This window comes from Methylomicrobium lacus LW14 (genome assembly GCF_000527095.1).
Lineage (GTDB): Bacteria > Pseudomonadota > Gammaproteobacteria > Methylococcales > Methylomonadaceae > Methylomicrobium > Methylomicrobium lacus.
The window spans coordinates 2,985,172-3,042,316 of sequence record NZ_AZUN01000001.1 but is presented as its reverse complement, the minus strand read 5'-3'; the positions used below and the strand labels follow the sequence as shown (position 1 = coordinate 3,042,316).

The window sequence follows — 57,145 nt, the reverse complement described above, 5'->3', positions numbered from 1 at the left end:
TCCAATGTGCACGCGCGTGAACCGTTTAGAAAACACTCCTATTTTTCGGACATCGCGAAGGGCGTGATTTCCGGATTGGGGGCAACAGGATACGAACTGGCCTTACTGGCCGCACATCAGATATTAGCCGAGAGACATTAATCATGGATATTAGAAAAATAAAAAAACTGATTGAGATTATCGAAGAATCGGGCATCGCCGAGATTGAGATTAAAGAGGGCGAGGAATTCGTCCGCATCAGCCGCTATTCCGCAGCGCCCGCTCCCGTCGCTTATGCGCCGCAGCCGGCGGCTGCGCCGATTGCGGCTCCGGTAGCGGCGGCGTCTGCCGGCGCGGCGAGTGAAGAGGTGATCAGCGGGCATATCGTCAAGTCGCCGATGGTCGGCACCTTCTACCGCTCCGCGTCGCCGGGCGCGAAGACTTTTACCGATGTCGGCCAGAAGGTGCAGGCGGGCGACACGCTCTGCATCATCGAGGCGATGAAGATTCTGAATCAGATCGAAGCGGACAAGAGCGGTACCGTCACCAAGATCCTGGTCGAGAACGCCGAGCCTGTCGAATACGGCCAGCCGCTGTTTGTGATCGAATAACGGAGCGCTTTATGTTCGACAAAATTGTGATCGCCAATCGTGGCGAAATCGCGCTGAGGATATTGCGCGCCTGCCGGGAACTCGGCGTGAAGGTCGTCGCGGTGCATTCGGAAGCGGACCGTAATCTGAAGCATGTGCGTCTGGCGGACGAGTCGGTTTGCATCGGCCCCGCGGCGTCGATCGACAGCTATCTGAACATTCCCGCGATCATCAGCGCGGCCGAGGTGACCGACGCCGAAGCGATTCATCCGGGCTACGGCTTCCTGGCCGAAAACGCCGATTTTTCGGAAAAGGTCAAGCAAAGCGGTTTTGTGTTCATCGGCCCGAACGCGGACACGATCCGCCTGATGGGCGACAAGATTTCCGCGAAGAAGGCGATGCTCGCGGCCGGCATTCCGTGCGTACCCGGCAACGGCGATCCGCTCTCGGATGATGCCGAGAAGAACCTGAAACTTGCGCGCGAGATCGGCTATCCGGTCATCATCAAGGCGGCCGGCGGCGGCGGCGGACGCGGCATGCGCACGGTCCATACCGAAGCGGCGCTGTTGAACGCGATCAATATGACCAAGGCCGAAGCCGCCAGCGCCTTCGGCAACGCGACGGTCTACATGGAAAAATTCCTCGAAGACCCGCGCCATATCGAATTTCAGGTGATGGCCGATTCCCACGGCAACGCGATTCACTTGGGCGAGCGCGATTGCTCGATGCAGCGCCGCCACCAGAAAGTCGTCGAAGAAGCGCCCGCGCCCGGCATCACCGAGGAACAGCGTAAACTGATTGGCGAGCGCTGCGCGAAGGCCTGCGTCGACATCGGTTATCTGGGCGCCGGCACCTTCGAATTCCTCTATGAAAAAGGCGAATTCTATTTCATCGAGATGAATACCCGGGTGCAGGTCGAGCATCCGGTCACCGAGATGGTGACCGGCTTCGACATCGTGAAGGAACAATTGCGCATCGCGGCAGGCGAACGCTTGTCGATCACGCAGGATCAGGTCAAGCTGACCGGCCACGCGATCGAATGCCGACTGAACGCGGAAGACCCGAGGACTTTTATGCCGTGCCCCGGCACGATCGATCAGTTCCACATGCCCGGCGGTCCCGGCATCCGCTGCGAGACGCACATCTATAACGGCTACAAGGTGCCGCCGTATTACGATTCGATGATCGGCAAGCTGATCGCGCATGGCGAAGACCGCCAGAGCGCGATCGCGCGGATGAACACCGCGCTCAGCGAAATCATCATCGAAGGCATCAAGACCAATATTCCGCTGCAGCAGGACATCATGAGCGACAGCGCGTTCGCGGCCGGCGGGCAGAATATCCATTATCTGGAAAAGAAGCTCGGGCTTTATTAAAAGCACCCTCTCCTGCTGGAGAGGGTTGTGGGGTGAGGAGGATTAAAAATAAGGAAAAAATATTTTATTTTGATCCCCTCATCCCAGCCTTCTCCCGGAGGGAGAAGGAGCGAAGCTGCTCTCTCCGGCCGGACGGGATATTCATCCCGTCCGTAACGTTTGGGTTGAACAGGCGCACTGGCTAAGACGCTTATGCGCGATCACTCCAAACGTTCGGGACGGGGTTACAAACCCCGTCCCGCAGGACCGGCAGGAAGCTTAATCCGCCCAGAATCTTTCTATTTACGTTTACCTTCTTTTCCCAATGGCCTGGCAACAAATTACCGTGATTACCGATGAAAAGACTGCTCCCGAAGTCGCCGACCTGTTCAGCGATCTCGGCGCGGTGTCGGTGACCTATATGGACGCCGAAGACGAATCGGTGTATGAACCCGCGATCGGCGAAACCAAAATCTGGAGCAATACCGAAGTGATTGCGCTGTACGAGCTGGATGCGGATATCGAAGATGTGAGCGCGCGCGTGCGTCGGGCATTCGATGCGGCCCTGCTGCGCGACTGGCGTCAGGAGCTGATCGAGGATCAGGCCTGGGAACGCGCCTGGATGGAATATTATCACCCGATGAAATTCGGCGATAAACTCTGGGTCTGCCCGACCGGCCAGGAACAAGAGGAGCCGGGCACGGTCTGCATGCTGCTCGATCCGGGCCTCGCCTTCGGCACCGGCACGCATCCGACCACCGCGCTGTGTCTCGAATGGCTGGCGGAGCACGATCTGGCCGGCAAGACCGTGATCGATTACGGCTGCGGCTCGGGCATTCTCGCGGTGGCGGCTGTGCTGCTCGGCGCGAAAGTCGCCCATGCGGTCGATATCGATCCGCAGGCGCTGACCGCGACCCTCAGCAACGCCGAAAAAAATGCGGTGCAGGACAAGATCAAGGTGTACCTGCCGGAGCAATTGCCGGCCATGCAGGCCGACATCGTGTTGGCGAACATTCTCGCAAAGCCGTTGTGCGAACTCAGTGCGCGCATTTCCGAGCTGGTCGTTCCGGGCGGCGCGCTGATTCTGTCCGGCATTCTGGCCGAACAGACCGAACAAGTCGCGGACGCTTACCGCGCGTTGATCGAATTGAATGCGCCGATGCAGCAGGAAGACTGGATACGTCTGGACGGCTTGAAACTAGGATAAGATGTTTACCCGCTGCCCCGAATGCCTAACCCCGCAAAGGATTACGCCTGAAGTGCTGCGCAGCGGCCGGGGCATGGTGCGCTGCAAACGCTGCTCCGCGATGTTCGATGCGCTGGCGACGCTGGCCGAGACCGAAAAGCTGGCCGTCGCCGATGTGCAGACTTCCGAGGAGACCTGGACCGAGCACAAGGACCGGCCGTTGGTCTGGCGCGTCGGTCTGGCGCTGGGCGTGGCGCTTCTCCTTCTGCAAGGGCTGTATTTTGAAGGCGGACACGCGCTGCAGAACCCTACTATCCGGCCGGCGTTCGAAAAGCTCTGCGGCGTATTGCATTGCCGCCTGCCGGATTATCAAAACCTGGCCGAGCTCTCCGTCTTGCGCAATTCGTTCAGCGAGCTGCCAAACCGGCATTATGCGTTCAAGCTGGTGTTGAACAATGAGGGCGCCTTTGCGATGCGTTATCCGGTGATCGGCCTGACCCTGTTGACTTATGACGGCCAGCCGTTCGCGCAGCGGCAGTTTCGGCCGGACGAATATCTGGCCGCGCAACAGCAAAATACGCGCCTGGCCGCGAACAGCGCGGCCGAAATCAATCTTGAAGTCGCCGCGACCCAGACCAAAGTCGGCGGTTTTCATTTCGATCTTAGTTATTAAATCATGGACATTCCTGAGCTTTTTTTAAAGAAAAACGAAGACAAGCGCCTGCGCCTCGGGCACTTGTGGATCTTCAGCAATGAAGTCGATATCAAGCGTTCGCCGCTGAACGGCTTTGCGCCCGGCGATCTGGCGCGGGTGCTCGCGCACGACGGCAAGCCGCTCGGCACCGCCTATGTGAATCCGAATGCGCTGATTTGCGCGCGCCTGTTGTCGCGCAAGCCGAATCTGAAATGCGGCGCCAATTTTTTTAAGGAAAGGATCGAGACCGCGCTGGCATTGCGCGAAACGGTATTCGACAAGCCGTATTACCGGCTGGTGTTCGGCGAAAGCGACGGTCTGCCGGGGCTGGTGATCGACCGTTTCGGCGATGTGCTGTCGGTGCAGATCACGACCGCCGGTATCGAGCAGCGCAAGGAGATGTTGCTGGCCGCGCTGGTCGACTTGCTGAATCCTGCCGCGATCGTCTTGAAGAACGACAACAGCCAGCGCCAACTCGAAGGCCTGGATAGGGAATCGGTCGTGGCTTACGGCGAATTGCCGGAGTCCTTGATCATCGAGGAAAACGGCGCAAAATTCAGGATCGATATTCTGCACGGCCAAAAAACCGGCTGGTTTTATGACCATCGGATGAGCCGGGCGGAGCTGGCCCGTATCGCGAAAGGCAAGCGTGTGCTGGATCTATTTTCTTACACCGGCGCCTGGGCGGTGCCTTCGGCGATCGCCGGCGCGCTCGAAGTCACCTGCGTCGATGGTTCCGAGTCGGCGCTGAACCTGGCGCGCGAAAATGCCGCCTTGAACGGCGTCGAGGACAGGATGCAGTTCGCGCACAGCGATGTCTTCGATTTTTTGAAAGAGGCGCGCCAGGAGCGCCGCCTCTATGATATGATCGTGCTCGACCCGCCGGCCCTGATCAAACGCAAAAAGGATTATCAGCAAGGCTACGAGGCTTACCGCCGGCTGAACCATCTGGCGCTGCAGGTGCTCACGAAAAACGGGGTGTTGATCTCCGCGTCCTGTTCGTTCCATCTGAGCCAAGGCGATCTGCATGAAATCCTGCGCTCGTCGGGCCGTCACATCGATCGGCATTTGACTTTTATTGCTCAGGGCGGCCAGGGACCGGATCATCCGATCGATCCCGCAATCCCGGAGACCCAGTATTTGAAAACCTTTTTCTGTTCGGTTTCGTCTCCTTTATAAAGTCATTGAGGCATCTTGATGACCAAGGTAGAATACCGAGAATCTTGCGTTCTTTGCGGCCAGCCTGTAGAAATTACCGGCTTTACGTTGGAAACGCCCGACGGAATTTTAAAGTTTTGCTGCGCCGGCTGCCTGAGCATTTATCAACTGCTTAACGATAAGAATCTCTTATCGTTAAGCACATCATCACTAAAAAAAGAGGATAAAGAGTAAATGAAAGCCTGTGAATCATGTTCCGGCCGCGCCGAAATCGGCAAATATCATAAACAGGTTCCGGTTTGGCGCCGGACGATCGGTTTGGTGTTTGTGTATCTGCCGATCATTACCTTGCCGTTCGTGTTTATCAGCGCTTATCTGACTTATTATCATCTGATTCTGATCGGCGGCCGCAATATCAAGCGGTTTTCGGATTTTTTGCCGGACCGCGCCAGCCACCGTTATGATTTGAAAACCCAGATCACGATGGACGGCTCGTTCAAGGCCAGCCTGTCGCAGTCGAAACTGTACTGGATCCTGAACTGCACCTGGTATTGCCCGGTCAGCGTCGCGGTGTTCGAATGGCATGCCTACATGGTCAAGATCGTCGAAAACTGGTGGTGCCCGTTCACGCACGAAAAGAAGGAAGGTTACAGCAACGCGAAGATCGACCAGTCTTTCTGGCATATTTATCCTGAAGACCGCGTCAAACTGAATCCTGAAGACCTCAACAATCCGATCTGGAACGAAGAGACCGATGCCGAAGCGGCGAATAAAACGACCGGTTCGGCCGGCTGATTGAATTCAAATCCGGCTTTCCTGCCGGACTTATAAGAGGAGCGGCGACTTCGCCGCTCCCGCAGAATCGCAAAGCCAGGAACCTCTCCTGACTCACAAGCGCAGGCACCTGCCTTAGCAAGACGCCGGAGTCCCGGCATGATTTTTCCGACCGCCGACGCGGGTTTTACTGTCTATTTTTTTCTGTGTGGAACTCGATGCGGATAGGTCCTTACCCTCTCGCGAATAATGTGCTTTTGGCGCCGATGGCCGGCATTACCGACCGTCCGTTTCGCGAAATTTGTAAACGTTTTGGCGCAGGTCTGACCGTTTCGGAGATGACCGCCTCGAATCCGGCCTTGCGTCTGCATGCGCGCACGCTGTTGAAGTCGGACGGCGAAGGCGAAAGCGGGCTGCGTTCGGTGCAGATCCTCGGCACCGATCCTGTGCAAATGGCGGAAGCGGCACGGTTCAATGTCGAGCGCGGCGCCCATATCATCGACATCAACATGGGCTGTCCCGCCAAAAAAGTCTGTTCGGTCGCGGCAGGTTCCGCGTTGCTGAGGGACGAAGCGCTGGTCGGCAACATTCTCGACGCGGTGGTCAATGCCGCCTGTGTGCCGGTCACGCTGAAGATCCGGACCGGCTGGGATCTCCACAACCGGAATGCGGTCAGGATCGCAGAGATCGCCGAAGCTGCCGGCATCGCCGCCCTGACCGTGCACGGCCGCACGCGCGCCTGCAAATTCAACGGCGAGGCCGAATATGACACGATCACCGCGGTCAAGCAAGCGGTCGGCATACCGGTGATCGCGAACGGCGATATCGACAGCCCCGAAAAAGCCCGCTTCGTACTCGCAGCGACCGGCGCCGATGCGGTGATGATCGGCCGCGCCGCTTGCGGCAACCCGTGGCTGTTCGAGCAGATCCGGTATTTTTTTCAAGGCGGCGACAAGCATTGGCAACCGGCGCCGGCGACTATACTGAGCACGATCGAGGCGCATCTCGAACAATTGTATGGTTTCTATGGCGAGTCGGCCGGTGTTAAAATTGCCCGCAAACATATCGGCTGGTATCTGGGGCGTTTCGACTCGATTAGCCAGGATGTCAGGCAGTCGCTTAATGCGGCCACCATTGCGACAGATCAATTGCGTTTGACTCGATCGGCATTGGACTTTTTAACGTAATCGCCGGGTTGAGCATCTCATGGACAAATCCGAAAAAACATTAGCAGACAGTTTTGACCGCAGCTTGCCTTGCAGTCAGATAGAACACAGAGACATAGACTTGGACTTTAACGCAACTCATTCGATACCCTTATCGGCGCATGTCAAGCAGGCCGTCGATCTGTATTTTGCCCAGATGAAGGATCACGACGTCGTCAATCTGTACGAGATCGTGATGTCCGAGGTCGAAAAACCTTTACTCGAGTCGGCTCTTCGCCATTCCGGTTATAATCAGACCAAAGCCGCGAAGGCGTTGGGGCTGAGCCGCAGCACCCTGCGCAAAAAACTCGAACAGCACGGACTGTCTTAAACGGGTCCAAGTCCCGTGCCCGATTTTACCCACACAACTATTTTCCTATGAATAAAACCATTAAACGCGCACTCGTCAGCGTTTCCGATAAAACCGGCATCGTTGATTTTTGCCGCCAGCTCAACGAGCTCGGCATCGTGATCCTTTCCACCGGCGGCACCGCCAAGACGCTGGCCGAACATAACATCCCTGTCACCGACGTCTCCGACCATACCGGCTTTCCGGAGATGATGGACGGCCGCGTCAAGACGCTGCATCCGAAGATTCACGGCGGCATCCTGGGCCGCCGCGACATCGACGATGACGTGATGGCCGCGCACGGCATCGATCCGATCGATCTGGTCGTGGTCAATTTGTATCCGTTCGAGCAGACGATCAGCAAACCCGATTGCGATCTCGAAACCGCGATCGAAAACATCGACATCGGCGGGCCGACGATGATCCGCGCCGCCGCGAAAAACTACAACGATGTCGCGGTCGTGGTCGAGCCGGCCGATTATGCTTCGGTGCTGGCCGAGCTGAAAGCCCAGCACAACAGCCTGAGTGCGGCGACGCGCTTCAAATTGTCGCTGACCAGCTTCGCGCACACCGCGCGCTACGATACCGCGATCGCGACCTATCTGGCCAAGATCAACGAACAGCCGTTTCCGGAAACCTTGAACCTGCAGTTCTACCTGAAAGAAACGATGCGCTACGGCGAAAACCCGCATCAGGGCGCGGCCTTCTATCAGGAAAAGAATCCCGCCGCCGGCACGATCGCGGCGGCGGCGCAGTTGCAGGGCAAGGCGCTGTCCTACAACAACATCGCCGATGCGGACGCGGCGCTCGAGTGCGTCAAATCCTTCGACCAGAAGCCGACCTGCGTGATTGTGAAGCACGCGAACCCCTGCGGCGTCGCCGAGTCCGATTCGTTGCTGGCCGCCTATGAAGGAGCCTATGCGACCGATCCGACTTCGGCCTTCGGCGGCATCATCGCCTTCAACCGCGAACTCGACGAAGAAACCGCGGCCGCGATCATTGGCCGCCAATTCGTCGAAGTGATCATAGCGCCGTCGGTCAGTGCCGGGGCGCGCAGCGTTTTGGCCGCGAAACAGAACGTGCGTGTGCTCGAAGTCGGCGCCTGGCAAAGCAGCGAGACGCCAGGCTTCGATTTCAAGCGCGTCGCGGGCGGCCTCTTGGTGCAGAACCGGGATAACGGCCAAATCGGCGTGAGCGACATCAAGGTCGTCAGCAAGCGCGCGCCGACCGCCGAGGAACTCAGCGATCTGTTGTTCGTCTGGAAAGTCGCGAAATTCGTCAAATCGAATGCGATCGTGTACGGCAAAAACCGGCATACGATCGGCGTCGGCGCGGGCCAGATGAGCCGGGTGTATTCGGCCAAGATCGCCGGCATCAAGGCCGCCGATGAAGGCCTGGTCGTACCGGGTTCGGTGTTGGCTTCGGATGCGTTCTTCCCGTTCCGGGACGGCATCGACGCGGCCGCCGAGGCCGGCATCACCGCAATCATCCAGCCCGGCGGCTCGGTCCGCGACGAAGAAGTGATCGCGGCGGCCGATGAACACAACATGGCGATGGTCTTTACCGGCATGCGCCATTTCAGGCACTGATCAATCAAACGCATTTTCTCTTTTCTTGCGTTGATAATTTTTCTATTTGAATATTATGAATCTTCTTATCGTCGGCAGCGGCGGCCGTGAACACGCCCTGGCCTGGAAGGCCAAACAATCCCCGAAAGTCGAAAAAGTCTTCGTCGCGCCCGGCAATGCCGGCAGCGCGCTGGAACCGGGCATCGAAAACGTCGCGATCGCGGTCGATGACATCGACGCCTTGCTCGACTTCGCCAAACAGCAGGCTATCGGCCTGACCATCATCGGCCCCGAAGTGCCTCTGGTGCTCGGCATCGTCGACCGCTTTCAAAAAGCGGGCCTCCCTTGCTTCGGGCCGACCGCCGAGGCCGCCCAGCTCGAAGGCTCGAAAAGCTTCTGCAAGGATTTCATGATCCGCCACCAGATTCCGACCGCCGCCTATCAGACCTTCACCGACAAGGATCAGGCGATCGCCTATATCAAGGCACAGGGCGCGCCGATCGTGGTCAAGGCCGACGGCCTGGCCGCCGGTAAGGGCGTGATCGTCGCGCAGTCAGAGCAGGAAGCGATCGCTGCGGTCGAAGACATGCTGTCCGGCAACGTGTTCGGCGAAGCCGGCAGCCGGGTCGTGGTCGAGGAATTTTTGCAAGGCGAGGAGGCCAGCTTCATCGTGATCGCCGACGGCAGCCATGCGCTTGCGATGGCGACTTCGCAGGATCACAAGGCCCGCGACGACGGCGACCAGGGCCCGAACACCGGCGGCATGGGCGCGTATTCGCCGGCGCCGGTGGTGACGCCCGAAATCCATCAGCGCGTGATGCATGAGGTGATCGAGCCGACCCTGAAAGGCATGGCCGAAGACGGACTGCCGTACACGGGCTTCCTGTACGCGGGCTTGATGATATCCGCCGACGGTTCGATCAAGGTACTCGAATACAACTGCCGCTTTGGCGACCCCGAAACCCAGCCGATCATGATGCGCCTGAAGAGCGACCTGGTCGAACTCTGCGAGTCGGCCTTGGCAGGCAAGCTCGATCAGGTTACGAGCGAGTGGGACCCGCGCCCCGCGCTCGGCGTGGTGATGGCGGCAGGCGGTTATCCGGACGCCTATCAAAAAGGCGCGGTGATCAAAGGGCTTCCAACCGGCGAAAGCAAAGACAGTAAAGTCTTCCACGCCGGCACGGCGCAATCAGGTAAAGACGTCGTGACCGCCGGCGGCCGCGTGCTCTGCGCCTGCGCGCTGGGCGACACGGTCGCCGAGGCCCAGAACAAGGCCTACCGCCTGGTCCGCGACATCGATTGGGACGCTGTTTATTACCGGACCGATATTGGTTTCAAGGCGATCGATCGGGCGCCGTGAGCTTATCATTGCCAGGCTTCGGCTTGTTCCTCCAACGATAAGTTTTGCGATGTAGCGCTTAACTTAACAGACATGGAGAGGATTTCATCGCCTCGAAAATGAAAGTCATCCGTGGGAGCGACGCCTACGTCGCGATTAGTGTCGGCAGCGGCGACAAAGCGCTAGTCTATCTCGGGCGCTATCTTTATAACCACAGGGATGTGGTGTATGCAGGTTTTGCAGGAGAAAAAACCGGTTAAAGGCGTCATCCAGGAAAAGGATATCCTCGCTGGCCGGGATGGTCAGGTGACGTTCCGATTCCAGGAGAGCAAGACCCACAAAAGAGGCAGACCCGAACGCTGCCCGGCGCCCAGTTCCTGTGGCTGATTCTCCAGCATGTGTTGCCCAAGGGCTTTCGGCGTGCGCGCAACTTCGGCTTTTTGCATCCCAACAGCAAATGGATGCTAACACTGCTTCAGTGCCTGCTCCTGCTCGAACTGCATCCGGTTCAGATTGTGGTTCGCTTCGCTCACACAATCTAACCTTATTCGTTAGGGCGGATGCATTATTGCAAGACCCCGTTCTTGCTCTCGCTACAACTTCCTCAAAACACCCGGCCTCTACAACGGCTACGCGGGGGGCGTCGTACACCGCTCCACTATTGTTACGCCTCCTGTACTCCTTCAGCGACTCGCCGACTTTGATCGCATCCGCTTTACAGCGACAGCAACAGAGGCTGCATTTAGGGCGACCGAATCTCGGCGATAGCCAGATTGTACCGATCCGTTGTAGGGCTCGTATCGTTGATAGTCACCGTAGTGCCAGCCGCAGGCGTCACGGCTGAACTCCGCTGCATCCAGTAAGTGTCGCCGAGAGGCGTAAGGTACTGGTGGATGAGAGTCTGTCCAGAGCCCAGCGTACGTGATATGGGGTTGTCGTAATCGTTTCCGACTCCGACTACCAAAGAGCCACCTCGCGTCGTAGTGAGGGACGCGGTGGGCGCACCGGATCTACTGCTTGCTGTTGCGGTTGCTCCGATTGCGTTGGCACCATTTGTGCCCGTTGCATCGACGCCACTGAAGCTCATCACGGAGATAGCAGCACTGACATTCTGAGACAGGGTCGCCGTGACGGTCTGGTTCGTGAGCGCAGCCGGCGCGAACGTGCGCCAGATTTCTGCTGTACCCCTCTGGGCGTTCGCACGCGCCACGAGAGTCCAGGTTAGTCCGCCGCCGGACACGGCTGTCACAGTAGTATTTGATCCAGAGAGATAATCGGTGGCTATAAAGGCCAGGAGCAGTTCATTACCAGCCGCAGTCGAGAACGTAGGACTGGAGATCGTCTTGCTCCCGGTAGCGTTATCCTTCGACACTACTGCATCGATTGCGATACCCGAACTCGAAGACGTAGCCGAGAAATTCACTCCTGTGACATTACTGCCATTAATCGTCACGGATTGACTCGCCGGAGCGAACGTTACACTCGGGTTGTTTGGCGTCACGGCATAGGAACCGTTTGCGAGATTGGCAAAGGTGAAATTCCCGGACGCGTCGGCAGTAACGGTCGCGGAGGCGGCACCCGACAAAGAAACGGTACTTCCCGCCGTAAGACTCGAGGGCGTCAGCGTCCCAGAGATCGAACTAGAACTTGATGACATCGCCGAGAAATTCACTCCTGTGACATTACTGCCATTAATCGTCACGGATTGGCTCGCCGGTGTGAACGTTACGCCCGATTTGCTTGGCGTCACAATATAAGAACCGTTTGCGAGGTTGGCAAAGGTGAAATTCCCGGACGCGTCAGTAGTAGCGGTCGCGGAGGTCGCGCCTGACAGGGAAACGATACTTCCCGCCGTAAGACTCGAGGGCGTCAGCGTCCCAGAGATCGAGTAGGTGGCACCCAAGGGAGCCCGCACCTCGACTAGGCTGAGGTTGAATCGATCAGTTGTGGGCGCGGTGTCATTGATGGTGGTTGTGGAGCCAGCAATCGGCACCGGAGCGTCCAGTTGCTGCACCCAATAGGTATCACCCGCTGGGGTGAGATATTGATGCACGACAGTTTGACCTGAGCCTGGCGTCCGGGAGATCGCGTTGTCAAAGTCATTGCCAACACCCAGCACGATGGAACTGTCACGGGTAGTGACCAACGAGGCGGTCGGAGCTCCACTGGAACTGTTCGCGCTTCCCGTCGCACCAATTGCACCCGAACCCGCACCCGTCGTATCCACTCCGCTGAAGCTCGCGACGTACATCGAGGAAATGACCGAATTGGACAGAGTGGCTGTCACCGTCACATTGCTCAGGGTCGTGGGAGCAAATGCTCTCCAGATCTCCGACGTGCCGCTCTGGACGTTCGTCCGCTGTACCAGTGACCAGGTCAATCCACCACCTGTCATACCCGTCACGGTAGTGTTGGTACCTGATATGTAATCGGTCGCTATGAATGCCAGGAGCAGTTCGTTCGCTCCGCTGGTCGATACTCCCGAGGTACTTATCGTGTTGCTGTTAGTTGTATTATTGCCAAATGCCTTCATATCGACGGTTGGCGCAGTACTCGAAAGAATGGAGAGAGACACGTTAGCCGAATGGGTAACAGCGCCGCTTGTTCCAGTAACTGTCAAGGTGTATTTGCCTAAAGGTGCATTGGTAGCCGCCGTGATTTGCAGTGTGGCCGTACCGGAACCGGTCACGCTCGAAGGCGTCAAAGAGGCCGTTACGCCGCTCGGAGCTCCGGAAATTCCGAGACTGACGACTGAGGCAAATCCATTAAGCGCGGCTACATTCACGGTATAGTTCGCGCTTTGGCCTGGCAAGACGGATAGGGCCGTTGGGCTCGCCGAGATCTGAAAGTCCGGCGCAGTCCCTGACAACAGCCCGTAGACCGCCACCTGATTGGACCAGGTAGCGACGTATACCCTCCCGTTATTGACCAGTGGCGGCACGAATTTGGCGAAATTGCCGAATCCGTCTCGCGTATCATTCAGAGTCGAGTTCCAGAGCTCCTGCGAGATGTTGCTAGCATTGAATGCATGCAGCACGCCTGGAACCGGTGGATTGTTTTCCGCATCTCCGCTAGCCGCGGTAGTCGCCCAGACGATGCCGCTGTTGGGCATCTCGCCATTGGCGGAGAGCGTGAGAATACCACCGGGGTAGATTTGATTGGTATAGAGTCCCTGTGAGATGGGTGTGCTTGCGAAAGTCGTTCCGTTGAAGGCAAATGCCTTGAGAGAATCACTCTCTCCCCAGTTGTACATCAGCGGGCCGCCGTTCGCGGTGGAGCGCTGCCAGTATACGGGTCCGCCTTTGATTTCCGACGGAAAGTTCAGCTTCTGGACGATCTGGCTGTCGCTCGCGTTGTACTTGCCGAGATTCGACGTGTTAAGTACGTATAGGTCGCCCGCCTTGCCTCCGCCAGCAATCAGGTTTGTTCCCGGGATCAACATCGGGCCCGATCCGGACAGATCGAGATCACCTGAATCGAGCGCGGACCAGTCGCTGGGTGTAAACCAGTCGATCAGCTTCAACCCCTGGGTCGGGTCAAGCTTGAGCACACTCTCGCTGAAGTTATTGATGCCGTCGTAACCGCCGCCAAAGCCATTACCAACAAACACATAAACAAGCCCTGAGCTGTCAACTACCGGCGGGCGGCCGGACTGCCACACGCCACCACCACTATTGCCTGCCGCAACTGTCGCGAGAACACCCGTTTGGGCGAGCGTGTTCTTGTCGTAGGCCATTACCCATCCAGAGAATCCACTGGCGAACTCCAACTGCATAGCTGCGAATCCAAACACTATCTGATTGTCCACTAGCACGAGAGACTGTCTTTGCAGAAGGTATCGCGCGTCGAACGTGACACGACCATAGTTGCCAGAGATCAGTACGCCGGATCCGGGCCGTGCGGCACCCGTCTTAATGTCAATCGCGTGCAGCCGGTACACCATATTGCCATTAGGGGTGCTAGGTGTGACGCCCTCGAGGTCGCAGGCAACGACATACAGCGTATTGGTGGATAAGTCGATCACCGGGGTACTCAGAACACCAAGGTTGCCGACGATTCCACGATCGCCCGAAAATACGAAGTTGCCAATCGGTACGGAGGTGGCACCGACGAGGCTCGCCAGATTGACCCTCCATAGCGGCGCGCCGCCTTTGTCTGCGTCAAATGCGTACAACGTGTCGTTCATTGTGGCGACGTATAAGACGTTATATGTCACCTGGTTGATCACTACGTTCGGCACATACAATGGCTGCGCAAATATAACGTCGTCCACCGGTAAAGTGAAAACGAGCCCGAATGTGCTGGGAGTGACGTTGGCAGTGTTCAGCGTCGTCTCGCTGAGCGTCGCGCCGGTGACTCCAGCGTCGTACCCACGCTGCAGTACTGGTGACTGCGCTAGTGCTATGGTGCTTAGTTGTACAGCGAGCGCAATGCCGACCAGCAAGGTACACAGCGACAAGAGAGCACAACGGAGAACATTCCAACTATTTATCTCGGGCTGTGTGCTCGACGAGAAAAGCGACGATCGCAAAGCGTTCATAATATTTATTTTGTTTCCCTGCATCGCAAACGTCATTAGGCCGTTATATACGGTTAATACTACAGATTTACTGAGTGTAAACTGCATATTCATGATACTTTCTCCAATGCGGGACGATTTGTTTTATTTTTTTTCACAACCATCTCAGATATCGAATTCCTGAGCTTACATAATAGAACCTTATCCTTTGATCTCACCTAGGCTAACCAGAAGAGTATTCTCTCGGTATGAAAAAACAGCAAAAAATTACATGGGGTTTTTACGCCTTGTCTCAGCGCTGATTTGGACAAGATAAATGTCAACAGAACCTAGGGATTTATCAAAAGTTGCAAAATCTTAATGTTATGCCATTCAAGTTTGGAGGCTAGTTCAAGTAGACGGCTGGGTCTGTACGAGACCGCACGTAGTGAGACACGGATATGATATGAAAATTGTTTAGCCTTCCGGGGGTTATTGATTCGGCATCTTTTCCTGCCTCATGGACTGGCCGGGACTTTGAAGGTTCTCGATTTCATTGCCCTCGAGATTTCCGCGAACACCTATCTGAATCTGATGGACCAGTACTAGCCTTGTTACCGGGCCGGTGGTATTCCAGAACTGTCCCGCCCATCAGCGCGGCGGAGTATCGGGAAGCGCACGATACCGCCTGCCGTTGCGGCCGGCAATTCGACAGGCATCGGGCTACTATGGGGCGGGATTGATGGCAGTATAGAGGGGGAGAGTGCGCAAGACCTCCGTGTCGTTTGCCTTAGCGGGAGGGAATGTCCTATGTCCAGTCGCTGGGCAAGGGCATAGAGAATCCAGGCAGGAAGGTCAACAGACAACGGCGCCATAGCAAAGGCCAGCATGACCAGGGCAATCGCGCTATTTTCTCTTTTTTCCGAAGATGAGCTCTGAGCGATAACGGTCACTCAAACAAGCGCGGAGCTTTCGTCGGCGCAAACTGTCTTTGCTGGGTCCGTTGTTATTGAATAGATTCAACGCCTCGCGCCTGATTAATGCGAGATTTTCCGCTGAATGGTCTTTTCTGGCTCGGTTGTCGTCTTCCCCGAACTGCACATCCAGAGGCTAAGGGTCTCGCAATCAAGCATTTTTAGATCTGCTTTTATTGATCGCTCTACTGACTGTAGAATAATGTACGCCAAATGCATCGGCAATTTGCTGCATGGTGTAATCACCGCTCGCATAAGCTTTTTTCACTCCTTCCTTGGCATTGGGAAAGGTTTCGACATAATAGCTTAATGGTTTGCCTAAAGGTCTTCGTTGCGTTTTTGGGATTTCTTTTAAATTCCCCGATTCGGCTTGAATTTGGCTTTGCAGTCTTTCCACGAAGGCTTTCTCGCCAAGAAAAATCTGATTTTTTAGTTTTTCCCAAACGGGAGGCAATCCGATGCCCGCACGGACAAAATTCTGATATCGAACAATCGCTTGTTCTCGTTCCGAACCCAATTGGCTTAACAGCCAATCAACGTGTAAGCATTTTAGCGGCGGAACTTGACCGATCGTTGCTCTATAACTGCTCCAAGGCCAATCCGCTACATCTTTGACCATCTGCGCTCTTACCGGATTCAACACCACATAGCGAGACAGCTCAAGCAAATAACTGTCCTTTTCCACTAGGATAGCTTTATAGCGACCTTGAAACACATGGCCGACGCGCCGATGTTTCCGATTGAAAGTTTGCGTGTAAACACCATTCAACTGACGCATGCCTTTGGATAAATTGCCCTCCACAGTCTCCACCACCACATGGTAATGATTGCTCATCAAACAATACGCATGGCAAATCCAGTTAAACCGGGAGCAAACGTCGTTGAACAATTCGAGCCAGTTTAATCGGTCTTCATCATCAAGGTATATCTCGCTTCTTGCATTACCCCGCGAAGTCACATGATATAACCCGCCTGCCAATTCTAATCTGAGTGGTCTCGCCATAAGTGTCAGTGTAAACAACTTTTTGCTATATTGCAAGACCTGACCCTAAAGTTGCTCTGCTTTGCCCTCGATCGCTTGTTCCCGACGCGATCTACCTCCCCCATCCGTGGGGTCGTATCTCCTGCATCCATGCAGTCGAATGCAAATGTTCCGGCAAAACGCCCCAAGCGTCGATTTGAAAAGGGTGGCGTTCGCGGACCCGTCTCACTACTTCACGCAGCACAAATCGATCTCGCGAATAAGCAGATCGTTATGATGTCGCCGTAGCAGGTTTACCGTAAAGAACCAAGTTCCTCCCGGGATGAATGCGCGCCTATAACTCGGCATAGCCATTTCCGCTTTTGGAAAGCCTCGATTCCGCAAATCTCCAGCGAGGCTACCTTGCTAGAAAGTTCACCTAATGCTCAATCCAAAGCCTGTTATTTCCCTTTGTGTTAATCCTGAAGATAGACGGACGCAGTTTCAAATGCTTCTTCAGGTGTGCCATAAAAACTACCATTGTTTAGTACACAAGGTTCGTATTTCTCATTACTGTAGGTGTAAAAAGCGAAACTCCATGATTCCTCATTACCAAAATAACGAAGCCGACATAAATGAATTGGACTGTTTCTTAGCCTTTCAACATACTCCTCTCTAGTTTCGGGAAAACCTAGTGGATGAAAGTCATCTGCCACATAAGGTTCTACATAGGCATCAATATAACAAAACTGGCTACGAAACCGTATATCGAGACGAGTATACTTACCCGAATAGTTTGCTTCAGCATAGACAAGGATGCGTCGCTTGATATGTTCTTGTATATTTTTTGGTATCTTTAACCCACCAGAATGAGGATCACTAACCCATCTTCGCATGATATTTTCTCTGTTTGCATAATGAACCTAACGGAAAGCTCCTCCGCTGGAGCGTTGAGTTGGCTTTTAATTTTACTCTGACCCCATTTGCGCACGCTAATCGGACCTACGCGGGCTTGGAGCCTAGCCTTCAATGTTAGCGAACCGATTAAGCCGCCACACGATGAACGCCTAAACTATCGCGTTTAGATTCCAGTTGCCACAAATCATAAGCCGATTGGGCAGCAAGCCATGACTCAGCGCTTTTACCAAACGCCAACTCCAACCGCAAAGCCATTTCGGGGCTCACTCCCGTTTTACCGTTTACCAATGCCGACACTGTTTTACGGGTAACGTTGAGCTTTTGGGCTGTTTGGGTAATCGTTAAATTGAGAGGTTGCAGCCAGAGTTCATAAAGGATTTCACCCGGATGCGGGGGATTATACATTTTCATTGACATGTCCCATTAGTGGTAGTCCAGGTAATCGACAACGGAAGCATTGCCGTCCTCAAAGCGAAAGATCACCCGCCAGTTCGCTTGTACCGTAAGAGACCAAAAGCCTTCAAAATTACCTTTTAAGGGATGGAGGCGCAGCGCGGGAGCCTCCAAGTCCCCCAATTGATTGGCATCGTTTAGCAACGCTAAAATTAGACGCAAGCGTTTGGCGTGAATTGCCTGGATACCGCTTTGATTACCCGTGGTAAAGAACTTTTCCAGACCTTTATGAGCGAAGCTTTTGATCATAATAATATACGCAATTGTAACCGCATTGGTTACGCTGCGCAATGTGCAAAAGTTACGCACAGCCCAACGCAGAGCTCAGCGGCGCGACGCTAGAAGCGTCCGCTGGAGCGCCGGGATATGTGAATAATGGGGTCATGCAATCAAGCATTTTTGGATCTGCTTTTATGGACCGCTCTACTGACTGTAGAATAATGTACGCCAAATGCATCGGCAATTTGCTGCATGGTGTAATCACCGCTCGCATAAGCTTTTTTCACTCCTTCCTTGGCATTGGGAAAGGTTTCGACATAATAGCTTAATGGTTTGCCTAAAGGTCTTCGTTGTGCTTTTGGGATTTCTTTTAAATTCCCCGATTCGGCTTGAATTTGGCTTTGTAGTCTTTCCACGAAGGCTTTCTCGCCAAGAAAAATCTGATTTTTTAGTTTTTCCCAAACGGGAGGCAATCCGATGCCCGCACGGACAAAATTCTTATATCGAACAATCGCTTGTTCTCGTTCCGAACCAAATTGGCTTAACAACCAATCAACATGTAAGCATCTTAACGGCGGAACTTTACCGATCATTGCTCGATAACTGCTCCACGGCCAATCCGCTACATCTTTGACGATTTGCGCTCTAACCGGATTCAACACCACATAGCGAGACAGCTCAAGTAAATAACTGTCCTTTTCCACTAGGATAGCTTTATAGCGACCTTGAAACACATGGCCGACGCGCCGATGTTTCCGATTGAAAGTTTGCGTGTAAACGCCGTTCAACTGACGCATGCCTTTGGATAAATTGCCCTCCACAGTCTCCACCACCACATGGTAATGATTGCTCATCAAACAATACGCATGGCAAATCCAGTTAAACCGGGAGCAAACGTCGTTGAACAATTCGAGCCAGTTTACTCGGTCTTCATCATCAAGGTATATCTCGCTTCTTGCATTGCCCCGCGAAGTCACATGATATAACCCACCTGCCAATTCTAATCTGAGTGGTCTCGCCATAAGTGTCAGTGTAATTAAATCTTGCTATATTGCAAGACTTAATGGAATGGTCCGCCCCACTTCCCAAGCGGCCGAAATGGGGCCAAGATGGTATTTTCTATACCCTCTCAACAGAAGCGAGGCAGACCATGGCAAACGATCATACAAACACCGACAATGTCGTCAAAGTATTGGGCATTGATTTGGCTAAACAAAGCTTCCATTTATACGGTGTCGATGTTGCCGGGCAGCGCGTCATCAACAAAACGCTCAGTCGCAAGCAACTGGCCGCTTTCGTGGCCAATCTGCCCCCTTGTCTGATTGGGCTGGAAGCGTGTGGCGGAGCCCACCATTGGGCGCGCCGTTTTAGCGCGTTCGGCCATACGGTGCGCATGATGGCGCCGCAGTTCGTCAAGCCCTACGTCAAATCGAACAAAAATGACGCGGTCGATGCAGAAGCCATTTGCGAGGCGGTACAACGCCCCAACATGCGTTTTGTGCCGACCAAGGGGATCGAACAACAAGACATTCAAAGCCTACATCGGGTGCGTAGCCAGCTGGTGTCCCGGCGCACCGCGCAAGCCAATCAGGTGCGCGGTCTATTATTGGAATACGGCCTGGTGATCCCGAAAGGCATTCATCATGTCAGGAAAGCCTTGCCGGCGCTTCTGGAAGATTCGGAGAATGCCTTATCCGCCTTATTCCGGGAATTGCTCAATGAACTTTATGATGAAATGGGGTATTTGGATCAACGCATTGCGACGCTTGAACGGAAATTAGCGGCCATCAGCGCTCAGCATGAAGACTGCCAACGGTTGATGACGATTCCGGGCGTGGGGCTACTAACCGCGACCGCGCTGCTCGCGGCCATCGGCGACATTAGCGTCTTTAAAAGCGGTCGGGAACTGGCAGCCTGGTTAGGGTTGGTGCCCCGGCAGCATTCCACCGGCGGCAAGCCGACGCTATTAGGCATCAGTAAGCGTGGCGATGCCTATTTGCGGACGTTGCTGATTCACGGCGGGCGCTCGGTTTCGCGGGTGGCACACAAGCACGAGGACAAGCATCATCTCTGGATCAGCGACATCAAGCGTCGACGCGGCGAAAATATTTCCAATGTCGCGGTGGCCAACAAGAATGCCCGCATTGCCTGGGCATTGCTGACCAAGAAAGAAAATTATCGGGCGGCAGCATGAGGGCCATATCACTCTTCAAAAGGGGAAGCTCTTCCTGTCGAGCCAAACAGTGAAACGGGTAAACATCAGCAACGAATTGCGGAGATAACATTCAAGTGATGGCATAAAAGGTAACACCTGCATTCCAAGAGCCTGCTGGGGTCTCGGGCTCATTTGAAGCCGTAGACCTGATGAGGTGGGAATGCGCGAATTCCATCAGGGCCGGAAGTCATTGAGCACTTCATCATAAGGCCGGATATATGGGCGCATTATTTCTTTATGTCACATGTGAATTTTTTCTTGCAATACGGGGCGGACCATATATGACCCCATAGTCTGCAAACTGAGTAAGAAGATAAAATGGAATAAATTTATCACTCAAAAACCAATTTGAATTTGCGATTTCTAAAAGTAACTGGTCGCATTGCCGTAAAGCCTTTGGGTCAAACTCAATAAGTAACATGGCTGCAATTGAACTAGCTCCATCCAATTCGTATTGCAACGCCATAGAAAATAAAGCATCAAAAAGTCTTGCTGAGCCTAAGCCAACTAACGATTGGCGCAACTCAAAGAATTGATCATAGTTTTTAATCTTGGACAGGTGTTCCCTTTTGATCAAGTTCTCGATATTCATTTTCTTCGCCAACTTGGATGCTTAACGTGAAGCTGAGAGACGCAGCGCGCAAAACGTGGAAGAGAAAACCACGCCGTTCACCGCGTCCCTCTCGAGCGCAGGGTTAGGCGTTACGACGTACATTTGCTTCCTCCATAGCCAACCTTTTAGCTAGTGAATAAATTTTGGTACGCAATATCTCAAACTTTTCATTGGCAGAAGCAACATCAGAATCTTTAATTTTGTGCCCGTTTGTCGGGTGAATTACTAAATCATTTATGCTGCCCATGCCGCCATATGCAGTGAGTAAATGCTCCACACCATATAGGTCTAGGTTTCTAATTAAGCGCGCGTCATTTTCCAACCAGCTACTCCAGTGTTTTTCACCGTATTGAGCTAATAATGATTGAGCTGCCTCCAGTAACGCCACCAATTTTTGAATGTTCGGATGCATAGAGCGCCTAGCGTTTTAGCTCAGGGTCGTCGGCCCTGCAGCGAATGGTTAGAGGCCAACACACCGGAAACCCAGCCGAGCTGCCCAAGAAAATTATTTAGCCGAGCCACGGCTTCACTAGGTGCGACCTCGCGATGCCACTGCCTAGCCTTCTGTTGCGTGTCTTCATACCTGAACTCTACATTGCCGTTGCCCATAGGCGATATGCGAAGAAGCGGGCCGGAATATGGATATGAAACTTCAGTTTGAACAATGCAAAGGTCGACGACGGAGGTCCAGCCATACAACGCGTTGCTCAAAGGCCCTTTGGCAATGTAGGCGACGAGGTCCCGAATTCCCGCCAACGCTTCGCTTTTCTCAGCGAATGGTTCGTAGTGAGACAGAATGTCATTCCATTTTCGAATCACGACACAACTTTCCTTGGCCTCTAACGTTAAGTAGACACCTATTTAGATGTATATTAATCTACGATTATCGGTGTATAACGCCACTCTGACAATCTGTTAAACTAAATGCTACAGTATTTAATTATTGATAGCAACCTTCCTATGCTAGCGAAAAATACACCGCCTAAACTCCTTGATCAAGTCCGCGACAAGATTCGCGTCAAGCACTACAGCATCCGTACCGAAAAGCTCTATGTGCAGTGGATCAAGCGGTTTATTTTGTTTCATGGCAAACGTCATCCGTTAGAAATGGGTGCGGTGGAGGTTGAAGCATTTTTGACGCATCTGGCTGTGGAAAGCCATGTATCGGCTTCAACGCAAAATCAGGCGTTGTCCGCTTTACTGTTTTTGTATAATTTGCTCGATCCGGGCTACGACATCCGCATGGTGCAGGAGTTGCTCGGGCACAGGATGTGCATACGACGATGATCTACACGCATGTGCTCAACAAAGGCGGAAAGGGAGTCGTAAGTCCCTTGGACCGGTTATAACCCTGTTTTCCCCAAAAGCTTCATCGGAGCACGGCCGTTCCGGGGCGTCCCGATTGTCGGGACGGCTGGACGTTTCTTGCGCCAAGGAGGATAATCGCTGCGCTTTCCTCTGCAATCAAGCATCAATCTTCCCGCCAAAGTTTCTCCGACGCCATGGCCAATCAACTGTACACGCTGGTCGATGTTTTCCGCAATCTCGATCCCGACTCCGGCGATTTTGTGCTGGCTACGATCATCGAAACGCAGGGTTCGACCTATCGGAAAGCCGGAGCACGGATGCTGATCACCCACGACGGCGAATGCCTGGGGCTGCTGAGCGGCGGCTGTTTCGAAGGGGATCTGGTAGAGCGTTCGCGTTCGGTCTTTGCCAGCGGTCAGGCTGCGACGGTGCGGTACGACATGCGTTCGCCCGACGATGTGGTCTGGGGGCTCGGTCTCGGCTGCAACGGGGCGGTCAAAATCCTGCTGCAATTGCTGAGGGCCGAGGAGAATTTCTTTCCTTTGGATGCGCTGGCCCAGGCGACCTGCAATGATCGGCGGGGCGTTTTAGTCACCGTGACCGAGTCCACTCACCCGCCATTGCCGGCGGGGCGGTCGCTATTTTTCAGCGCAGAAGATTTCGAAAACGCTCCCGCGCCCTGGCCTCATGATCTGATCGCCGCGGCGCGGCAGACTTTGCCGGACGACAAACCGCATCTCGAAACCCATCTTGTCGAGGGACATGCGCTCACTGTCTTTTATGACCCGATTCGCCCGTTGTCGCACCTGTTGATCGTGGGGGTCGGCGCCGATGCGGTTCCGCTGCTGCAATGCGCCAAGGCGTTGGGCTGGCGGGTCACGCTTGTCGATCACCGTCCGGCCTATCTCAAGCCGGAACGCTTCGCGTCGGCCGATCGCCTATTGTATTGCCCACCGCCGGCTTTGGCAGGCACTCTACCGCTCGATCGTTTCGATGCGCTCGTGCTGATGACGCACAGTTTGGACTATGACGCCCGTTACCTGAAGGTCATCGCGGACAGCCGCATCCCGTTTATCGGTGTGCTGGGGCCGGAAGCGCGGAAAAACCGGCTTCTGGACAGCCTCGGCGAGCAGGCGGCGAAGATTGAGGGCCGCGTCTTCGGGCCGGTCGGTCTCGATATCGGCGCGGAAACGCCGGAGGAAATCGCGCTTGCCATCATGGCCGGGATTCTGGCCGCGCAAAACTGCAGGCAGGGCGGCCAGTTGACGGCTCAAACACTATCCTCCGATGCCTGATGCCTATCCGAATGTTCATGCGCTGATCCTGGCCGCGGGCGGCTCCCGCCGCCTGGGCAGGCCGAAGCAATTGCTGCGTTGGCGGGGCCAAACCCTGCTCGAACGGGCGATCGGCAGCGCGCAAGAGGTATTGCCCGGACGGGTGATCGTCGTGCTCGGCGCGCATGCGGAGTCGATCCGCGCGGCGATCGATTTAAGCTCGGTCGAAACGCTGCAAAACCCCGACTGGCAGGACGGTCTTGCCTCGTCGCTCAGACTAGGGATCAAGGCCTTGCCGGCTTCGGCCGAAGCGGTGCTGATCCTGTTGTGCGATCAGCCTTTGATCGATTCGGCGCATCTTGCGGCGTTGCTCGACGCCTGGCGGAGTGAATCTGCCCGTATCGTCGCCAGTCAATATCATTTATCCTGTGGTGTACCGGCGCTGTTTCCGGCGGCGTATTTTGAGCGCCTGCAAACAGTGACCGGCGACAAAGGCGCCAAACCGTTGTTGATCGAGTTCGATGCGTGCGTGCTGAAGATTCCGTGCGCGCGGGCCGAACTCGATATCGATACGCGAAGTGATTTTGAACGTTTAACCGGGCAGGCATTTGCCGAGGAGTAAATCATGACAACCTTACTGATCAACGGGACTCAGCATCAGATCGATGCCGAAGACGACATGCCCTTGCTTTGGGCGATTCGCGACCTGGCAGGTTTATCCGGCACCAAATACGGCTGCGGCATGGGTCTGTGCGGAGCCTGTTCAATCATGCTCGACGGCAAGCTGACCTTCTCCTGCACCCTGCCGGTCAGCGCGGCGCAAGGCAAGGCGATTACCACGATAGAGGGTCTCGCGACCGATAAAGGCTTGCACCCGGTGCAACAGGCCTGGGTCGAGCAGGACGTTCCGCAGTGCGGCTATTGCCAGTCCGGCCAGATCATCGCGGCGGCGGCCTTGTTGAAGCAGAATCCGCATCCGAGCGATGAGGAAATCCGCGCGAAGATGAGCAACCTCTGCCGCTGCGGTACCTATCAGCAAATCTTTGCCGCGATCAAACGCGCCGCCGAAATCCAGGGAGCGCAGTCATGAACGAGATAATGAACATTTCGCTGTCACGCCGGCAATTTCTCGGCCTCAGCGCGGCGGCCGGCGCCAGCGTGTTGCTGCTCGGTGTGACGCTGCCGACCGGCTGCGCCAAGATCGGTCAGACTGAACAGGATCAGGACCTGAACGCTTTTATCGGCATCGACGACAAAGGCCAGGTGGTTTTCCAGAATCCATTCATCGAAATGGGACAGGGGACCTATACCTCGATTCCGGCGATCATGGCCGAGGAACTGGATGTCGAGATGTCCGCGATCAAGGTCGTGCAGGCGCCGCATGGCGCCGATTACAAGATCATGTTCGACAATACGATGCGTTTCACCGGCGGCAGCCTGAGCGTGCGCTCGTCCTATATGACCATGCGCAAGGCCGGCGCGACCGCCCGGGCGATGCTGGTCCAGGCCGCGGCCGAGCAATGGGGCGTCAAGCCCGGCGATTGCACGACCGAACCGGGCAAGGTCGTGCACGCGGCGAGCGGTAGGAAGCTCGGTTATGGCGAGCTTGCCGAAAAGGCCGCCAAACTGACCCCGCCAAAGGACGCGCCGTTGAAAGACAGTGCGGCATTCAGGCTGATCGGCCAGCCGGTCAAGCGCACCGACAGCCTCGCCAAATCGACCGGCGCGGCCGAATTCGGCATCGACATCAAAGTGGACGGCATGCTGCATGCGGCGGTGATGCAGTCGCCGGTGTTTGGCGGCAAGGTCGCCTCCTACGATAAAGAGGCGGTGCTGAAGCTGCCGGGCGTCGTCGCGGTCGAAGAGATACCGAACGGCGTCGCGGTGATCGCTGACCATTTCTGGCATGCGAAGAAAGCCTTGGAGAAGCTGCCGGTCACCTTCGATGAAGGCGCGAACGCCGGTTTCTCGACAAAAGATTACAAGGCCAGGTTGCAGGCGGCGCTGAACGAACCGGGCCATGTCGCCGAGGAAGCCGGCGATGCGGCCAAGGCGATGGCCTCCGCCGCGAAGACCATCGAGGCCGAATATCACGCGCCGTTCATCGCGCACGTCACGATGGAGCCGATGAATTGTACCGCGCTGGTCACCCAGGACCGTTGCACGGTCTGGGCGCCGAACCAGGGCGTCGATTTCGTGGTCGGGGTCGCGGCCGAGATCACCGGGCTGAAGCCCGAGGCGATCGAGGTGATCACGCCGTTCCTCGGCGGCGGTTTCGGTCGCCGTTTCGTTATGGATTATGCAATCCAGGCGATCACCTTGGCCAAAAAACATCCGGGCAAGCCGATCAAGGTGATCTGGACGCGCGAGGAAGATCTTCAACACGACCATTACCGGCCGATGTCGGCCGCGAAGTTCGGCGCCGGCTTCGACAAGGACGGCAATCCGGTCGCCTTGCAGATCACCTCGGTCGGCGAAGGGCCGATGACCCGCCTGATGCCGGGCTTTGTCAAAAATTCCGATCTGGACACCAGCGTGTTCGAAGGCACGGTCGAGCTGCCTTATGCGATTCCGAACAAGCGCACGAATGTGGTCAATGTGCCGGTCAAAGAGGCGCCGATCGGCTTCTGGCGCTCGGTCGGCCACTCGCAGAATTGTTTTTTCAAGGAATCGTTCTTCGACGAGATGGCGCATGCAGCCGGAGCCGATCCGCTCGAATTCCGCCTGAAATTGCTGGCCGAGCAGCCGCGCTTCAAAAAAGTCCTGGAGACGGCCGCAAACCTGGCCGGATGGAAGGCAAAGCCCTGGGCCGATACGCAAGGCCTCAAGCGGGCGATGGGCTTGGCGCTGCATGAATCGTTCAACAGCATCGTCGCCGAAGTGGCCGAAGTCAGCCTGAATCAGGATGGCGAGATCAAGGTCGAACGGGTCTGGTGCGCGGTCGATTGCGGCTTCGCGGTGAACCCCGCGATCGTCAAACGGCAGATCGAAAGTGGGGTTTGCTTTGGACTCTCGGCCGCGATGGGCGAGGCCATCACGCTGGAGAAGGGCCGCGTCGTGCAAGGCAATTTCGACACCTACCCGATCTTGCGCCCCGACCAGATGCCGGTCGTCGAGGTCGAAATCATCAACAGCGGCGCGCCGCTCGGCGGCATCGGCGAGCCCGGCACGCCGCCGATCGTGCCGGCGGTCTGCAACGCGCTGTTCTTGCTCAGCGGGCAACGGGTGCGCAGCTTGCCGTTGTCGCAGTATTCGTTTTAGCGGATAAGCCGCCGCACAATTTCTCTCATTACGACAAGTAGGATAAATCATCGATGCAAAAACTGATAAAAAAATACGCGATATTCGGCCTGGTCATTTTTGGCCTGATGCCGACAGCCCAAGGCATGGCCGGCGGCTTGCAGGAACCGCAACAGGTCATCCAGGGCATCTCGGATCAATTGCATCAAAAACTGCAAAACAAGGCCTTTACCAGCAATTTTGCGCAAGTCACCCGCTTCGTCGACGGCGTGATCCAGCCGCATACCGATTTCGACGTGATCGCGCCGCTGGTCCTCGGCAAGCATTGGAAAACCGCGTCGCCGGGCGACCGCGAACGCTTCAAGAACGAATTCAGGACGATGCTGGTCCGCTCCTATTCCAGGGCCTTTGTCGAGTATAACGACTGGACCCTGCGTTTCCAGCCGATCGATGCGGGCAGCGACGGCAAGAAGGTCGTCGTCAGATCGGAAGTCTTGCAGCCGGGGCTCAATCCGGTGCAGGTCAATTACCGGATGTATCTCGGGAAAGGCGGCTGGAAAGTGTACGACATCATCATCGCGGGCGTGAGCCTGGTCACGAATTACCGTTCGAGCTTCAGCGATGACATTCAGAAGAAAGGCTCCTTGGGGGCCTTGATCGACTCGCTGGCCAAACGTAACGCCGAAGCGCTCAGCGGCAAAGGTTCTTGACCCGGCCGTTACCTTCAAGTTTCAGGGGCGCGGGTCGCCCCTGTTCTGTTATTGAAGCCCGGTTTTTCGCGATGATCAGTCGCACGCGAAACCGCGGCTTTATGGCTGCGCCCTCGCCATGTTTTGTTTCGCCCAAGCCAGATTATTCTTAGCGAGCGCATGGCCGGGTTTCAGGGAGATCGCCCGGTTACAGGCATCGATCGCTTGCCGCCAGTGTTTGAGGTTATTGTGAGCGGCACAGATATTATTGTAAGCCTCGGCGTTGTTCGGCTCCCATTGCAGCGCTTTTCTGCCGGCCTCGATGCTTTCGTTGAATTTGCCGGCATTGTACAGCGCCAGGCTTTTATTCAAATAGCCTTGAACGTCGCGAGTCGCCGCATTTCCTGCGTTATAGATAAAAATCGAATAGCCGATTTTTTGATCCGGTTGCCGCAGCCGCATCCAGTCAAAACACATCGATTCGGCAAGATTTTCCGGGGTCAGCAGGCGCCCGGCATGCACGGCCACCAGTTCGCCGGTATCGCTGCAAGGGGGCGGGGTGTAACTGATTCCGGCGCGGCTCAGCTGTGTTCCCCCCCAGCCGTTGGGCAGATAAGCCAGGCGGTCGATGTTTCTGGCTTGCAGCCAGCGCAGCAAATCCGACCCTCCCTGTCCGTAGTCATCGCCGTTGATCGAGATGCGCCAACCCTGTTCCGGGCCGCCGGCCAGAAAATTGAAATACATCAGGTAATTCGGATACACCGATAGCGTGCTGACAGCACTCAGTGCGACCAAAAAGCCCGCCGCGAGCACCCGCCCGCGGGTGAGACGGTAACGCAAGGTATAACCGGCAAGCAAAAACAGGAACGGGAAAGCCGGCAGAATGTGGCGAATGCCGATTTGCATCTTGCCGATCGAGGCGATCACGATCAATAACAGCGGCGGTAAGGCCAGAAACAGCACGTTCCAGGCATCGCGGGAAAAACGCGATAGCGCCTGCGAGAGCCCGAATCCGATCAGCATCAAGGCCGCAATCGGCAGCTTGACCAACAGCAGCAGCGAAAAATAATTGGGCCATCCGCCGGGGCCTGCCTCGCCGAGAAAATAAGTCCAGTGCCCGAGGCTGCCGGCGCGAGTCAAAACCCATATCAAGCCGGTCACATAATAAAACGGCAAGGGCACCGGCAGCCAAGCCGGCCAGAAATCGGCCAACGTTTCCGAACCGGCCTGCAAAGTAGAATTCAGTGAGCGTGAATGCGCTAGATATTCCGGCGGCGTCAGCCAGACGCCGTCGAAAAAATAGGCGAGGTCGATGCCGAAAATCGTCGCCGCGCTAATGGCCAGCAAGGCGCCGCCGATGATCAGCATCCGGCGTTTGCCGTCGTATGGAAGCTGCGCCGGCGAGAGCACGGCCGCAATGCCGGACAATAGAAATAAGGGCGCCAGCAGAACCGCGGTAAATTTCGCGCAAAAAGCGGCAGCGACGGCTAGGGAGGCCCATCCCAGACGGACCAAGGTCGGCTTGTTTAAATAGCGCCACCAGCCATACACGGCGGCAAACATCAATGTTGTGGCCGCCGTATCGGTGGTCACCAATGGTGCGTTGGCCAACAGCGGCGGACAAAACGCAAAAAGCGCGAGCGGAAGCCAGGCGCGCTCGGCTCCGAACAATTCTTTCGCCCAGGCGTATAAGAGCCAGCCGAGCAGCAGCGCAAAGCCGAGCATCGTCAGCCGTCCGGGTAACAACAGCCTTTCTTCGATCGTACCAATATAAGCGTTGGTGGTATAAAAAATATCGGCCTGTTTCCAGGCATTCGGATTGCCATCGGCGACCGACGGAAGCTCCATGAACAGTGAGGGAAGGGCGCCGAGCAATCTTGCCAAGGGCGGGTGATCGGCGTTCAAGCGCGGATCGTCGGTCTGCAGTTGCGCAACGCCGGCCGCTAAATGATAAGGATCGTCCCAGTATGACGACTGATGCAGCACCGTGAATGCGGCGGATATGACGAAAAACAGCACACAGGCCAGTGAAAAATAAGCCGAGAACCCGGCTTGCCAGCGCGCGTTTGAGAATCGGTCCGTTGATAATTTAATTGCCATCATGAATCTGTGGGTCCAAAGTCATTTCAAAACTCAGCTGCGGAAAGATAAGTGAGGGTCCGGGCGTTGTCAAGGCAGGCATGGCGGCCTAGTTCCTTCTCCCTCCGGGAGAAGGTTGGGATGAGGGGATCAAATTAAAGTATTTTCCTTATGTCATTCCCTTGATCCTGTTACTGCCCGGCATCAACGATGCTATGCTATCGCCTGCTGGAACGTCGTCACAACAACGAGGATCGGTAATGACAGAAACCATGCCCTGTACCTTGATCAGCTGGGAAGAGGTTTACCGCTTGTGCCGCGAACTGGCGCAGCGATTGCGCGCGGACGCCGTTCCGATCGACATGATCATCACGGTTGCGCGAGGCGGTTATATCCCGGGACGGCTGTTGTCGGACATGCTCGGCATTGCCGACCTGGCCACTTTCAAGATCGAGCATTACCAGGGCGCGCAAAAACAGCAGGCCGCCTTCGTCAAATACCCGTTGAATGCGGACATCACCGGACGCAACGTGCTGCTGCTCGACGATGTTTGCGACAGCGGCGATACCTTTGTGGTCGCGGTCGAGCATCTTCGCGCAGCCGGCGCGTTCAACGCCTTGCACACGGCGGTCATGCAGCTCAAAACCGTATCCGACTTTGTGCCGGATTACTATGTCGAGACTATTCATGCATGGCGATGGCTCATCTATCCCTGGGCCGTCAATGAGGATCTGTCGGGCTTGATCGATGCGATGCAGTTCGAGCATCGGGACCCTCTGCGCTTACAGCAGGAGTTCAGGCGGCGGCATGCCATCGACGTCAGCATCAGGCAGATTGAAGATGCGCTTCTGCTGTTGGCGCCAGGGCATCATCCGTAAGCGGAAATGAACGTGAATTCGCCTTCCCGGAATTTATCGGCCGAGCATTTATTGCCAAATACGTCTAAAATTAATGAATATATAAGAAAAACGTAAAATTACTCGTTAGAGCACTTGGAGGGCGAATGTCTCAAATCCGAATCTACAGCATAGAAACTCCGTTACTGGGCGTATTCGGTTTCGCAATCACGGCAGCCGACTTATCCAATATTCACCACTTCAAGGGTGAGAGCTTTGTCGTTATCGGTGAGTTCTTTCGCGCTTTTTCCTTTAAGTTCGATAATGATTCATTCACAGCCTCCGGCATGGGGCTTTCCGAAGAAGATGTACTGGCCGAGGCGCTGCAACAAGTAAAAAACGACTTTGCCGTGTATCTGGCTTCCATCGAGCCTGGATCGCCTCGAGCTTTGGTTCTTGAGTCGGTATCCATTGTTCCGTCCGAGATGCGCCTACTCATTCAACACTGCCTTCGCGGCGGCCGTCAGCAACTTGAAGATATTCGGCATAAAACATCAGTTGAAAAATTACGCGGGCTGATTGACCCCATCATTGACATTCAACCGATTCAGCGCCATGAACTCTAAGGAGGCGTTCAGTAGGGGCTCGGCTATCTTCCTGATTTTATGTTGAATGTTGGGCTTCATTGCATTCGGTAATTGCTACCGGCATTGCCCTATTCCGTATATCCCCACAGTCGTCAGCCCAACTTACCACGGGAACCCTAATTGCAAGTCAACGGCTTTAGTAAAGCCAGGCTCCGATCGCCAATAAGGCCAGAATGATCTGATCCAGACGAGTTTTCATGTTCAAGCCCTGAGCGAGCGTCGCCCGGTTGACCGGTTTGAGCGCCGGGCCCAAGGTGGGCTTATGTTTCAGTTTGCCGTGATAATACGCATCCCCGCCTAAGCCGATACCCAAAGCCCCCGCCATCGCGGCAATCGGATAGCCGGCATTCGGGCTTTCCAGTTTATTGCCGTCGCGGAAGACCGACTGCCAGGCGCCTTGCCGGTCTTCCGCCAGCAAAACGATCAGCAGCGCGGTGATGCGCGCCGGGATGAAATTCGCGATATCATCCAGTATGGCCGCGGTTTTACCGAAATAGAAATAACGTTCGGTCTTATAAGCCACCATCGAATCGAGCGTATTGATCGCCTTGTAGACCGCAATCCCCGGCAGGCCGAACAGCACCAGGTAAAACAACGGCGCGATGACGCCGTCGCTGATGTTTTCCGCCCAGGTTTCGAGCGCGGCCTTGTGGATTTCGGTTTCGGTCATTGCCTCCGTGTCGCGGCTGACCAGCAGGCTTATGGCCTGTTTGGCCTGTTTGGGCTGTTCGGCGGTCAAGATGCCCGCGACCGAGGCGTGCAGCATGTTCATCGCCAAGCCGGTCGAGGCCAGTATGGCCAGCACCGGCAATGACAAGCCGGAGGGCAAAAAGCCGCAGAGATAAACCAGCGCGAGGCTGATGCCGAGTGCCAGCGCCACAGCGCCGAACACCAAGCAGGCGCCGGGCAGAATGCGGTTACGGTAAAAGCGCCGCTCGAAGGCCTTGATGAAATCGCCGATGAACACGACCGGATGCTTGCCGGGCAGTTCGCCGACGGCCATGTCGACCAGATACGCTAACAGCGCGAGTTCAAAATACATTCTGTGGAATTGTCTTCAGCGTGTGGGCAAGTTGGGCTATCGCTTGCTCGTCTTTGACCGCAAAGCGGACATGGCTCTTATTCAGGCCGGCAAAGTTGTCGCAGACCCGGATCAAGAGCCGCGAAGGCGCCAGTCGTTCCTGCAGCAGATAACCGTCGCCGTCATCTCTGAGCTTCGTCAGCAGGAAGTTTGCTTGTCCCGGATAAATCGCCTCGAATAGCCCGGAGTCTTCCAGCGCCTGCTGCAAGACTTCCCGCCGCTTCGCCGTCTGCCGCCGCGTCTGTTCGATATAGGGCTGATTCGCCAAGGCTTGCCGCATGTAGGCCATATCGAAAGTGGAGAGTTTCCATGCCGGCTCGAAGCGCTTCAGCGCGTCGATCGCCTGCGCCGCGGCCAGGATGAAACCGATCCGGATTCCCGCGCAGCCGTAAAACTTGCTCAGCGACTTGATCACATAGAGTTTGTCGTACTCGGTGATGTAATCGGCGACCGAATCCGCGATGCAAAAATCCAGAAACGACTCATCGACGAGGATCGTGCAGTGCTTCTGCCGCCATTGCGCCAAGAGTTCCGGCATCGCATAGAGCCGGCCGTCGGGCGTGGAAGGGTTCACAAAGATCACCGTGCTGTTTTCGGGGACTTCCGCATGCAAGTCGGCGAAACGGTCGATGGTGTGCAGGGTGCAGCCGAGTTGCCCGGCAATCTTCGCGTATTCGACGTATAAAGGGGCGTATAACACCAGGTCGCGGGGCTGTAGCCGGCGCAACAAGGCGAAAATGGCCGCGCTGGCGCCGTTAAACACCTCCATCTCGACACCATTCGGATGCGGGTAGCGGGCTTTCAGCGCCTGTTTCAGCAGGGTGTAATCGGGATCGGCATAGGGTCCGAGCTGGATCGGCAGCAAGGACGCCGGATCGAGCGCCTGTTCCGGATTGATGTTCGCCGAGAAGTCGAGCACCGCTTCGGGCTTGCAGCCGACCTGCTGTGCAAATCGGTAAATATTTCCGCCGTGTTTCATTGGGGGTCAGGGGGATAAAAAATGCATCAATGATCGCTGGGTTTGGACCACTGCCGAATGATCCGGCGAATCTGTTCCAGGCCGTCGGTCAGCGCCGCGGGGCCGGGCTGCAGGATGTCGCAGGATTTGATTTCATAAACCCGGCCGTTTTTGACCGCGGGGATAGCATCCCAGCCGGGCCTTGCCGCAATCTGCTCCGGGCGAAGCTTCTTGCCGCACCAGGAACCGATGATGATGTCCGGCGCGCGGCGGACGATCTCCTGCGGATCGGCGATGATGCGCCGTTTCGCCGATTGTTCGGCCGCCAGTTCGGAAAAACAGTCTTCGCCGCCCGCAATCTCGATCAACTCGGAGACCCAGCGGATGCCGGAGATGATCGGCTCGTCCCATTCCTCGAAATAAACGCGCGGACGGCGCGGCAATGCCGAAGCCTCTTCGCGTACCGTGTCGATCCGTTGCCGGTATTGCGTGGTCAGCGCGGCCGCCTTTTCGGGGACGCCGACCATTGCGCCGAGCAGGGTAATCATCCGTAAAATCTCCTCGACCGAGCGCTGATTGAATACGTGCACGTCGATGCCTTCGCGAATCAATTGGGCGGCAATGTCGGCCTGCAAGTTCGAAAAGCCGAGCACCAGATCCGGTTCGAGTGCCAGGATCTTATCGATCTTCGCGCTGGTAAAAGCCGAAACCTTTGGCTTCTCTTTACGCGCCTCGGGCGGGCGCACGCTGAAGCCCGAAATGCCGACGATGCGGTCCTGTTCGCCGAGCAAGTACAGGGTCTCGGTGGTTTCATCGGTCAGGCAGACGATGCGGGAGGGATGGTTCATCAAGCGGTTTGCCGGCTTTGGTTAAACACAAGAGGGGAAGAAGACGAGAGTATGCCGCTGCGGCGAATTGTAAGCTGGCCGCAATTATATCGGCTCAAGTTGATAAAGCAAGCCGGCTCCCGTATTCTTGCCCTTTTGTAAGGTTTAATTACCAATAACACATAGGACTGATGAAAACGGCATTATTGGCAGGCACCCATTCAGGCTGCGGCAAGACCACATTGACGCTGGCATTGTTGCAGTATTTTCGGCGACACCGGCACGACATCATCTCTTTCAAGACCGGCCCCGATTTTCTCGATCCGTTGTGGCACCAGGCCATTACCGGCAAACCCTCGTATAATCTGGACACCCGCATGATGGGGGCGGATGCCTGCCGAGCACAACTCGGTCAACAGGCCGAACGCGCGGAATACGCCCTGATCGAGGGTGTGATGGGCCTGTTTGACAGCTATGCCGGCGTCGGCGGCGCAGGTTCCAGCCTCGATCTGGCCCGCGTAGTGGGCTGTCCTGTGATTCTGGTGGTCGATGCGGGCGGCATGAGCGGCACGATCGCCGCCATCGTGACGGGCTTTAAGCAGCTTGCCGAACAAGGCCATGTCCGCCTGGCCGGCATCGTCGCGAATAGGGTAGGGAGCGAGCATCACGCGGAGCTGTTAAGGGCCGCCTTGAAGGACTATGACCTGCCGCCTCTGCTCGCCTGGATGCAGCGCAACGACAAGGTGTTGAGCGAGCGGCATTTGGGCTTGAAAATGCCGGAGGAAGGGGATGTCCCCGATTATTCGGCCGCGCTGCATGTCGATCATGAGGCCTTGCTGCACGCTTTCTCGGAAGTCGCCTGCAAAGCTCCGGCGTCTCCTTCTGAACCCCGGCTGGCAGGCAAAACGATCGCAATCGCCAGGGACAGCGCCTGTTGCTTTATTTACCCCGCCAATCTGGACTGGCTGCACAGGCAGGGTGCGAAGACGGTCTTTTTCTCCCCGGTCGCCGGCGAGCCCGTGCCTCAGGCTGCCGATGCGGTCTGGCTGCCCGGCGGCTATCCCGAACTGCATGCGGAGCCCTTATCCGAATCGGCCACTTGGGATTCGCTGCGCGCTGGAGCCGAGGCCGGCATGCCGATCCTGGCCGAATGCGGCGGCGCGATGCTGCTCGGCAAAGCTCTGGTCGATCAGCAAGGCCGGCATTGGCCGATGGCGGGCATTTTTCCCTATGTCTCGGTCATGCAGGCGCGTCTTGCGGCATTGGGGCTGCGGGAGGAGGCGTCCGGCGTCAAGGGCCACGAGTTTCATTACTCCACGCGCGAGCAGGATGACGGCTTGGCGCCGGCTTTCGATGTCTTAAAGGGCGACAAAGGCGCGCGCTACCGGAATGTCAGGGCCTCTTACGTGCATTGGTATTTCTCTGACGAGCACGACCGAATCGCCGGCTGGTTTAGCGCGTAGCTCGCATGAAACGCAGTGTAATACGGGATCACCGAAGCCGGTTTTCTATCGGTTTTTACAGCCATTAAACAGCGAAATGCCGGGCCACGAAAAGTTATTTCCAACGCTTATTTAAAAATGTTAGATAATTATTTTATCAGGACTTAAAACGCCGACTGGAAACCGACTAACGCTGAATTGGGCTAAAAAAATGAATCGATTAATGAGGGGAATTTGGCTTTTACCGGTGACTGCATTTTTGTTGAATGCGTGTAGCAGCTCTGCGCCTGCGGTCAGGCCATATAATACGATGGCCTACCGCACCCCAGCTCAACCACGCCCAAGCTCGGCACCAGGCTATTATAGGCCGGCGATACAAGGCGATTATCGTCCGGCGATACAAGGCGCTTATCGCCCGACGATACAAGGCGCTTCTCGTCCGCCAATACAAGACACTCATCGGCCGACGACTTACTCCGGCATATTTGTCAAACCCGGCGCGTTGCAGCCGGCGGTGGAATTCTGGCGCAAAACCTATACGCAGTGGCATCGCTCGGAAGTCGCCATTCACGACGACCGCTATTTGGATGTGATATACGAAGTGATGGTATTGCCGGGCTATGTCGACGAAAGTCTGACCGACTTACAAAAAGACATGGTGAGGCAACGCCGTGATTTTTGGAAAGCCCAATTGTCCATGCTGGAGAGCAAAGCGCGCTACAACTCGCCGTTGAATGCGAACGACCAGCAAATACTCGCTAAACTGGCAAACGGCGGCAGGCCGCTTAACACCGTATTGAACGGCGCCTCCGAACGGGTGCGTTCGCAGCGCGGTACCCGCGAACGCTTCAAACGCGGGCTGGAGATCAGCGCGCGTTATGACAGGCAATTTAGACAAATATTCCGCAACGCCGGCTTGCCGGAGGATCTGGCCTGCCTGCCGCATGTCGAATCTTCGTTTCAACCGGCGGCCAGATCCTCCGCCGGAGCCGTCGGCATGTGGCAATTCACCAAAGGGGCGGCGAAAAGATTCATGCCCGAGAGCAATCGAGTTGACCGACGCCTCGATCCTTTTGCTTCCGCCGTCGGCGCGTCCCGCTATCTGAGTTACGCCTACGGCCAACTGGGCGACTGGCCTGCGGCGATTACCTCCTACAACCACGGCATCGGCGGCATGAAGCGGGCGCATAATCAGGTCGGCCGCGACTTTGCGCGTATCGTGCAAAACTATTCCAGCCCGGCGTTCGGTTTTGCCTCCCGTAACTATTACGCCCAGTTCCTCGCGGCGCGCGAGATTGCCAGCAACCCGATGGCGTATTTCCCGGAAGGTCTGCAAAACGGCCCGGCGTTCGTGTCTAGCGGAAATTTTGCTGCGGAATAGGCTGGACAACTTCTGAATATCTTGATTCCGCTCGTGGTTCGACAAGCTCACCCCGAGCGGAATAGCGTTAGCTGAGCGGAGTCGAAGCTAATTGTCGGCTTCGGCTCCGCTCAGCCAACGGTAACACTCTCTAATCGATTACACAACTTACTGTGCCGGCCTTCTTACCTCGCGGAACCAGATCCGGTATTTCTCCATTTTCGCCCGCTGTTCCGCCGGTGCCTGGCGGCGGCAAGTCGAATATTCCTCCGTGCCCGGCTTCGCGCCCCAACGTATTTCGACGCAGTCGTTCGGATTATAAGCCATTTGATAGGCCGGCTTCCGTGCCAGCACCTCGGCCACGGACAGCTCCCACGGGCTGCCGTCCGTGCGGGTATAACGGATGCTGCGTTCCCGGATGCGCTTGGCGTGATGCTGCTCGATTTCGGCCGCGGCCTCCTCGGGGCTGCCGCCATTGATCACGAACAATTCGGGGTGGCTGACGATCTTCTCGGGCAAGCCGTTCAGCACGTTGATCGCGATGATCAGGCGCATGTCGCGGGAGGGTGTGGAGTAATCCTCCCAGGGGCCGAGGGTCTGAAAAATCGCCGCGCCGCTTGGCATCGGGATCACGCTGCCGGGGTGCTTGCGGAAATACGCCTCGCCGTTGTCGATCGAGGTCACGCGGGTCTCGATTTGCTCGACCAAGGCGTCGAGGCTGGCTTCGTAAGCCTGCTTCGGATCAAGGCCGCGGGGGTTCACAAGCTTGGCCAGCCCGGCATAGAAATCGTCGGGGGCGAGTTGATCCTGCTCCAATGAAAAGGGGGCGAAGCCGGGATGGTCGACCAGTTCGTCATTGGCGAGCGTCCGCCATCCGCCGGAGTCGGTACGGACCAAGGGCCGGAAAGCCTTGAAGCCTGGCCCTGCGCTTTTGCTATCGGCGAACAGCAAGGTGCCTTCCCAGGTCCGCTTGCGGGTGACCGAGTTGTCCGGCTGGGCATCGACGGCCAGCAACATGCCGGGCCGGCCCGCCGTCTGCGGCACCCATTCCACCAGCACCAGCACATGGCCGTAGGGATCGGCATAGACCGTCCCCGGCCAGAGTCTCTCCCGGCCGAGAGGGATCGGGTACAGATCGGTGGATTCGTCCTCAAGCCCTGTCCGTGCGGTCCCCGAATGCACGGCATTCGCCAACTGCCCGCTGACATTCCTGAAGCTCGCCTGCGAGCGGATGCCCTGGGTAAATTCGGTCTTGACGGTGGCCGCGCCGCAACGCGGCGGCGCGTTAGCCGAGCCGCGCCCGCAGGCGCGGAAGGCGATCGGCAGGCCGACCTTCCAGGCAAAATAAGCCCGCAAGGTATAGGGCAGATCGGCGCAATCGGGGGTGAGCGGCAGGTTTTTGTCTTCGTTGAGGCCGAGATGGTTGTAGAGGAAGTTGCGCTCGGCGTTGCGCAGCACCGGCTCCAGGGAAGGGAGGCTCAGGTTTTCCTCAGGCGGCGCGCCGAACAATTCTTCGATCCAGGCGGCATAAAAGGCTTCGGTCGCCAGCCCCCAGGTTTTGGGGCTTTCCTGTGCGCCCGAGGCGCCGATGGCGAGCGGACGGCAGGCGGTCAGCTTGCCATTCCGTCCCGCCAGCACGCGATATTCCCCTTCGCTGAATCCTTCCGCAATGGCGATACGGCTCCAGGGCGGGCCGCCCCGGCGGCGGGATTTGAGTGGCAGGCGCCGGCCTTGGCTGTCGATCAGGCTCAGTCCCGACACCGGGCCGTCCGTGGACACGGCCATGATCTTGATCGGTTCATCGGCTGTGGGGTTGAGAGGCGAGATCCAGATATGCGTCTCGCCGGTTTCCTCGCAGGAGTGATTCTCGGCCAGCGCTACCGAAATGCTGGCCCATGCCAACAGGCAGGCGAGGAAATAGCGCGAAGGTTGGGTTGGCAAGCCGCCCCGAGTCCACTTTGCCGTTGCTCGGCATAAACGAATAGAGCCTAACATTAAGGCTATGAGCATACTGTCCTGCACCCTCGGCAGAATCGATTTTGAAAAGCTTAATGTGATCACCGATGCCTTCCCTTGAGGTTCTTTTCTCGGCAGACAGGCGTCTATCTTCAAAGGCGTTTTTACTTTTTAGGAACTTAATTATCCTGAAAGTGTATAGAAGACCATGCGGCAAAGGCTAAAGTTGCAATGAATAAAGATGCCGAACGGGCCGGTTTTGACCATGGCTCTGTGTGATGAGGAGGCTCAGCCACCGGGTCGGCCAAAGAGACTGACTCTGCTTGCCTGTCTCTGCAACTTGATTCAATCCAGGTTGAATCATCCTGATTCAAAACCTCTCAAATTAGCAAGGTGTTATGCGATAATGGGCGAAGAAACGACAAAATGCCTTACAGATCATAAATAAGGAAAATACATGTTCTCATTGCAAACCATCTTCGGCAAAGGCGATAAATTCTACGGCCTGCTCGAAGCCAGCGCGGAATCCGCGCGTTCATCGGCCAGAGCCTTGATCGAACTGCTGAGTTCGCCGGCATCGCAACAATCACTGGATAAATTCAAACGCGCTCGCATCCAGGAAAAAGACTTGTCCGCGCAGATCAGTGAAGAATTGGTCAATACCTTTGTAACCGTGCTCGACCGTGAAGATATCGAAGCCCTTAACGGCGCGCTTTACAAGATTCCTAAAATCGTGGAAAAGTTCGCGGAGCATTACACTATCGCCTTTGCGCGCATTGGCGATGTCGATTTCATTAGCCGTGCCGCGATGCTGCAACAGGCCTGCGACGTCTTGGCGCAAATGGTCGGACTGTTGCGTAAGGGGATGGATCTGGATCAAATCAAAAAATTAAACGACCAGTTGCACACGATTGAAGGTGAGGCCGATAAGCTGATCCTTAACCTGTATCGGGATGCCTATGTTGAAGAATCCGATCCGATCCGTTATCTGGTAAAAATGAATCTGTTTGAAATTCTGGAAAAAGCGATCGATCGCTGCCGCGACGCCGGCAATGTCATCTATCACATCGTCTTAAAAAATTCATAAAAGGCTTGCGATGCTGACTCTGCTCTTGCTTGTCATCCTGGCGGCGCTGGTTTTCGAGTTCATCAACGGCTTCCACGACACCGCGAACTCGATTGCCACGGTGGTTGCCACCAAGGTCTTGACGCCAACCCAGGCGGTGATTCTGGCCGCCGCCACCAATCTGGTCGGTGCGTTCTCGGGTACGGCGGTGGCCAAAACCATTTCGTCCGGATTAGTGGATACCGGCTTGGTCACGATCACCTCCGAAGTGCTGATCTGCGCGCTGGTCGGTGCGATTGTCTGGAACCTGATTACCTGGGCGCTGGGACTGCCATCCTCTTCCAGTCACGCCTTGATCGGCGGCTTATGCGGCGCCGCGCTGGCGGCAGGCCACAATAATTTCGATGTGCTGATCTGGTCAAAAACCGCGGCGGTCTGGACCGAGAACAAAGGCTTGCTGTGGAAGGTTTTGATCCCGATGGTCAGCTCGCCGATTGCGGGGTTTACGCTCGGCATCGTGATCATGGGCAGTTTGATGGGGATCATTAGCGGGATGAATTCCCTGGGCGGGGCAATCGCGCGTGCGGCGCGTCCGAAATGGGTCAATGCTGTGTTCGGCAAAGCCCAGCTGCTTTCGGCCGGTTATATGGGGTTTGCTCACGGCAGTAACGACGCGCAAAAAACCATGGGTATCATCGCCTTGTCGATTTTTACCGCCAACAGTGCCGGTACGCTCGATCAATTGCCGGCCTGGGCCGAATTCCTGCGGCCGGATGGGGGCGAAAAAGATATCGATGCCTGGATTATCTTTACTTGTGCGTTGGTCATGGCGATGGGCACCGCGGTAGGCGGGTGGCGCATCATCAAAACGCTGGGCCACAAAATGGTCAAATTGCATCCGATCAACGGCTTCGCCGCCGAAACCAGCTCGGCGACCATTCTGCTGACCGCCGCTCACTTCGGCATGCCGGTTTCGACCACGCACAGCATTTCAACCGCGATCATGGGCGTAGGTTTTGCCAAGAATCCGCACGCACTGAAACTTTCGGTCATCGAGCGGATCGTTTGGGCCTGGGTTTTGACGATTCCGGCCGCCGGCGGTTTGGCCTGGGGCATGGTGACTCTGCTGTTGCAGTTTCAGTAGTCCGTAGGGATTATTTGAAACTCGATAGGCAAGTGGTGGGAGCGACGCCTACGTCGCGATTAAAGCCTCAAGTCGCGACGTGGGCGTCGCTCCCACGGTGATTTATTTTGCGTGAGGAAAGCCGCCTCATGCTTGTTAAGTTAGGGATGACGGCTCCTATCTCCCGATGGGAGAGGGAGCTTTGCCCTACCTGACCGACAAGGCTAAACGCCTGCCTTTATCGATCAATTCTATCCTCGCCCCCAGCTTCTGGCTTTCCCTGTCCAATACTTGTTGCAGCCAGAGAGCATCGTGAGATGGGGCAAAATTCAAGCTGAAGCGGCTGATTTGCATCGGCGTCATCCTCAAGTCGACCAGCTTTCCTGTCTCCAAGTCCAGGGTCACAAAATACATCAGCGAGAGGTCGCCGCGGAATTCCTCGTAGCCTGAAATTCCCTCGTAGTCGTTCAGAAAGTCGCCGCAGCCGTAGAGAATCGGTTTGTCCTTGTAGACCTCGATGCCCATCGGATGGTGCGATGAATGGCCGTGCACCACGTCCACCTGGGCCTGGTCTATCAGCCGGTGCGCAAACTCTTTTTGGGCATCGGCTATCTTGTAGCCCCAGTTGCCGCCCCAGTGTATCGAGGCCACCACGCAATCGCCTTGCTGCTTGAGGGCCGAGATTCGCCTGGCGATACGGCTCACCGTGTTTTCGGACAAATCCGGCAGCAAGCTGACGCCGGCCTTGTCGCCGCGGGCGCCCCAGCGCGAGGGTATGCCGCTGCTTTCATCGCCGAAACCGAACACCAGCACGCGACCTTTTCCTGCCACCTCGATAATCGCCGGCGCTTCGGCGTCTGCCAGGTTTTGGCCCGCCCCCGCGACCTTCAGGTGGGCGTCGGACAAAGTCTTTAAAGTCTCCGTTAAGCCGTCATACCCCCAATCCAGCACATGATTGTTGGCCAGCATGCAGCAGTCGATCTTCGCCGCGGTAATGCAGGGGATGTTCTTCGGATGCATCCGGTAATGGATGCCTTTGCCTGGCCAATATTCGGTGCTGGTCGTTACCGCCGTTTCGAGGTTGATGATGCGGGCGTCGGGGGCCGTGTGCCGGAGTTCGGCCAGCGCATCCCCCCAGATATAGGCGAAGTCGACCGGTTTCGGAATGGGGCCGTTGGCTTCCTCCGCGAGTTTCACATAGCCCTGGGCGGAGGTCATATAGGATTCATGAATCCGCGGCTGCACGGGGTGGGGCAGTACCTGGTCGATTCCCCGGCCGGTCATCACATCGCCGCACAGAAACAGCGTAATCGTCCGGCTATTACGATAAGTCATCTGAGAGGGAGGGTCCGGATCGGGCATGATGTCTTTCCTGACCGTTGCCGCCTGCGCATGGCTCATCCCCAGGATAAACGCGGTGATCCCGGTTAATTTCAGGAAATCCCTGCGCGTCTTGGGTTTATGCCAATTCGTATTTCGTCGGTGGTATCTGGAGTTCATAATCCTTCTTCGCCTCATCCGCACAAACTTCGTTATTTATTGTTCTGCATTTGCGCGTGTGCGATTCGTTAAGAATTAAGCGAATGGCATTCGGATAGACTAGCGCGCGGTGTACAGTCGTTGGTTTGTGCCGGTATGGACAGTCATTCCCATCGAAAAGCTCCGGAGCCGCGAAGTTTATTTTAATCAAATCTTAATGTTTGTCTTTAAAGCGATTCGATAAGTCATGGTTTGGACAAAGAATTTGGGGGATAGAGTTGTCGGGGCGTTCTTTTTATGTCCGACGCGCCGATGGCTGAATATCAGGACGAGTACAGGTTAACGCTCAGCCATTCCGTCATCGGACATCTGATTGTCGGGCGACAATAAAGCTGTTGCTCGGCCTACATGGCTGATGACATTGAGTGTTTTAATTGAGTGATTTGGGCATTGCACCCATGTAATCTTAATGCGATTTTGTTCTTCTCATTAGGGTCTATTGTTTTTGCCAACGCCCGCTGTAAGAGGTGCTTTTTAAGGTGTTGCCTATTTGGCAGAGTTATCATTTTATCTTTGATTATTATGCCGGTGATCTCTGAAAAGTTGCCGTGATAGTGCTTTTCCTTATGATATGACAAGCCGAATCGGTGAATCTGGCGGCGAATCTGCCACATGAGGTACGGCGTTACTTTTTCGCCAGAAACTGTAAGATCGTCCATGTAGACCGTGAGAATACAACCATTCTGTTGCACTAAGTTTGAAATTTCTTCCCACATCTCTATATGAGAAAAATAACTTAAAATTGGGCTTAAAGGACTGCCAGTCGGTAGATGTCCATTATATGTTGATAGTGCCGTCAGAATACCAGCAACATCTTTAGGGCAATCCATATAGTTATGAAAAAACCAATACACTCGGCGTGAGGTAGTCGCTGTAAAATATGCTTTGATATCGAGGCAACGGACATTTCTTTGGCCGATATGCTGCTTCGCGTTTGTTATATAAGACCGATCTTTAACAGGGCAGTACAAAAAGTCTGGCGGGATTATTCTAGATAGGAGATTGGCTATTTTCCTTTGCGTCCGTTTTAGTTCATGGCGAGGATTTTCTATATGCCTTGACTTTCCTTTCTCATTAACTTCATCCCATTCATTGTAAAGATTACCGCCTTTAGTGAGGCGTTCAATATCGTCTTTAGAAATGCCTAGAATTTCAGCCAAGCGCTTTTTGCTAGATAACTTGTATAGTGGTGATTGCTTGAGTGGATACTGTTTTTTGGACTTATTCCGCATTCATTCGTCCAGATCGTTCAGCAATAAATTTCAGTAAAGCAAGGATCTTCGACGAAACCATAATCCTTGCCTTTTCATTGGGTTGATCGCTGTTTATATTTTCTGAGAAAAATAAGATGGATGATACAGGAACCCCAAACACATCCGCATATTTGCTTAGTAAAGGCAAACCAGGTGTTTTTTTGCCGGATTCAATCTCAGAAAGATGCGACTTAGATATTCCGAGTTTCTCGGAAAGCTCCGCTTGTTTCATGTCATGGAATATCCTCATCGTCCTAAGTGCTTCATTTAACATCATATACCTTAAGCTTGAGAGGATTAAGAAAATACCGGGTTAGCGATCTAACCATGGAATAGTTGCATCAATTCGATTAGGAGCCGTATAAAGCGCACGGCAATCCAACCAATTTTTATGACTAAATTCCAAGTGCGGGGATTACAAAGTTTTTGTAAAAACCATTCCCACACTTTCAACCGCTCCTGCCGTTTGTTAACAACATTGTTCATCTGAACCTCGTTCAATTGCACTCTTGCACCATTGCAAGAGCGTCGCCGGAATTGAAGCTGGGGAACAACAGTGTTAACCCGGTATTACTTTGGGCGCGGTGTCGCCGACCGCGCCCCCGTCCGAGCCTGGCACATGCCTATTGCCGGACAAGATAGAAGGCATTGTTGCCGCCTTCCTCAGATCGTCGTAACGATCCAGAGAGTGACGAATATCCCCTTTATTGTTAACTGGTAAAAATTATAGGGTGAAAATACCCTCATTGCAAGAAAAAAATTCGCTATAAGCGAACTATTTTCTTGCAAATAAGCCTGCACGGAACGGGGTTTAACCCATATCGTTATACATAAGTCAGTTCGTAGGCTTAGGTACGAAACCCAACATATAGGTCGCTGGTTTGCTGGGTTTCCGCAAAGCTCCAACCCAGCCTACTTATGAAATGTCATGAATCGTTCCGATCCGCCGGATGATTAACGCCATCATTGGTCGGAACATTATCGATCAGGAAGGGATTGACGCCCTCGAGGCAACCGACGTTATAACCATATTGCTCCGGATTGGATCGCCGCTGATGATGCGTATAAATGCCGCATACCGAACAGAAATAATGCTTCGCGGTAAGGGTATTGAATTGATAAAGGCGTAGAACATTTTCGCCTTGGACGATTTTGATTCCGGATAGAGGGACTGACGCCATCACAGCACCCTTGCGACGACATAGCGAACAATCACAATGCCGTGGATCGACAATACCGTTCGGCAAGTCCAACTCAAGCACTACAGCGCCACAGTGGCACGAAGCACGATGCTTCGGCTTAATAACCGTATCTCCAACCTTTTTGATCACTGCGATGCTCCTTCTGAATTGATGGCGTAAAGCGAACCGGGCGCGGCCCGGAATGCTCGAAAAGCGCCATTATAACAACGATCCAGGAGAGTGTGATGTTAGACCGCAAGCCTGATTGCTAGACTTGGCTCCGCTGTCATTCAAGAAGATTTCACAGGTTCCCAAGCTTCAGCTTGGAACCTAAGGATACAAAGCTCTAGCTTCGCGATCGGTTCGGAAAGCTGGAGCTTTCAAGGCGGCATTCCCAAGCTAGAGCTTGGGAACGAGCGTGAATGCGCCCCCACCAGGCTAAATTTTCATTGCAGAATAAAGGCCACCGCAACGAAAACAGCGGCTATAGAGGCAATAAGCACCGCCCCTGCGGCGATGTCCTTGACCGCGCCAATCTCCGGATGCTGTTGCGGATGCAGATGATCGGCCAGCGTTTCGATGGCCGCATTGCACAACTCCGCCATGATCACCAGTCCTACTGTCACGGCGCCGATGGCCCACCATATAGCCGAAGCCTGGGTGAGCAATAAAACCAGCACGACAGCGAAAGCCGCCAGGATATGGAAGCGCAGGCTGGGTTCGCGGCGAAAAGCCAGGCCGATTCCATTCAGGGCGAAGGTTAAGCGTTTTAAAATAGGTTGTCCTTTCATTTTTCGTCTTCCTTATCCAGTTGCATGATTTGCGCCAATGCTCCGCCGCCAAGCGCCCAGGCCGCCCCGATGGCCCAACCCGCCAGCACATCGCTGGGCCAGTGGGCGCCGAGATAGATCCGGCTGAAGCCAACCAACCCGGTCAGGATGACCGCGACGGTCATGATGTAAAGCTTGAGTAGGGGCCTGGGAGCCAGGCGTGCGATCAGTGCGGCCAAGGTCAAATAGACCACCGCGGAAACCATCGCATGTCCGCTCGGAAAGCTTTCCATATAAACCATAAGTCCGTCCGGTGCCAGCTGAGGGCGGGGGCGGGCGAAAGCTTCTTTTAAAATCGAGACGACAAATGTGCCGCCTCCCGCTGCAAGCAGCATGAACAGCGGCAGCCGGCGCTTGCCGGCCAAGAGCAGAAAAAACGAGGCTGCCAGCACAATCAACCCCAACACCGCAGGGCTGCCCAGCGCGGTAATATCGCGGGCAAAATCCTCCAGCCATTTGGGTCCCAAAGGATCGTTCGGATCGCCGGCGGCGCGAAGCCATAAAATGATCCGCATGTCGATCTTGTGGGTATCGCCTTCGACGACTTCCTCTGCCACCTTGATAAACAAAGACAGCGCAGCCGTTGCCGCGGCAACCATGGCCAGGACGCTAAGCACGGGAGGCCAGTTATTGAGTTTGAGCATCGTTATGTCGTGTTTCGGAAAATGCCAGTTTCTCAAAGATGTTTGCCGGGAACAAGCCTCTTTGAGCGGGACGTGGTTTGCATACCCCTCCGACGGCGCGAGGGGTGGGAGCGACGCCTACGTCGCGATTAAAGCCTCCAGTCGCGACGTGGGCGTCGATCCCACGGGCAAGTTTTATTTTGCGGGGTGAGGGAAAGCCACCTCATCGCTGTTAACTTAAGCCTTAGCTGAGCAAAGTCGAAGCGATTTGTTGGCTTCGGCTCCGCTCAGCCAATGGTAAGTCTTGCAAGGACGGGTTGACTTATTGGTAGCCATCCGGCGCACGGTTATTAAGTATTTCCAGATGTTAGGCCGTAGTGGGATAATGAGGTCACAATGAATGCTGATGGGAGATGACAACGGTGCCCGTACTATTACGCAGATTGCTTGGTTTTATCGTGCTGGTCGCAACCATTGGACTGGCGACCTGCCAGGCGCTGGTGAAAGCCTTTCCGACCAGTGCCGACTATGCGGCTGAATCCTCTGTAACCCACCGTTCGCAGGCCGAATGATGAATCAATTCAGGAAACCCAAACGGCTTGTCGCGGATCTTTTGCAGCGCTATTCCCCGCGCGGCATGCTGCTTTATTTTTTGCCGGCGGCGCTGATTCCGGCGACGTTTATCGCCTTGGGCAAAGGCCAGTTGCTGGACATTCTGGTCGACGCATCCGGTTTTGCGCTCTACATGCTGTCTGCCTGGTGCTTGCGCAAGGGTCTGCAAGCCGAGCATCTGTACGCCAATAACCGCCTCGTCCGCGCCACCCAAAAACCGTTAAAAACGATCGCCGCCGTCATCGCGGCGCTGACGACCGGCATGGTCGCCTGGCTGGGCGTGGGACATTCGCTGCCGGTGGCGCTGATGTTTGCCGGCGGGGCCTTGCTGGGCATGTACCTGAGTTACGGCTTCGATCCGCGCGCGGAAAAGACAATCATCGCCGCGCATGGCTATTCCGGTGATGAAATCCTGCAGGCTCTCGAAGATTCCTCGCGCATCGTCCGCAGTATCGAGCAGGCCAACAAGCAGATTCGAAACGCCGAGTTGAACCGGCGCATCGAGCGCATTTGCGAAGTTGCCGACAGCATTCTGGCGGAGATTGAAGCCGATCCGAAGGATTTCCGCCGTGCGCGCAAGTTTCTGAATGTCTATCTGGACGGCGCCCGACAGGTGACCGAAGGGTATGCCAAAACCCACCAGCAAACCCAATCCGGGGAACTGGAACAGAATTTCCGCAATGTGCTGGATACGCTTGAAGAAGTATTCCAGGAACAGCATCAAAAACTGCTGGAAGACGATGTTTTTGATCTGGATGTAAAAATCGAAGTATTAACCACGCAGCTCAAACGGGAAGGCATCCTTTGACGCCGTCAAACCATCGAGGATTAAATCATGAGTGAACAGCAGGCTTCCACAACGACCGCAGAGAATCTTGAGTCGAAGGAGATTGTCCCCGGCGTTACCGCCGAAATCGTCCCGCTCGCAAAGGCGCCGCCGGAGACGCAGCAGCGCATTCAGCAGTTGCAGAACGAAATCGATTTCAGCAATACCCAGTCGATCATTTTTTTCGGCAGCAAGGCGCAGGAGCAGTTGACCACGATTTCCGACCGCATGCTGGATGGGGTCAAGAACAAGGACATTGGCCCGGCGGGCAATGATCTGAATGAAATGGTGGCGACGATACGCGGTTTTGAAGTCGACGATCTGGACCCGAACAAGAAACAGGGTTTATTCGACAAGTTGCTGGGCAGGGCCAAACCGGTCGTCAAGTTCCTGCAGCAATACGAAGAAGTGCGCAAGCAGATCGACATCATCACCGACAAGCTGGAGCGGCACAAAACCCATTTGCTGACCGACATCACCTCGCTGGATCGCCTTTATCAGGCCAACCTGGATTACTTCCATACGCTGGAGGATTATATCGCCGCAGGCGTTGAGAAACTGCGGCAACTTGACGAAGTCATCATTCCGGAACAGGCCAAACAGGCCGAAGCCAGCGCCGAAGTGATCGCCGCGCAAGCCCTGCGCGACCTGCGCGCGGCCCGCGACGACCTGGAGCGCCGCATTCATGACCTGCGCCTGACCCGGCAGGTTTCGATGCAAAGCCTGCCCGGCATTCGCCTGGTGCAGGAAAACGATAAGGGCCTGGTCAACAAGATCAATTCGACCATCGTCAACACCGTGCCGCTATGGCGTCAGCAACTGGCGACGGCGGTGACCATTTACCGCTCCTCGCAGGCGGCCGAAACGGTCAAGGCGGCGACCGATCTGACCAATGAGCTGCTGGCCGCGAACGCCGAAAACCTGAAACTGGCCAATGCCGAAACCCGCAAACAACTGGAGCGCGGCGTATTCGACATCGAAACGGTCAAGAAAGCCAATCAGACGCTGATCGCGACGATAGAGGAAAGCCTGCAGATCGCCGACGAGGGCAAGAAGATGCGCAGCGAAGCGGTCGCGCAGTTGGAGCAATGCGAAACCGAACTGCGCAAAACCCTGGCTTCCGCGCATGCGAAGTCGACCAGCTGACGCTGGTTTTTTTGATAGCCGTGTAAAGGGTACGCTCCCCGTATCTTTGGGGGGCTTGATTCATCGGAACGCTTTGAGAAGGTACGCGCAGCGTACCTTACGACAGACCTTAGGATAGGGTCATAAATAACGTCCCGATAAAATTTTCCGTTCGTCCTGAGCTTGTCGAAGGATGGACGGAAAATTCCCGAGTGAGTCGGCGCGAGGTGGGAGCGGTTTGCAACCGCGACTTAAGGCAATGTTCGCATGGCTCCATGATCGCGCTTAAAAAGCGCTCCCACATGTGATGCATCCGTTTGCGGGACGGGATTTGTAACCTCATCGCAAATGTTTGAAGACTGATCGTCTATGCAAATTATCGTTCAGCCCAAGCTCCCCCAAACAGTCAGGACAGGATGAATAATCCCGTCCGGCACCAAAGTCTAGCCTGATTTTTTTGCACCAAAAACCGACTTGCCCGCTTTGGCCGAGATATGCTGGTATTTGGCATAAGCGATGCCGGCGGAGCTGCGCAATTCCTCTTCACTCGCGCCGTTTGCAAAACCACGGGCAACCGCTTCCAGCACATAGGCTTCCGGCGCCATGAAACTATGAGTCGTGACCACCGGCTTTGAACCTGCGGCACGCAAATGATTGGCGAAAAACATGTTGCTCATGCAGGCCAGCACAACCGCTTGTTTATCGTGCTCGGCATGTTTGGGGAAGCGATTGACGATGGGCTGGTTTTGTTCGTCCATCAAGCCGTCATGGCCGATGAACACGACCATTTCACGTTTTGCCGGATTGGGCGGCGTCGCGGCTTGCTGCATAAAGTCGAGCATCGCCTGGTCGATCCGGCGGCCGCGATAGGCCTCGGCGGTCACGGTGAGCTTGTCCTTCCAGGCAAACTCGCAGCGCTCCAGGATGGTGTCGCTAATCTCTTGTTCACAGCCCAGCTTGCGCCAGCCATCGGCCTTGCTCAAAAAGGTTTTCACGCCGTAAAGCGCTCCCCAATAGAGATTGGTGCGCGGGTCATCGCCATTGCCGATTTTCGCGGGAACCGGCACGATGCCTTGCGATGCATTGTCGACCAGGGACACGATCACATGAACATGCGTATCCGGCGTAGCTGCGGCATGGGACGGCAATGCCGTAGCAAACAGCGCAGGGACTAAACAAATCGAGCGTAGGGTAATCATGAAGGAACCCTCCAGAGGGTAGAGAATTTGATTGAACATAGCTTTTGAATAGAGGGCGTCAATTCAGACTGTGCATTGCCAAGGATGCAATAATCGCGATTAGACATTCCTGGGTCGACAAAATTCCGTGTGATGCTTTCAGGGAAACGGTTATGGTGCAATAAGCTGACACGGCTTCCCCCTCAACAACTCGGCCAGTCGATCGAAAGCAAAAATTTGATAGACAAAACTACCTTTCAGCCTGAGGAATCAGTTTGCGGAACAGGCCATCCAGTCCCCATCCGATGATTAACCCTAGCCCATCCGCAAACAGGTCTGCCCATTCTGCAAAGCGGTCGGGCGTGAAAGACTGTAAGACTTCGATCAGTCCCGCATAAAACAGCAAGCCAATGAACACGGCCGGCTTACGCCCCGGATAGCCTTGACGCCCTAAGATAGTCAAAACGGCAAAAGCGAGGAGGTGGTTTAGTTTGTCCCAACCCATCGTGGGCATTTCGGGTCCGGCAGGCATTAAGGCCAGGAATAGGATGGCGATGAGGCTGGTCCAAAAAATGAGGCTCCAGCGTCCCGTTGGGATAGTCATGGGGAATGATAAAGATAATGAAAAAGGTGATTTTCAATTATGTCATAGATAGAGACAAAGTCTGGAAAAATGACATCGAGAATGAAAAAATTTTGCTTGGATGCCGTTCTATCCAGCCCGGTTGCGTCTTAATCCTTAGCCCTCAGCACCAGCATCTTCCCGATCGATTGCAGGCCTACCTCCTCCTCAAACGCCAATCCGGATTGCTCGAAAAGGTTTTGCCATTCCGGCAGCGTTCTTTCCCTGCCCCGGGTATTCATGAACATCTGCATATCGAAAGCCGCACTGGCAAAATCGGTCTTCCATTCCGCAACAACCCATTCGAGCAGCGCCATGCGGGCGCCGGTGCCCGCGCTTGCCGTGGCCAGATTGCGCAGCACCTTGATGCAGTTTTGATCATCCATGCCGTGCAGGACGGCGCTCAACAAGTAGATGTCCTTGCCGTCTTTGGCGGCGGGAACCGATTCGAGCATGTCCCCGGCTTGGAAGGTCAAGCGGGAAAGGAGGTCGGGAGATGCTTTCCCGGTCCAGTAGCCTGCCGCCGTTTGCACGACCTGATTCCGATCGAACACGATCGCGTTGAGATGCGGATGCCGCTTCAATATGGCTAAGGCTTTACTGCCCTTCGAGCCGCCCACATCGATGATGCGGTCGAATCGTTCCCAGGCAAAGTCGATGGCGAAACTGTCGCCTGTCAATGCCGCCACACTGTCCATCGCAGAGGCGAACAGCGCATCGAACTCGGCGTGGCCATCCAGATAGGCATAAAATTCGCAGCCGTGCGCAATTTCGAACGGGACTTCCCCGCAGCGTATCCCTTGCTCCATGTGCTCGTACCAAGGCCGGTTCATCTCGACCGAATTGTGCATCAGGATCATGGCTCTGACGTTCTTGGGGTGATCTTTACGTAGGTAGGCCGATAGCGCATTGTTACGGAATACCCGAGGCGACACTTCCTCGAATACCCCCATCGCCGCCAGCATACGCAGCAGTCGGTAGATAGCGTCTTCTTGTGCCGAGACACGCGCTGCAATCACGTCGGCTGGGAGAGTCTCATCCCCCAACGCGGATGCGATGTCCAAACGTACCACGGCATGCAGCGCGCGCGACTGCCAAAACGCCGAGCCGATTTGGATCAGGCGAAAGGGCGGGGGCGTGATCTTATTCGGAAGGTTCTGTAGCCAGGCGGCAAACTGGATCAATTTGGCAAAGCGGCGCACCGCGCCTGCATTTTTTTGCAATGACATCATAAGCCTCCCGTTACTCCGTCTTTGCCTGTGCCAAACCGGCGGCAAATAGGCGGCCGTTGAATCCGGCCAATTGTTCGAGGAAAGCGGTGTCCATGCTTCGCTCCATCTGCTCCTCGAAAATATCTTTCAGCAGCATCGGCATCATGGCCAGGCTGACAAAGGCCATCCGCACGATATCGGGATCTAATTCTGGTATGACTTGCCCGGTGGATTTCAGCGCTTCCATCTTACGGGCGCCGCGCGTGCGTCCGCGCTCCAATAATTGCCGGATAAAGCGCCGGCCCGGGCCTTGGTTGAGCGCCAGCACTTTCAAGATCAACTTCGGAAATTCTGGCCGTTTCGACATCGTCTGGTAATACATTAGGAGGAAGTCTTCGAAGCCGTTGACCGATTGCAGCATTTGTCCGTCCAACACGTCGAGCAGAGGGACCATCGTGTCGCGGATCATCTCCTCGTACAAGCCCTCCTTATTGCCGAAGTAGTAACGGATCATCGAGATGTTCGCGTCGGCCTTTTCGGCGATCATACGGGTCGTGACTTTGTGGTAGTCGTCGGATAGAAAACTGTCGAGAGCGGCTTTGAGCAGCCGTTCGCGCACGGGATCGGAAGCGGCCTCCGGGGGACTCATCATCGCCTTCTCCAATAGCAAAAATAAAAAGGCAGATTAGCAGAGGCAGGGCAGGAGCCTCCAGCAGTTTCGTCAATCAATATTGGGGATTTGATTGGCCTGAAAACTCACTGTTCAGGCGGGCGTTCTGAATCGGGTCGATCCATTCACGCCTCTCTTCAACACATAGAGCCATCCGCCACCCCAAAACAATGGGGCCAACGAAACCCAAACAAAGACGCTGGCATCCCGTAGCTCGCCGGACGGCGACAAGGTATAACCATGGGGACTCATGCCGAATAGCGCAAGCATCGCGATAATCGTGGGTAAAGTCACTTTCGAAAGAAGTTGGCCTGACTGCAGCCCGACTTCCTTCATGCTAAGTATCCGAGCAACACCAAACCATTGACCGGAACCCGTGGCCGGGCTCCCTCGATAAAGCAAGATCCCCGTCGCAAGGTACCCCATCCCGGCGATTAAAAAATACAACTGCCCGTCTGTACGCCTGCATGAATAAGTCCGGGGCGGCGGCAAGCGCAATGCCCAGTATGGCGAGCAGGACGCCAAGAACGCGTGGGGCTTTTGTGATGCATGGGTTTATTTCCTGATACTGAGGGGTATGCCTGACGTAAAACTGAACAACAAAACCCAAGTATAGCCATGCCTCCGTCCAACGTGATCTACAGTTCGATACGAATACCGAGCTCGACCACGCGGTCGACCGGAATTTTGAAAAATTCGATCGGGCTCGAGGCGTTATGGAATAAGAAGCGGAACAAGCCTCTGCGCCAAGGAGGCATTGGGCTTCTCATACGGAACGTGACGCGTTCGCTGCCGATGAAAAAAGAGGCTTTTTTCGGATCGAATACCAGTCCTTCCTGTCTCACCAAATCCATCGCCCGGCGCACATCCGCGTTTTGCTTGAAGCCGTAATACAGTTTCACCCGGTAGAATTCGCGGTTTTGGCCAAACTTTCTGATTTTGACGCGGTGCGCTTCGTCAACAAAGGGGGCTTCCGTCGTGACGATGGTCAGCACGATGATCTGCTCATGCAGCGCGTGATTGTGTTCGAGGTTATGCAGCAGCACCTGGGGAACGCCGTGCAACGTTCTGGCTAGATAAATCGCGGTGCCTTCGACGGTCACGAGCTTTTCGGTCAGTTCTTTTTCGAGTTCCTCAAATAGTACATGTTTTTCTTCCAAATAGTCATGGAGCAGCGCACGCCCCTTGATCCAGGTCGTGATGATCAGAAACAGCACGGTGGCAACCACCAGCGGCAACCAGCCGCCGGTCGGGATTTTCAGGCTATTGGATGAAAGAAACAGAAAATCGATCACCAGAAATGATGATAAGAAAACGGTGCTGGTCGTCTTGCTCCATTGCCAGAGCGCCTGGATGATGATGTAAGCCAGCACGGTATCGACGATCATCGTGCCGGTCACCGCGATGCCGTAAGCCGAAGCCAGCGCGGACGAAGACTGAAAGCTCAGCACCAGGATGAACACCGAAACCATCAACAGCCAGTTGACGGCGGGAATGTAGACCTGCCCCTTTTCGTCATCCGAGGTATGTAATATGTTCATGCGCGGGCAATATCCCAGTTGTATCGCCTGCCGCGTCACCGAAAACGCGCCAGAAATCACCGCTTGCGAGGCGATCACGGTCGCCATGGTCGACAGGATCAGCAGCGGATACAGCGCCCAGTTCGGGGCGAGTAAATAAAAGGGGTTTTGGATCGCGTCGGGCCGGTCGATCAGCAAGGCGCCTTGTCCGAAATAATTCAGCAGCAGCGCCGGAAACACGAATCCGAACCAGGCGTAACGGATCGGCTTCAGACCGAAGTGGCCCATATCCGCATACAGCGCTTCGGCGCCGGTAATCGCGAGCACGATCGCGCCCATGATCACAAATCCCTCCCAGCCCAATTCGAACAATAAATGGATCGCGTAATACGGGTTAACCGCCATCAACACCTCCGGGTGATGAATCATGTTCACCACGCCCATCACCGCGAGCGAGCCGAACCAGAAGACCATGATCGGCGCAAAGATTCTGCCGACATTGCCGGTCCCCTTGGCTTGAATGATGAACAGCCCGCCCAGCACGGTAATGGCGATCGGCAGCACATAGGCAGCCAGTGGCGGCGCAATAATTTGCAAGCCTTCGACCGCGCTGAGCACCGAAATGGCCGGGGTAATGATGCTGTCGCCGTAAAACAGCGTGGCGCCGAGCAGTCCGATGGTGGTGATAAAAGCCATTTTTTGCGGATTATCCCTGGACCCGTGCAGGGCCAGCGCCATCAGCGCCATGATGCCGCCTTCGCCCTTATTATCGGCGCGCATGATGAAAATCGCGTATTTAAGGGTGACGACCAGCGTCAACGACCAGAAGATCAGCGACAAGACACCGAGCACGTGAAATTTATCGATCGGCATGCCGCTGTGGAAGACTTCCTTCAGCGCATATAAGGGGCTGGTGCCGATATCGCCAAATACGACGCCGATTGCGCCAAAGGTTAATCGAGACAACTGCTGATGTTTACTCATGGATGACCTTACAGATGGGTTGATCAATTGAACGTGTCAATCGAGTTTTCTTCATTGATCGAAAGCCTATAACCTACGCCAACCTCGGTCAACAAATAACGCGGCCGCGCCGGATTGATTTCCAGCTTGTGACGCAATTGTCCCATATAGATGCGTAAATAATGCTGATCTTGAATGTGTTGCGCTCCCCACACTTCCTGCAACAATTGGCGATGCGTGACTACCGTTCCCGCATAACGTATCAATATCGTGAGCAGGCGGTACTCGATCGGGGTAATGTGGACTTCATTGTTCGCTATAAAAACCTTACGCCGGACCAGATCGACTTTCAACTGTCCGGTTTCAAAGACTTCCATCGTGCTGAAGCTTCTGGAGACTCGGCGCAACAAGGCTTGCAATCGCGCATGGAGTTCGCCGCTGCCGAAGGGTTTGGTTAAGTAGTCGTCTGCACCGGCATCCAGCGCCATGATTTTATTTTGCTCCTGACTGCGTGCAGACAAAATCAGAATCGGTACATCGGATAACTGCCTGAGGCGCCGGGTTACCGCGATGCCGTCCATATCCGGCAATCCCAGATCGAGAATTACCAAATCGGGATTTTCGCTGTTCAGCACCGCCAGGCCGGTTTTACCGCAGTCTGCTTCCACGGTGCGCCAGCCACGATGGTGGAGGCTGGATTTCAGAAAGCGCCGGGTTTGCATGTCGTCTTCGATGATAAGGATCAGTTGTTCAGCCGGCATCACAAGCTCCCGCCGACTTCAGTCTCGGTAAGCCGAGGTGGCTCGTGCAGCGGCAACGTAAGCACAAATTCCGCACCTTTGCCGGGGCGATTGCCGGCTTGGATAACGCCGCCGTGAGCCTCGATAATCGCTTTGCATAAAGCCAAGCCCAGGCCGACGCCGCTTTGATCGGATTCGGCGACGCCGCGATAAAATTTATCGAAAATTTTGCTTTCCTGGCCCTTCGCAATGCCTGGACCGTAATCGGCCACGGTTATAAGGCAGCAGCCCTCCTGAGCTTGCCCGCCGATGTCGATCGGACTACCCTCCGGGCTGTACTTGACCGCATTTTCGATCAGATTGACCAGTACTTGCTCTATCAGGACCGCATCGATATACAGTAGCGGCAAGTTGTCCGGCAGCACGGTACGTACCGGCCTGCCCTTTAGGCGCTTGTCCAAACGATGCAAGGCGCTGCCGACGATTTCTTCGATCGCGTTCCAATCCCGATGCAGTGTGATTTTGCCGCTGTTGAGCCTGGCCATATCCAGCAGTTTTCCGGTTAATTCAGACATGCGCTGTGCTTCATCCAAGACGAGTTGGTTGCATTCCAGACGCTCTGCACTGGAAAACTCGGCATCGTTCTCGATCAGTGCATTGGCCGCGCCGATGATGCGTGTCAATGGGGTGCGTAAGTCGTGCGAGATGGAGGTCAATAGCGCATTGCGTAGGGCTTCGGTTTCGGCTTGCAGCGTCGCTTCTCCGGCCTGCGCGGCGAGTTGTAAACGCTCCAGGGTCTGGGCGATCAAGTTACAAAAGGTATCGAGGAAAGCCGCTCGCTCTGGGGCTTGCCGGGGAAATGGCGGGGTTGCTTGAATAATCAAAAGTCCCTGCCAGGCGCGAGAGCCTTTGAGGGGGTAATACGCGCTATGGTTTTCTTGTTTGGCCTCTCGGTTTTCAAAAACGCGTTGCGCCTCGGTTAAGTCGATGCCTTTTGAAGGCATCGGCAATGGCGAACCGGGCGGGGTTTGTAAACGATTCTCGCTGTCGACGTTTAATAGAATTGACTCGACGTCGAATTCAGCGTGAATATGTTTGACTGCGATGTCTGCGACAGCCCCGTGGTCTTGCGCGTCCGACAGATCGCGGCTCAAGCGGTAGAGGGCGCTGGCGCGGTTTTCACGTTGCCTGGCTAATTCTGCCTGAAGCCGGGCTTTTTCGAGAAGGCCGCCGGTGACATTGGCCACCACGATCATGACGGCCAAGCCAATCATGTTTTCAAAATCATGGATCGCAAACGAAAAAATGGGGTTGGCAA

At 55.3% G+C, this 57,145-nt stretch carries 55 protein-coding genes and 1 pseudogene (2 of these 56 running past the window's edge); 29 read left to right on the top strand and 27 right to left on the bottom strand.

What is annotated here, in order from left to right:
• From aroQ to METLA_RS22095, 13 genes and pseudogenes are all read left to right on the top strand, one after another.
• Positions 1-141 carry the 3' end of a type II 3-dehydroquinate dehydratase gene (gene aroQ / locus METLA_RS0114005; protein ID WP_024299138.1) on the top strand. 306 nt of this gene lie to the left of the window's left edge, so the window shows 141 of its 447 coding nt (coding positions 307-447); its start codon lies off the left edge, out of view; the stop codon is at positions 139-141.
• A gap of 2 nt (positions 142-143) precedes the next feature.
• The gene (accB, locus tag METLA_RS0114000) at positions 144-590 is read left to right on the top strand and encodes an acetyl-CoA carboxylase biotin carboxyl carrier protein (protein WP_024299137.1); all 447 of its coding nucleotides are present in this window, start codon (positions 144-146) and stop codon (positions 588-590) included.
• 11 nt (positions 591-601) lie between these two features.
• Positions 602-1,945 (top strand): acetyl-CoA carboxylase biotin carboxylase subunit, encoded by a 1,344-nt coding sequence (gene accC, locus METLA_RS0113995; RefSeq protein ID WP_024299136.1) that lies wholly within the window; start codon positions 602-604, stop codon positions 1,943-1,945.
• Positions 1,946-2,249: 304 nt separating this feature from the next.
• Entirely contained in the window at positions 2,250-3,131 is an 882-nt protein-coding gene (gene prmA, locus METLA_RS0113990) for a 50S ribosomal protein L11 methyltransferase (protein ID WP_024299135.1), read from the top strand.
• 1 nt (position 3,132) lies between these two features.
• Positions 3,133-3,783, top strand: a complete 651-nt coding sequence (locus METLA_RS0113985) for a zinc-ribbon and DUF3426 domain-containing protein (protein ID WP_024299134.1) — start codon at positions 3,133-3,135, stop codon at positions 3,781-3,783.
• 3 nt (positions 3,784-3,786) lie between these two features.
• The gene (locus METLA_RS0113980; protein WP_024299133.1) at positions 3,787-4,983 is read left to right on the top strand and encodes a class I SAM-dependent rRNA methyltransferase; all 1,197 of its coding nucleotides are present in this window, start codon (positions 3,787-3,789) and stop codon (positions 4,981-4,983) included.
• 18 nt (positions 4,984-5,001) lie between these two features.
• Positions 5,002-5,196, top strand: coding sequence for a heavy metal translocating P-type ATPase metal-binding domain-containing protein (locus METLA_RS22100; protein ID WP_084480147.1), 195 nt, complete (start codon positions 5,002-5,004; stop codon positions 5,194-5,196).
• The gene (locus METLA_RS0113975; protein WP_024299132.1) at positions 5,197-5,757 is read left to right on the top strand and encodes a hypothetical protein; all 561 of its coding nucleotides are present in this window, start codon (positions 5,197-5,199) and stop codon (positions 5,755-5,757) included. It begins immediately after the preceding gene.
• 197 nt (positions 5,758-5,954) lie between these two features.
• Positions 5,955-6,923, top strand: coding sequence for a tRNA dihydrouridine synthase DusB (dusB, locus tag METLA_RS0113970; RefSeq protein WP_024299131.1), 969 nt, complete (start codon positions 5,955-5,957; stop codon positions 6,921-6,923).
• Between the two features lie 100 nt (positions 6,924-7,023).
• The gene (locus tag METLA_RS0113965) at positions 7,024-7,272 is read left to right on the top strand and encodes a helix-turn-helix domain-containing protein (protein ID WP_425411751.1); all 249 of its coding nucleotides are present in this window, start codon (positions 7,024-7,026) and stop codon (positions 7,270-7,272) included.
• Positions 7,273-7,319: 47 nt separating this feature from the next.
• Positions 7,320-8,879: a bifunctional phosphoribosylaminoimidazolecarboxamide formyltransferase/IMP cyclohydrolase gene (gene purH / locus METLA_RS0113960; RefSeq protein WP_024299129.1), complete on the top strand. Its 1,560-nt coding sequence runs from the start codon at positions 7,320-7,322 to the stop codon at positions 8,877-8,879.
• 55 nt (positions 8,880-8,934) lie between these two features.
• A complete protein-coding gene (gene purD, locus METLA_RS0113955) occupies positions 8,935-10,218 on the top strand; it encodes a phosphoribosylamine--glycine ligase (protein ID WP_024299128.1) in 1,284 nt (427 codons plus the stop codon).
• A gap of 137 nt (positions 10,219-10,355) precedes the next feature.
• Positions 10,356-10,685, top strand: a pseudogene (locus METLA_RS22095) (transposase); the annotation flags it as partial.
• Between the two features lie 254 nt (positions 10,686-10,939).
• Here METLA_RS22095 and METLA_RS0113940 read toward each other — a convergent pair.
• The 6 genes from METLA_RS0113940 to METLA_RS0113905 all read right to left on the bottom strand — a co-directional run bounded on the left by METLA_RS0113940 (position 10,940) and on the right by METLA_RS0113905 (position 19,242).
• Complete coding sequence (locus tag METLA_RS0113940; RefSeq protein ID WP_024299127.1) at positions 10,940-14,830, bottom strand: hypothetical protein; 3,891 nt, start codon at positions 14,828-14,830, stop codon at positions 10,940-10,942.
• A 990-nt stretch (positions 14,831-15,820) separates the two neighbouring features.
• Positions 15,821-16,672, bottom strand: coding sequence for an REP-associated tyrosine transposase (locus METLA_RS0113930; protein WP_024299126.1), 852 nt, complete (start codon positions 16,670-16,672; stop codon positions 15,821-15,823).
• Between the two features lie 434 nt (positions 16,673-17,106).
• The gene (locus METLA_RS22080) at positions 17,107-17,526 is read right to left on the bottom strand and encodes a hypothetical protein (protein ID WP_084480146.1); all 420 of its coding nucleotides are present in this window, start codon (positions 17,524-17,526) and stop codon (positions 17,107-17,109) included.
• 148 nt (positions 17,527-17,674) lie between these two features.
• A complete protein-coding gene (locus METLA_RS0113915) occupies positions 17,675-17,959 on the bottom strand; it encodes a HigA family addiction module antitoxin (protein ID WP_024299125.1) in 285 nt (94 codons plus the stop codon).
• A 12-nt stretch (positions 17,960-17,971) separates the two neighbouring features.
• Positions 17,972-18,250 (bottom strand): type II toxin-antitoxin system RelE/ParE family toxin, encoded by a 279-nt coding sequence (locus METLA_RS0113910; RefSeq protein ID WP_024299124.1) that lies wholly within the window; start codon positions 18,248-18,250, stop codon positions 17,972-17,974.
• A 140-nt stretch (positions 18,251-18,390) separates the two neighbouring features.
• On the bottom strand, positions 18,391-19,242 hold the full coding sequence (locus tag METLA_RS0113905) for an REP-associated tyrosine transposase (protein ID WP_024299123.1): 852 nt from the start codon (positions 19,240-19,242) through the stop codon (positions 18,391-18,393).
• 128 nt (positions 19,243-19,370) lie between these two features.
• Between METLA_RS0113905 and METLA_RS0113900 the strand changes: the two genes are divergently transcribed.
• Positions 19,371-20,414 (top strand): IS110 family RNA-guided transposase, encoded by a 1,044-nt coding sequence (locus METLA_RS0113900; protein WP_024298166.1) that lies wholly within the window; start codon positions 19,371-19,373, stop codon positions 20,412-20,414.
• A 256-nt stretch (positions 20,415-20,670) separates the two neighbouring features.
• On the opposite strand, the gene METLA_RS0113895 is transcribed toward METLA_RS0113900, so the two are convergent.
• Together METLA_RS0113895 and METLA_RS21470 are read right to left on the bottom strand one after the other, a co-directional pair.
• Positions 20,671-21,027 carry a hypothetical protein gene (locus METLA_RS0113895; protein WP_024299122.1) on the bottom strand — a complete coding sequence of 119 codons (357 nt, stop codon included), beginning with the start codon at positions 21,025-21,027 and terminating at the stop codon, positions 20,671-20,673.
• A gap of 103 nt (positions 21,028-21,130) precedes the next feature.
• Positions 21,131-21,460, bottom strand: a complete 330-nt coding sequence (locus METLA_RS21470; RefSeq protein WP_024299121.1) for a DUF6966 domain-containing protein — start codon at positions 21,458-21,460, stop codon at positions 21,131-21,133.
• A gap of 512 nt (positions 21,461-21,972) precedes the next feature.
• On the opposite strand from METLA_RS21470, the gene METLA_RS0113880 reads away from it, so the two are divergent.
• The 6 genes from METLA_RS0113880 (at position 21,973) to METLA_RS0113855 (ending at position 27,580) form a co-directional block, all read left to right on the top strand.
• Complete coding sequence (locus METLA_RS0113880) at positions 21,973-22,335, top strand: phage integrase N-terminal SAM-like domain-containing protein (protein WP_425411750.1); 363 nt, start codon at positions 21,973-21,975, stop codon at positions 22,333-22,335.
• A gap of 215 nt (positions 22,336-22,550) precedes the next feature.
• A complete protein-coding gene (locus METLA_RS0113875; RefSeq protein WP_024299118.1) occupies positions 22,551-23,651 on the top strand; it encodes an XdhC family protein in 1,101 nt (366 codons plus the stop codon).
• Positions 23,644-24,252, top strand: a complete 609-nt coding sequence (locus tag METLA_RS0113870; RefSeq protein ID WP_024299117.1) for a nucleotidyltransferase family protein — start codon at positions 23,644-23,646, stop codon at positions 24,250-24,252. Before METLA_RS0113875 ends, METLA_RS0113870 begins: the two co-directional genes overlap by 8 nt.
• 3 nt (positions 24,253-24,255) lie before the next feature.
• Positions 24,256-24,720, top strand: a complete 465-nt coding sequence (locus METLA_RS0113865; protein ID WP_024299116.1) for a (2Fe-2S)-binding protein — start codon at positions 24,256-24,258, stop codon at positions 24,718-24,720.
• Positions 24,717-26,891: a xanthine dehydrogenase family protein molybdopterin-binding subunit gene (locus tag METLA_RS0113860; RefSeq protein ID WP_024299115.1), complete on the top strand. Its 2,175-nt coding sequence runs from the start codon at positions 24,717-24,719 to the stop codon at positions 26,889-26,891. Before METLA_RS0113865 ends, METLA_RS0113860 begins: the two co-directional genes overlap by 4 nt.
• Before the next feature lie 53 nt (positions 26,892-26,944).
• Positions 26,945-27,580: an MlaC/ttg2D family ABC transporter substrate-binding protein gene (locus METLA_RS0113855; protein WP_024299114.1), complete on the top strand. Its 636-nt coding sequence runs from the start codon at positions 26,945-26,947 to the stop codon at positions 27,578-27,580.
• Positions 27,581-27,679: 99 nt separating this feature from the next.
• Here METLA_RS0113855 and METLA_RS0113850 read toward each other — a convergent pair whose 3' ends face one another.
• Positions 27,680-29,659: a glycosyltransferase family 39 protein gene (locus METLA_RS0113850; protein WP_161635414.1), complete on the bottom strand. Its 1,980-nt coding sequence runs from the start codon at positions 29,657-29,659 to the stop codon at positions 27,680-27,682.
• A gap of 239 nt (positions 29,660-29,898) precedes the next feature.
• Here METLA_RS0113850 and METLA_RS0113845 point away from each other — a divergent pair, with 239 nt between their 5' ends.
• Positions 29,899-30,516, top strand: a complete 618-nt coding sequence (locus METLA_RS0113845; RefSeq protein WP_024299112.1) for a phosphoribosyltransferase — start codon at positions 29,899-29,901, stop codon at positions 30,514-30,516.
• Between the two features lie 125 nt (positions 30,517-30,641).
• Positions 30,642-31,100 (top strand): hypothetical protein, encoded by a 459-nt coding sequence (locus METLA_RS0113840; RefSeq protein ID WP_024299111.1) that lies wholly within the window; start codon positions 30,642-30,644, stop codon positions 31,098-31,100.
• Positions 31,101-31,257: 157 nt separating this feature from the next.
• Here METLA_RS0113840 and cbiB read toward each other — a convergent pair whose 3' ends face one another.
• Genes cbiB through METLA_RS0113825 form a run of 3 tightly spaced genes read right to left on the bottom strand, consistent with a single transcriptional unit; the run spans position 31,258 to position 34,008 of the window.
• The gene (gene cbiB / locus METLA_RS0113835; protein WP_024299110.1) at positions 31,258-32,163 is read right to left on the bottom strand and encodes an adenosylcobinamide-phosphate synthase CbiB; all 906 of its coding nucleotides are present in this window, start codon (positions 32,161-32,163) and stop codon (positions 31,258-31,260) included.
• Positions 32,153-33,181: an aminotransferase class I/II-fold pyridoxal phosphate-dependent enzyme gene (locus METLA_RS0113830; RefSeq protein ID WP_024299109.1), complete on the bottom strand. Its 1,029-nt coding sequence runs from the start codon at positions 33,179-33,181 to the stop codon at positions 32,153-32,155. Before METLA_RS0113830 ends, cbiB begins: the two co-directional genes overlap by 11 nt.
• A gap of 26 nt (positions 33,182-33,207) precedes the next feature.
• Positions 33,208-34,008, bottom strand: a complete 801-nt coding sequence (locus tag METLA_RS0113825) for a cobalamin-binding protein (protein ID WP_024299108.1) — start codon at positions 34,006-34,008, stop codon at positions 33,208-33,210.
• A gap of 170 nt (positions 34,009-34,178) precedes the next feature.
• On the opposite strand from METLA_RS0113825, the gene METLA_RS0113820 reads away from it, so the two are divergent.
• The gene (locus METLA_RS0113820; protein ID WP_024299107.1) at positions 34,179-35,450 is read left to right on the top strand and encodes a cobyrinic acid a,c-diamide synthase CobB; all 1,272 of its coding nucleotides are present in this window, start codon (positions 34,179-34,181) and stop codon (positions 35,448-35,450) included.
• Between the two features lie 481 nt (positions 35,451-35,931).
• Entirely contained in the window at positions 35,932-36,810 is an 879-nt protein-coding gene (locus METLA_RS0113815; protein ID WP_245598800.1) for a lytic transglycosylase domain-containing protein, read from the top strand.
• A 147-nt stretch (positions 36,811-36,957) separates the two neighbouring features.
• Here the strand turns inward: METLA_RS0113815 and METLA_RS0113810 are convergent, their stop codons facing one another.
• Positions 36,958-38,730 (bottom strand): hypothetical protein, encoded by a 1,773-nt coding sequence (locus tag METLA_RS0113810; protein WP_024299105.1) that lies wholly within the window; start codon positions 38,728-38,730, stop codon positions 36,958-36,960.
• A 472-nt stretch (positions 38,731-39,202) separates the two neighbouring features.
• Here METLA_RS0113810 and METLA_RS0113805 point away from each other — a divergent pair, with 472 nt between their 5' ends.
• Both METLA_RS0113805 and METLA_RS0113800 read left to right on the top strand, forming a co-directional pair.
• Positions 39,203-39,832 carry a DUF47 domain-containing protein gene (locus tag METLA_RS0113805; RefSeq protein ID WP_024299104.1) on the top strand — a complete coding sequence of 210 codons (630 nt, stop codon included), beginning with the start codon at positions 39,203-39,205 and terminating at the stop codon, positions 39,830-39,832.
• Positions 39,833-39,842: 10 nt separating this feature from the next.
• Positions 39,843-40,955 carry an inorganic phosphate transporter gene (locus tag METLA_RS0113800; RefSeq protein ID WP_024299103.1) on the top strand — a complete coding sequence of 371 codons (1,113 nt, stop codon included), beginning with the start codon at positions 39,843-39,845 and terminating at the stop codon, positions 40,953-40,955.
• Between the two features lie 186 nt (positions 40,956-41,141).
• Here METLA_RS0113800 and METLA_RS0113795 read toward each other — a convergent pair whose 3' ends face one another.
• The 6 genes from METLA_RS0113795 to METLA_RS0113770 form a co-directional block, all read right to left on the bottom strand.
• The gene (locus METLA_RS0113795; protein WP_245598799.1) at positions 41,142-42,434 is read right to left on the bottom strand and encodes a CapA family protein; all 1,293 of its coding nucleotides are present in this window, start codon (positions 42,432-42,434) and stop codon (positions 41,142-41,144) included.
• Between the two features lie 383 nt (positions 42,435-42,817).
• Positions 42,818-43,633 (bottom strand): reverse transcriptase family protein, encoded by an 816-nt coding sequence (locus METLA_RS0113790; RefSeq protein WP_161635413.1) that lies wholly within the window; start codon positions 43,631-43,633, stop codon positions 42,818-42,820.
• 61 nt (positions 43,634-43,694) lie between these two features.
• The gene (locus tag METLA_RS0113785) at positions 43,695-44,000 is read right to left on the bottom strand and encodes a helix-turn-helix transcriptional regulator (RefSeq protein WP_024299100.1); all 306 of its coding nucleotides are present in this window, start codon (positions 43,998-44,000) and stop codon (positions 43,695-43,697) included.
• A 652-nt stretch (positions 44,001-44,652) separates the two neighbouring features.
• Complete coding sequence (locus METLA_RS0113780) at positions 44,653-45,057, bottom strand: GFA family protein (RefSeq protein ID WP_024299099.1); 405 nt, start codon at positions 45,055-45,057, stop codon at positions 44,653-44,655.
• 296 nt (positions 45,058-45,353) lie between these two features.
• Entirely contained in the window at positions 45,354-45,698 is a 345-nt protein-coding gene (locus tag METLA_RS0113775; protein ID WP_024299098.1) for a diacylglycerol kinase, read from the bottom strand.
• A complete protein-coding gene (locus METLA_RS0113770) occupies positions 45,695-46,381 on the bottom strand; it encodes a phosphatase PAP2 family protein (RefSeq protein WP_024299097.1) in 687 nt (228 codons plus the stop codon). The genes METLA_RS0113775 and METLA_RS0113770 overlap by 4 nt, the downstream gene beginning before the upstream one ends.
• Positions 46,382-46,782: 401 nt before the next feature.
• Here METLA_RS0113770 and METLA_RS23260 point away from each other — a divergent pair, with 401 nt between their 5' ends.
• Genes METLA_RS23260 through METLA_RS0113750 form a run of 3 tightly spaced genes read left to right on the top strand, consistent with a single transcriptional unit; the run spans position 46,783 to position 48,944 of the window.
• Complete coding sequence (locus tag METLA_RS23260; RefSeq protein WP_198408472.1) at positions 46,783-46,932, top strand: hypothetical protein; 150 nt, start codon at positions 46,783-46,785, stop codon at positions 46,930-46,932.
• Complete coding sequence (locus METLA_RS0113755) at positions 46,929-47,780, top strand: 5-bromo-4-chloroindolyl phosphate hydrolysis family protein (RefSeq protein ID WP_245598798.1); 852 nt, start codon at positions 46,929-46,931, stop codon at positions 47,778-47,780. Before METLA_RS23260 ends, METLA_RS0113755 begins: the two co-directional genes overlap by 4 nt.
• 27 nt (positions 47,781-47,807) lie before the next feature.
• The gene (locus tag METLA_RS0113750) at positions 47,808-48,944 is read left to right on the top strand and encodes a toxic anion resistance protein (protein ID WP_024299094.1); all 1,137 of its coding nucleotides are present in this window, start codon (positions 47,808-47,810) and stop codon (positions 48,942-48,944) included.
• A 422-nt stretch (positions 48,945-49,366) separates the two neighbouring features.
• On the opposite strand, the gene METLA_RS0113745 is transcribed toward METLA_RS0113750, so the two are convergent.
• The 8 genes from METLA_RS0113745 to METLA_RS0113710 all read right to left on the bottom strand — a co-directional run.
• A complete protein-coding gene (locus METLA_RS0113745) occupies positions 49,367-50,122 on the bottom strand; it encodes a hypothetical protein (protein ID WP_024299093.1) in 756 nt (251 codons plus the stop codon).
• 229 nt (positions 50,123-50,351) lie between these two features.
• Positions 50,352-50,705 (bottom strand): VanZ family protein, encoded by a 354-nt coding sequence (locus tag METLA_RS0113740; RefSeq protein WP_024299092.1) that lies wholly within the window; start codon positions 50,703-50,705, stop codon positions 50,352-50,354.
• A gap of 128 nt (positions 50,706-50,833) precedes the next feature.
• Positions 50,834-51,952 (bottom strand): methyltransferase, encoded by a 1,119-nt coding sequence (locus METLA_RS0113735; RefSeq protein WP_024299091.1) that lies wholly within the window; start codon positions 51,950-51,952, stop codon positions 50,834-50,836.
• Between the two features lie 13 nt (positions 51,953-51,965).
• The gene (locus METLA_RS0113730; RefSeq protein WP_024299090.1) at positions 51,966-52,586 is read right to left on the bottom strand and encodes a TetR/AcrR family transcriptional regulator; all 621 of its coding nucleotides are present in this window, start codon (positions 52,584-52,586) and stop codon (positions 51,966-51,968) included.
• Positions 52,587-52,697: 111 nt separating this feature from the next.
• A complete protein-coding gene (locus METLA_RS0113725; RefSeq protein ID WP_152539442.1) occupies positions 52,698-52,940 on the bottom strand; it encodes a hypothetical protein in 243 nt (80 codons plus the stop codon).
• Between the two features lie 302 nt (positions 52,941-53,242).
• The gene (locus METLA_RS0113720) at positions 53,243-55,108 is read right to left on the bottom strand and encodes a potassium transporter Kup (protein WP_024299088.1); all 1,866 of its coding nucleotides are present in this window, start codon (positions 55,106-55,108) and stop codon (positions 53,243-53,245) included.
• Between the two features lie 23 nt (positions 55,109-55,131).
• Positions 55,132-55,848, bottom strand: a complete 717-nt coding sequence (locus METLA_RS0113715; protein WP_024299087.1) for a response regulator — start codon at positions 55,846-55,848, stop codon at positions 55,132-55,134.
• Positions 55,848-57,145: the 3' portion of a DUF4118 domain-containing protein gene (locus METLA_RS0113710; RefSeq protein WP_245598797.1), read on the bottom strand. The gene runs 262 nt beyond the window's last position; the window shows 1,298 of its 1,560 coding nt (coding positions 263-1,560); the start codon falls outside the window, past its right edge; the stop codon is at positions 55,848-55,850. The genes METLA_RS0113715 and METLA_RS0113710 overlap by 1 nt, the downstream gene beginning before the upstream one ends.

What these genes read in the sequence shown, in the direction of transcription:
- accB (WP_024299137.1), top strand. Translation starts at nt 144, where the DNA reads ATGGATATTAGAAAAATAAAAAAACTGATTGAGATTATCGAAGAATCG.
- accC (WP_024299136.1), top strand. Translation starts at nt 602, where the DNA reads ATGTTCGACAAAATTGTGATCGCCAATCGTGGCGAAATCGCGCTGAGG.
- prmA (WP_024299135.1), top strand. Translation starts at nt 2,250, where the DNA reads ATGGCCTGGCAACAAATTACCGTGATTACCGATGAAAAGACTGCTCCC.
- METLA_RS0113985 (WP_024299134.1), top strand. Translation starts at nt 3,133, where the DNA reads ATGTTTACCCGCTGCCCCGAATGCCTAACCCCGCAAAGGATTACGCCT.
- METLA_RS0113980 (WP_024299133.1), top strand. Translation starts at nt 3,787, where the DNA reads ATGGACATTCCTGAGCTTTTTTTAAAGAAAAACGAAGACAAGCGCCTG.
- METLA_RS22100 (WP_084480147.1), top strand. Translation starts at nt 5,002, where the DNA reads ATGACCAAGGTAGAATACCGAGAATCTTGCGTTCTTTGCGGCCAGCCT.
- METLA_RS0113975 (WP_024299132.1), top strand. Translation starts at nt 5,197, where the DNA reads ATGAAAGCCTGTGAATCATGTTCCGGCCGCGCCGAAATCGGCAAATAT.
- dusB (WP_024299131.1), top strand. Translation starts at nt 5,955, where the DNA reads ATGCGGATAGGTCCTTACCCTCTCGCGAATAATGTGCTTTTGGCGCCG.
- purH (WP_024299129.1), top strand. Translation starts at nt 7,320, where the DNA reads ATGAATAAAACCATTAAACGCGCACTCGTCAGCGTTTCCGATAAAACC.
- purD (WP_024299128.1), top strand. Translation starts at nt 8,935, where the DNA reads ATGAATCTTCTTATCGTCGGCAGCGGCGGCCGTGAACACGCCCTGGCC.
- METLA_RS0113940 (WP_024299127.1), bottom strand. Translation starts at nt 14,830, where the DNA reads ATGAATATGCAGTTTACACTCAGTAAATCTGTAGTATTAACCGTATAT.
- METLA_RS0113930 (WP_024299126.1), bottom strand. Translation starts at nt 16,672, where the DNA reads ATGGCGAGACCACTCAGATTAGAATTGGCAGGCGGGTTATATCATGTG.
- METLA_RS22080 (WP_084480146.1), bottom strand. Translation starts at nt 17,526, where the DNA reads ATGCGAAGATGGGTTAGTGATCCTCATTCTGGTGGGTTAAAGATACCA.
- METLA_RS0113915 (WP_024299125.1), bottom strand. Translation starts at nt 17,959, where the DNA reads ATGAAAATGTATAATCCCCCGCATCCGGGTGAAATCCTTTATGAACTC.
- METLA_RS0113910 (WP_024299124.1), bottom strand. Translation starts at nt 18,250, where the DNA reads ATGATCAAAAGCTTCGCTCATAAAGGTCTGGAAAAGTTCTTTACCACG.
- METLA_RS0113905 (WP_024299123.1), bottom strand. Translation starts at nt 19,242, where the DNA reads ATGGCGAGACCACTCAGATTAGAATTGGCAGGTGGGTTATATCATGTG.
- METLA_RS0113900 (WP_024298166.1), top strand. Translation starts at nt 19,371, where the DNA reads ATGGCAAACGATCATACAAACACCGACAATGTCGTCAAAGTATTGGGC.
- METLA_RS0113895 (WP_024299122.1), bottom strand. Translation starts at nt 21,027, where the DNA reads ATGAATATCGAGAACTTGATCAAAAGGGAACACCTGTCCAAGATTAAA.
- METLA_RS21470 (WP_024299121.1), bottom strand. Translation starts at nt 21,460, where the DNA reads ATGCATCCGAACATTCAAAAATTGGTGGCGTTACTGGAGGCAGCTCAA.
- METLA_RS0113880 (WP_425411750.1), top strand. Translation starts at nt 21,973, where the DNA reads ATGCTACAGTATTTAATTATTGATAGCAACCTTCCTATGCTAGCGAAA.
- METLA_RS0113875 (WP_024299118.1), top strand. Translation starts at nt 22,551, where the DNA reads ATGGCCAATCAACTGTACACGCTGGTCGATGTTTTCCGCAATCTCGAT.
- METLA_RS0113870 (WP_024299117.1), top strand. Translation starts at nt 23,644, where the DNA reads ATGCCTGATGCCTATCCGAATGTTCATGCGCTGATCCTGGCCGCGGGC.
- METLA_RS0113865 (WP_024299116.1), top strand. Translation starts at nt 24,256, where the DNA reads ATGACAACCTTACTGATCAACGGGACTCAGCATCAGATCGATGCCGAA.
- METLA_RS0113860 (WP_024299115.1), top strand. Translation starts at nt 24,717, where the DNA reads ATGAACGAGATAATGAACATTTCGCTGTCACGCCGGCAATTTCTCGGC.
- METLA_RS0113855 (WP_024299114.1), top strand. Translation starts at nt 26,945, where the DNA reads ATGCAAAAACTGATAAAAAAATACGCGATATTCGGCCTGGTCATTTTT.
- METLA_RS0113850 (WP_161635414.1), bottom strand. Translation starts at nt 29,659, where the DNA reads ATGGCAATTAAATTATCAACGGACCGATTCTCAAACGCGCGCTGGCAA.
- METLA_RS0113845 (WP_024299112.1), top strand. Translation starts at nt 29,899, where the DNA reads ATGACAGAAACCATGCCCTGTACCTTGATCAGCTGGGAAGAGGTTTAC.
- METLA_RS0113840 (WP_024299111.1), top strand. Translation starts at nt 30,642, where the DNA reads ATGTCTCAAATCCGAATCTACAGCATAGAAACTCCGTTACTGGGCGTA.
- cbiB (WP_024299110.1), bottom strand. Translation starts at nt 32,163, where the DNA reads ATGTATTTTGAACTCGCGCTGTTAGCGTATCTGGTCGACATGGCCGTC.
- METLA_RS0113830 (WP_024299109.1), bottom strand. Translation starts at nt 33,181, where the DNA reads ATGAAACACGGCGGAAATATTTACCGATTTGCACAGCAGGTCGGCTGC.
- METLA_RS0113825 (WP_024299108.1), bottom strand. Translation starts at nt 34,008, where the DNA reads ATGAACCATCCCTCCCGCATCGTCTGCCTGACCGATGAAACCACCGAG.
- METLA_RS0113820 (WP_024299107.1), top strand. Translation starts at nt 34,179, where the DNA reads ATGAAAACGGCATTATTGGCAGGCACCCATTCAGGCTGCGGCAAGACC.
- METLA_RS0113805 (WP_024299104.1), top strand. Translation starts at nt 39,203, where the DNA reads ATGTTCTCATTGCAAACCATCTTCGGCAAAGGCGATAAATTCTACGGC.
- METLA_RS0113800 (WP_024299103.1), top strand. Translation starts at nt 39,843, where the DNA reads ATGCTGACTCTGCTCTTGCTTGTCATCCTGGCGGCGCTGGTTTTCGAG.
- METLA_RS0113795 (WP_245598799.1), bottom strand. Translation starts at nt 42,434, where the DNA reads ATGAACTCCAGATACCACCGACGAAATACGAATTGGCATAAACCCAAG.
- METLA_RS0113785 (WP_024299100.1), bottom strand. Translation starts at nt 44,000, where the DNA reads ATGTTAAATGAAGCACTTAGGACGATGAGGATATTCCATGACATGAAA.
- METLA_RS0113775 (WP_024299098.1), bottom strand. Translation starts at nt 45,698, where the DNA reads ATGAAAGGACAACCTATTTTAAAACGCTTAACCTTCGCCCTGAATGGA.
- METLA_RS0113770 (WP_024299097.1), bottom strand. Translation starts at nt 46,381, where the DNA reads ATGCTCAAACTCAATAACTGGCCTCCCGTGCTTAGCGTCCTGGCCATG.
- METLA_RS0113755 (WP_245598798.1), top strand. Translation starts at nt 46,929, where the DNA reads ATGATGAATCAATTCAGGAAACCCAAACGGCTTGTCGCGGATCTTTTG.
- METLA_RS0113750 (WP_024299094.1), top strand. Translation starts at nt 47,808, where the DNA reads ATGAGTGAACAGCAGGCTTCCACAACGACCGCAGAGAATCTTGAGTCG.
- METLA_RS0113745 (WP_024299093.1), bottom strand. Translation starts at nt 50,122, where the DNA reads ATGATTACCCTACGCTCGATTTGTTTAGTCCCTGCGCTGTTTGCTACG.
- METLA_RS0113740 (WP_024299092.1), bottom strand. Translation starts at nt 50,705, where the DNA reads ATGACTATCCCAACGGGACGCTGGAGCCTCATTTTTTGGACCAGCCTC.
- METLA_RS0113735 (WP_024299091.1), bottom strand. Translation starts at nt 51,952, where the DNA reads ATGTCATTGCAAAAAAATGCAGGCGCGGTGCGCCGCTTTGCCAAATTG.
- METLA_RS0113730 (WP_024299090.1), bottom strand. Translation starts at nt 52,586, where the DNA reads ATGATGAGTCCCCCGGAGGCCGCTTCCGATCCCGTGCGCGAACGGCTG.
- METLA_RS0113725 (WP_152539442.1), bottom strand. Translation starts at nt 52,940, where the DNA reads ATGAAGGAAGTCGGGCTGCAGTCAGGCCAACTTCTTTCGAAAGTGACT.
- METLA_RS0113720 (WP_024299088.1), bottom strand. Translation starts at nt 55,108, where the DNA reads ATGAGTAAACATCAGCAGTTGTCTCGATTAACCTTTGGCGCAATCGGC.
- METLA_RS0113715 (WP_024299087.1), bottom strand. Translation starts at nt 55,848, where the DNA reads ATGCCGGCTGAACAACTGATCCTTATCATCGAAGACGACATGCAAACC.